Source organism: Commensalibacter sp. M0268 (assembly GCF_016101925.1).
Taxonomy (GTDB): domain Bacteria; phylum Pseudomonadota; class Alphaproteobacteria; order Acetobacterales; family Acetobacteraceae; genus Commensalibacter; species Commensalibacter melissae.
On record NZ_JACFPQ010000001.1, the window covers coordinates 115,343 to 173,013 of the forward strand.

A 57,671-nucleotide genomic window follows, 5' to 3' on the forward strand; every position below is an offset into this window, starting at 1 on the left:
AGGGAATTTCCGATAATGTTATTTTCCTTATAAAATTTTCTTTTAATTACATTTATAAAATTAGCAGCATCTATATTCATTTTTATTTTGTTTTTGATATATTTTTTGACGAATACAGGAGTTTTTCTTTTTAATTGTCTATAGATTATTTCAGATATACTTTTTGGATATAAATTTTTAATAAATATTAATTTTTTATTACATCCATTTTTGGCAACCTGATTGGTTAAATCTTTTAATATCTTGTTTTTTTCCCTGATTTTTTGGGTTTGATTTGCAATCTCCTTTTCAGAATATTGAAGTTTTCTGCCCAATAAATTTTGTTCAATTTTTGATTCCAGAAATAGAGATGACGTTGATGCTTCGTTTTTTTTATCCAGTGAGTTATACATCGACCAATATTGGTCAAAAAAAGCACATTTTTTTTGGAATCGTTGTGCCAGAACAGGAGAGTTACTGAGGTCAAAGAGATTTTTTAATGAAAAAGGAACCACTGTACCAGTGTAGAGAATGGTCAGTCCAGAATAATGATAAAAATCAAAATGGGGATATTGTGTCTGCCATGCTGTTATGATCGAGGAATTTTCCTTGGCAATTGAATGATCGCTAAAGATATTATCAATAACAATCGTGGTATTCTCAGGAAGTTTTTCATATAGCGAATTTATAATGGGTGCTTTTTTAAGGGATTGGTTCAGACTGTTGATGAAAATACAATCGTAATCGGACATATCAGGTTTGATGGGTAACAAGGTGTTCGGATATGAATAGAGGCTTTCTTTCTTTTGTTTTTCACTGAAACATTGACTGGATAGTTCAAAACTATCAATAATTTCGCATATATTCTTATGAATGATTCTTTCAATATCATTATCAAATATTGCAATTTTTTTTGGTTTCAGGTTTGCTATCAACCATACGAGAACAGAATAATGGTGATGAATTTCATTTTTTAGAAAGGGAATATGAAAAAACAGATTCTCATTATCGTTTTTTAAGAGATCTTTTAATGAACTCGTCTCTTTTTCTTGTAAAGGTTGATTTTTTATCATGATATATAAGCCTGGAATTGATTAACTATATGAATTATGTTATAATAATATTGTATATTTGAAGTATACAAAGTATGATTTTAAGGTCATAATCCTATCATAAAATTGAATAAACGATTTGTTTTTAAGTTTGATTTAACATTAGTGTTTTGTTACAACATACAATGTTGCAAGTAAAAAATAAATTTGACAATTTTTAAGTAATATTTTACTTTTTTAACAAAGTAGAATTAATTTTGATAAATTATAATAATTTGGATATTTTAGAGTAAAGTAGAGATGGCAATTATAACGGTTCCAGGTGGTTCAGATTCTTCTATAGCTGTGACTGTAGATGGTTCTCAGGCCTTAGCACTGGCTAATCAAATCAGAGATGATATTGTAAGTCATTATTATAAAACTGACAGAGATATTGATGTTACTAATTTTTATAACGGGGATGATATTTCTCCATTAGCATCACGATCAAATTTTTTATTTGACGGCGTTATCAGGAACGGAGGTGTTTATAACGTTAAGGATGGCGTTAATTTCATTACCGTTGGAACGCTAATCAAGGACGGACAGAAACTTGATGCCAATGATAAATTTGATGCAAATAACTTTAGATTCCTAAATGAACCCGTAACGGTAAATTCAGCAATGAGCGCCAATCAGTACGTTCGTGTATTGGCGGGGATTGATGGTCAAGTCACTTATAAGGCGGGCAAGGAAAGTGGGCAATTTGCTGGCGGATCCAAGGATCATCCAATCAATTTTATCGGTAACGATCAAGAGGGTGGTAGATGGCAAATAGCAACTGGTGACGGAGATGATACCATTGCCTCCGGTTCAGGAAATAATGTCATAAATGCGGGTGCCGGCAAGAATAAGATAACCTTGGGAACAGGTAATAACCAGGTTACTTCGGATGGACAGGATACAATCACCGCGCCTAATGGTGGTTTTAATTCTATTACCATTCGTGGCGGTCATTCATTGATCAATATTGGTGACAATAGTCTTATCAATGATGTAAGTAGCAATAACGTTATCACTGTTGGGGGTGGCAGTACTGTTATTGGTGGTAACGCGGGCAATGTTACATTCAATGCCGCTTCTAATGATGGTCATAATAACAATCATAACCGTAATGAATTTTTGGGTGGTCAAAATAACACGATTACAGCTTCTACGGATAATTTTGACGTAATTCATGGTGTTAACAATACATTCAATATCAATGGTAGTTTCAAGTTCTTCAATGGTACAGGCAATACGAATGTTACCCTAACTGGTGGGCAGAATATAACTACACAAACTCAAATATTTGGTGCGGATGGGTTAAACTTCCACTTGACAGCAAAAGATGTTAATGATCCAAATAATCCAGTTCTACTTGTTGCTGGTGGTGGTGGAAACCAGACATTGGATGGTTCGACGTCTTCTTCGAATCTCTTGATTTACTCTGATTCAACCAAGGGTGCTACAACGCAACTACTTGGTGTTGGTGGTGCTGGTAATGATACTCTGGTTGGTGGTGTTGGCTCAAATACATTGACCGGTGGTGAAGGTAACAACTTGTTTATCTTTACTAAAGATACAGATCAGGGTGGTAAGACATTAATTACCGACTTCTCCAAATCCAAAAATAATATGGTTGAATTCCTCAACTACGGATTTAATAGAAGTGATGTTGATCGTATTCTTCAGAATGCACATCAGGATGATAAAGGAAATGCTGTTCTTGATCTTGGTAACCATCAATTGATTCTGCAAGGTGTTTCAGTTAAGGATCTTAAAGGAACACAGTTTACTTATATCAATGATCCAGTAAAAAAATAAAAGACTAGATCTATATTTGGTCTTTTCGAAAAGCTTGCTATTTTATAAATAGTAAGCTTTTCTGTTATTATGATCATTATTTTCACTAGCCAGTTGTAATTTATGTATAAAAAAGAAAATGATATTGAATATCTAAAGGCTGAAATTAAAAAAAAAAACCGGCTTATTGATGAATATCATTTAACCTTCAGAATATTGAATTTACAAATTGCTCAATTACAGCATTATAAAAATCGTATTTCAAATTTACATGCTCGTATAGAATATTATAGGAAAGTCATAGATCGGCTGGAAAATATTATTCCTGTAAAAAAGTTTATAAAGATCGTCTATTTTGGAATAGATCGTTGTGTAAATATACTTGAAAAAATTTTTAAAAAAATTAATTGTAGACAATTTATAATAAATGAAAAAAATAATTTTATTATTCATTACAAATTTTTTGAAAACCAACAGTTTAATCAATCACATCTAATTTTAATTGTTGCGGAAGTTACGTTACCACAATGCTATAAATATCGCGTACAGCAAAAAAAAGAATATTTTGAAAAACTGGGATGGCAATGCAGAATTGTTGACTGGAGAAATCAAAGCGAGGTTTTGTCAGTCTTACAAATTTGTAAAGAAGTGATTTTTTACAGGGTTCCTGCTTTTCAAAATGTTTTGGATCAGATTTCTGAGGCTAAACGATTGGGTTTAAAAATCTGGTGGGAAGTTGATGATTTAATATTTGATAAAAAATTATATTTACAATGCGGGTTTATGAAGTATTTACCCAAAGAGGAGTTGGATTTATTACTTTTTGGATCAGGATTATTCCGTAAAGCGTTATTGGCTTGTGATCATGCAATTGCCTCTACATCCTCTTTGGCACAAAATATACGACAGGTTGGAGTTCATGAAGTTAAGGTTATAGAAAATGCCCTGGATCAAAATACTTTACGAATTGCTTCAGACCTTTATCCACGTAAATTGGAAATAGATGGTGATCTTAAGAAAAAAGATGAAATAATTATTCTTTATGGATCCGGGACTAAAACTCATAATGCTGATTTTCTGATTGCGGCCGATGGAATTATTTCGGCACTTATTCATGAAAAAAAATTAAGATTGTGGATAATAGGGGAACTTGAATTACCAAATCAATTTGAGGATTTCAAAAACCAGATCTGTTATTTTTCTTTTCGGTCCTATGATCAATACATGAAATTATTGGCACATGCTGATATAGCCATAGCACCGTTGGAAGATATTGCCTTTAATGATGCTAAAAGCAATATTAAATTTTTAGAGGCATCCATTTTAGGTATTGTCTCTGTTTGTTCTCCCCGAAAGAATTTCAAAGAAATAATTCGGGATGGTGAAAATGGCTTTATTGCTAATTCGACATCTGAATGGAAGGAAAAAATATGTTTACTGGCTGGGAACTCCCAGTTACGTCAACGTTTAGGACGACAGGCTTATTATGATGTCTTAAAGGATTATTCTCCCGATACAATTTTAAAAAAACAGGTTGAACCTATTTTTGGAATACCGAATAAACAAGTCAGGGATAAATTAAAGATTTTGGTGGTTAATCTTTATTATGCACCATATTCTTACGGTGGTGCCACCATGGTTGCAGAGGAAATGTCCCGTCGGATACAAAAAAAAGAGAATACTGAAATAGCAATTTTTACCTCCCGACCTTTTTCACAACATAAAGGATTAAGGCGTTATTGTGATAATGGATCCTTGGTCTATTCAGTAGAGATTTCACCGCAATCATATCCATCTGAAGAATTCAATAATACAGAAATTGTGGATCCATTTGAAATGGTTTTACAGGCTGTTCAACCAGATATTGTACATTTTCATGCAATTCAAAATCTTGGACTGCATTTGATTGCTTCATGTCAACTGAAAGATATTCCTTATATTATTACTCTTCATGACACGTGGTGGCTTTGTGACCGTACATTTATGGTTAAAAATAATCATAAATATTGTTTTCAGGAAAAAATAGACCTGAATATTTGTCAGGCATGTGAACCCCAGGTTTTCTATTTAAGAGAACGAATGAAAATGATGAAAAAATCACTTGAAGGAGCCTCGTTGTTATTAAGTCCAAGTGAAACACATCGTCAGCTTTATATAGTGAATGATGTTGATGCCGATAAAATTATAGTAAATCGTAACGGAGTTTCCCGTCCAAGAAAATTGCGTAAAAAGCGTATGGCGGGTTCTGTCTTGAGGTTTGGTTTCGTTGCCGGAAATGAGATAATAAAAGGCTATAATCTCATTTTTGACGTATTTACATCATTAAAACATGAAAACTGGAAATTGACGATTGTAGATAGCAAAAACAATCTTGGATATTCATCATTTGATATAGATTCCTGGAAGGGGCAGGATAAGGTTATCATTATTCCACCCTATGATGAAAATTCAAAAGATGATTTCTTTAATGAAATAGATATATTGCTTTTTCCTTCCCAATGGAAAGAAAGCTATGGGCTGACAGTCAGGGAAGCTTTGCTACGAGATGTTTGGGTTGTGTGTACCCATCCTGGTGGCCAGTCAGAGGATGTTATGGACGGTATAAATGGTACCTATATTTCATTATATGATGGTTCGGAAGAATTAAAAAAGGTTATTGAAGGATTTCTGGAACAACCATCCTTTTTGGATGCCTATCTTAATCCATATAAGGATCATATTATGACTTATGAACAACAGGCTGATGAATTATTTGAAATCTATAACAGTGTTAAAGTGGCGGAGAACAAGAAACACCCTGTTTTATGAAATATGTCCAAGCAAGTTTTGTATCATAAGTTATGGCAAGATATTTCAGCCGTTTCCACCATACGGTATGGGGGATCATCGGTCGGTTAGTATGGTTGTTTAAATAGGTGTCAATATAGTTTAATTTGAAAAATTGATTGTTTTTCAGAAGTGTACGGTAATAGTTTAGCCAGAAAATTCCAAAGTGATTATCACGGATGAGTTCTTTTTTAATAAAAGGGACGTTATCAGAATGCAGGATAGTATACCAATCCAGGTGCATGGGATTGACGTTTTTTTTATTTCTAAAAAGTCTTGTTTTTGTTGGTGACCAAGCTGCCTTGCATTTAATTTCCGGAATTGATTGCAGAATGCGTCCCAGCTTTAATTCAGCTTGCTGGATAATGGCCTGTCTGTCCATTTGTTTGAATGGTTGCATAAACAAGTCTTGAATTGCTGGATTAAAAAATGTGGTATGGTTAAAACACAGAAACCATGATTGGAAATGCCAGTTCATTTCAAAACTATCAACCATCCCCCATATATCCAAGTTTTTGGTAAACATTTTTTTAAAAACAGGCTGCAGGGGATATATGGGGCCAAAAATGCTGTCATTAGTTAGTAGGATATAATCAGCATGATCGGTAACTTTTTTTATTATTAAATCTTGCCATGCTCCAAAATCCAGTCCCTGATTAGGACGAGAATGGGGTGTTATTGAATGTTTTTGGCAAAAATCGTGTATATCCTCTGAAATTTTTTCTTTCCCGGAAAGGGCTAAATGTGTTTTCCATCCGCATAAGTAGAGTTGTCTTAAAAAATGTTTTGTGTCGGGAAGAAGTTCATCCGTTGAATTATAAGAGGCAAAAAGACATATTCTGTTTGACATATTTAGTGATGATATTTGACTTATAGTGAAAATTTATCGTTAGAATTCATAAATTTAAAATATTTATTATTAAATTCTAAATATAAAATGTGAAAAAAACAAGAATTAATATTAAACTAGCTGTAAATAAAATACATTGATTTAAAATTAAAATACATATCAAGTATTTTATATTGAAAAATAATATTTATTTATTGTTAAATGTAATAAAAAAATAAATAAATTATGGGAAAACATGAAAGAAATATGTAATAAAGATATTTTATTATCAAAAATATTTAAATTATTATGTTTTTCTTTAATTGTTATTGTTATACAATTAGAAAATAATAATTTAATTGTTCATGCTCAAAATTCACAAACAGATTCTTTGGAAAAAAATCGAAAATATGATGATGAGTTAACGGATTGGCACATGATTCCGGCTGGTAGTAGTGGTGGATGGAGAACAGCTGTCAGTCGTGCAGAAAGTAACCGTATTGATATCCAAAGAATGCAGAAAGAGAGAACAAATCCCTATTTGCCCCAACCGGAACATTTGCTTGGAAATTGGTGGGGATTGCATTCATGGTTGTATAACCGGGGCATTAATATCAATTTTGACAACCAAAATGAATTTGCAGGAAATATTTCAGGATATCATCAAAAGAAATCAACCAATACAGGTGCAGTGGATGCAAATATAGATATTGATTGGGAAGTATTGATTGGGGATAACTGGATCACGAATGGTCTGGTTGGACATATGACAGTTATTGGTCGTTATGGAAGCAATCTGAGTGCAGGGCTTGGGGAAAATATAACACAGGTGCAGGAATTATATGGTGCTGGTGGGAATGTTGTTGCAAAACTAGTAAATCTGTATCTGGATAAACATCTTTTGGAAGATCGCATGATCATGTCCTTTGGAAGGATGGATGTCGGGGCAAGCTTTGCAACCAGCCCCATTCAGTGTTATTTCATGAATAATGGAATTTGCGGTAATCCAAAACCCTTAAGTGGACAGGCGGCAGGTTTTTCAGCATGGCCGGATTCAGAATGGGGAATTAATATTCTGTTTCAGGCCACTCCTCAATATTTTATACGTGTAGGTATGTATCAGGTAAGTCGGGCGGCTTATAGCAATAGGGCCGGCCATCGGGCAGGCTGGGCCGCTGTGGTTAGAACAGGTGAAGATGCCGGTGGGGAATTTCCTATAGAAATGATCTATCAACCAAAATGGGGAAAGCATGAATTAACGGGACATTATAAAATTGGATTTGCCTATGATACGTCACCTTATCCTGTTTGGGGCCGTTCCATTTACGGGGGGCATATCACTTCGGCTAATGGAATAGAACAGAAATGGAAACGGGGACGGGATGAGGAATGGGTTTTACTGGATCAGATGATTCAGCGAAATGGACCGGGTGATTTGGACGGGTTGATAGGATATCTTGGTTTTGTTCACAGTAATCCAAAAACATTTCAAAGACAAAATCAATTTCTGGCGGCCATTATCAATACCGGATTTTGGAAATCACGGCCTATGGATGGAATAGGTGTTCTATTTGTTCATCAAATTATGAGTCGGGAAGCACGCAAGGCACAACGATATAACATAATGTCAGGTTTTCCCATCGGGGATATTGTTTCAGGAGCATCTGGAATACAATCAGCAGAAACAACGGTAGAGCTTACTTATTTAATTCATATTTATGATGGAGTTATGTTTCAACCTGATTTTCAATACGAGATTCATCCAAATGCACAAAAAAATATTCCTAATGCAGCCTTTCTCGGATTCAAAAGTCGTGTAGACTTTTAAATATCTTTCAGTAATTTACATTAGATAGATGATAAAAAAACAGGATATGGTTATCCATATCCTGTTTTTTTAAGTTATGAATTTATTAATTACATTGCTGATTTAAAGATTGCCGCAACTTCTTCAGCATTTCCCTGACGGGGATTGGTCAGGGCGCAAGCATCCTTAAGCGCATTGGCAGTCAAGGTGGGAATATCTTTTTCCTGAACCTTGAGTTCTGTCAGATTGGCAGGAATGTTAATATCTTTTGAGAGGCTGCGAATAGCCGCGATACAGGCTTTGGCGCCTTCCTCATCATTCATGCTACTAACATCAATATTCATTGCCTTTGCAATATCTTTTAAACGAGCGGCACATTTGGGGAGGTTGTATTCCTGAACGTGAGGCAACAGTACTGCATTACAAACCCCATGTGGCAAACCATAAAAACCACCAAGCTGATGTGCCATTGCGTGGACATATCCCAAGGATGCGTTATTGAATGCCATTCCTGCGAGCAGTTCTGCATAGGCCATATTCTCACGAGCTTGCATGTCCTGGCCATTTTTAACTGCATTGCGCAGATTTTCTTCGATTAGGGTTACGGCCTTCAAGGCACACGCATCTGTGATGGGTGTGGCGGCAGTGGAAACATAGGCTTCAACTGCATGAGTCAGAGCATCCATACCTGTCGCAGCAGTCAGTCCGGGAGGCATACCCGCCATTAAAGCGGGATCATTGACAGACAAAATAGGTGTTACATGAGGTGTAATGATAGCCATTTTAACATGGCGTGTTTCATCCGTGATAATGCAAAAACGGGTTATTTCACTGGCTGTTCCAGCCGTTGTGTTGATTGCGATTAATGGAAGTTGAGGTTTGTTGGATTTGTCAATTCCCTCATAATTTTTGATTTCACCACCATTGGTGGCAAGCAGGGCAATCCCTTTGGCACAATCATGCGGAGAACCACCCCCAAGGGAAATAACGAAATCACAATTATTTTCTTTGAGTATTTTTAATCCGTCATTAACATTTGTTACGGTAGGATTGGGATGGGTGCCATCAAAAACATTTGTTTTAATTCCTTGCTGATCAAGCATATCAGCAATTTTTTTGACTACTCCGTTTTTGCTTAGAAATGAATCTGTAACGATAAGGCCATGCTTGAGACCATGTCCCTGAATGTGGGAAATAGCGTCTTGTAAGGCGTTTTTACCAATAATATTTACAGGTGGAAGAAAGAATGTAGTACTCATAATATTGTATATCCTTTATCACCATTATAGTTTCTTAGAGATATATAAGAGTAATTTAATAAAATTAAAGTCTTTACTCTAAGTAAATAAGGGGAAGAGTCGCGCTCTTTTTATTAAGTATGTTTGTAAATTTTACAAAATTATAATCCCCCGATTATGGGTTTTAATCAAGGGATTACTTTAAAAAACCAAATATTAATTTCTATATTTGAAAAATCGGATGATTACTTTGTCATTTTAGACCCGTTGCTACTTTTTGTTCCAGTTCCGGGTCAATTTTCTGGAAGTGTTCCAACACGCGTTTTTGAATATCCTTTCGAACCATTTGCAGGGATTCAACAAAATTATTGATCAACAGACTCTTTTGTTCTGGTTTCATCAAATGAAACAAGGCCCTTGGATAACTGTAATAGTCCTGGTCAACGCGGTTGTCGTATCTTCCCCCTTCACCGGATGTATAATCCGGGAAATAGTTTTCAGGAGTGTTCGTTTGTTTTGGTGCATCTGGATCGCTGTTTGGCTCATAGTTTGTCATTCCGCCTCCATTATCATCAAAACGCATATATCCATCTCTTTGGTAATTGTTTACAGGGCTTTTTGCGGCATTGATGGGCAGCAGCTGATGATTTGTTCCAACCCGGTACCGTGCGGCATCAGCATAGGCAAATATACGTCCTTGCAACATTTTGTCCGGGGAAACGCCTATGCCGGGAACAACGTTGCCAGGGGAAAAGGCCGCCTGTTCTACCTCGGCAAAATAATTTCCTGGATTACGATCCAATTCAAAATATCCAACTTCATGCAATGGGAATTCTTTTTGTGACCAAACTTTGGTAACATCGAAAGGATTATCCCTGTGATTCTTTGCCTGTTCAATCGACATAACCTGTATATAGGCTTTCCATCTTGGGAAATGGCCCTCCTTGATTGCATTGAATAAATCCTCGGTAAGGTAATCCGGATTGGAACCGGCTAATTCTCCAGCTTTTTTAGGATCAAGATTTTTAACACCCTGTTCTGTTCTGAAATGCCATTTTACCCAAGTGCGGACATTATCCTTATTGATTAGACTGAAAGTGTGGCTTCCATAACCATGCATGCATCGATAGCTGGCGGGAATACCCCGGTCAGAGAAAAGGATCATGACCTGATGCAGGGCCTCGGGAGATAAAGACCAAAAGTCCCATTGAAAATTGGGATCTTTTAGATTGGATTGAGGATCCCTTTTCTGGGTACGGATGAAATCGGGGAATTTCAGGGGGTCACGAATAAAAAACACGGGAGTGTTGTTTCCGACAAGATCCCAGTTTCCATCTTCAGTGTAGAATTTCAAGGCAAAACCGCGTGGATCCCTTACCGTATCGGCTGATCCCCTTTCGCCTGCAACTTGTGAGAAGCGTGCAAACATCGGGGTTTCTTTACCTATTTCGCTAAATATTTTGGCACAGCTATATCTGGTTATATCTTGGGTAACTACAAATTTTCCGTGAGCGGCCGCCCCTTTGGCATGAACACGTCGTTCGGGTATAACTTCACGGTTAAAATGAGCAAGTTTCTCAACCAGATGGAAATCATCCAATAGAATTGGACCACGAGGTCCAGAGGTTCTGGAATTCTGGTTATCGGGAACAGGAATACCTTCAGCTGTAGTAAAAACATTTTTACTCATTTGTAGCTCCTTATTTTATTTTTGTTTCATAAGCCAATTGTTATTTTCTTGACCCAATAATTGTATCATACAATCAATAATTCAAAAGTAACTATTTGAGTTTTAAATATATTATTGGATTATTACTTGCCTGTTTTATGTTTTTATTAAGGATAATTAATAATTATTTATTTATTTGTTAATATTTTATATTGATATTGGCAAATAACGTAATCTTCTGTAAAAGGTTGGTAAGATCAGTATGTTTTGTAATTATTGTTTCGGTTATCTATATGAAGATATATTATATTGTTAGCAGTTTTGATGGGGGTGGGGCTGAATTCGTAATTCCTGATCTGATAAATTTATTCAAGAAACTGGGGCATTCCGTTGAATTGTTCGGCTGTATACCGAGAAATATGGAAACTGTTGATTTATTTAAAAAAAGTAATATTTCTTACCGTTTATTATCAGGAAATAATGAAAATAGATATAAATCCACTTTTCATTTCAACCAAATTGTAAAACGTTCCCCTCCCGATGTTATATGGACGTCATTGACACGTGCGACGGTGGACGGCCAATTGGTGGGGTTATGGAACCGGATTCCGGTTGTTAGTTGGAAACATAGTGCAAACAGCTATTCTTTGAGATTAATCAAAACAATTCTGATGCAGCGATTAAGTCGGCTTTGGATTGCTGACTCAACAGGAGTTGCCAATTTTTTGAAATCGAAAATGAAAGTTCCTGAAAATCGTATAAAAATCTGGTCTTTATTTAAAATTCCCCACAATCTACCTATAGGTTCAGTATGGAATGGCAAAGGGGTATTTCATATTGGTTCAGTTGGGCGTTTACATACCGTAAAAAATTTTCCCTTAATGATCAGGGCTATGGCTTACATTAACCATCATTATCCCGAGGTTGGAAAACGGATAAAATTATCCATTGCTGGATCGGGAAAGGAGGAACGGCATTTGAAAAACCTTATTCATTTATTAAAAGTGGATAATGTCGAATTGATCGGTTTTTCAGATGATGTCATGAATTTTTTATCAAAACTTCATTTATATTTGCAAACTTCTGTTTATGAAGGCTTATGTATTGCCGTTCATGAAGCTTTGGCAGTCGGTATTCCGGTTATTTCAACAAATGTTGGGGAGATGCGGAGTGCTTTCAGGAATAATCCAATTGGAACATTAATTGATAAAAATTCTCCAGAACTTTTAGCTAAACAAATTCTGGAATATTATCATAATCCAAGCAAAACACAGTATTATGCTGCTAATGCACGTCAATATATGCAACAGCATTACAGTGAGGAAAGTTTTGAAGCTTCCGGCAGGTTTATTTTAAATCATATTGAAGAGAATATTTTACCAAGATATTTGAAATAAATCTTGTTTGATTATTATGTTTTTTCAGATCCAATCAATTCATTCCATTCTTGTTCATCGAGACATTGCAAACCAAGTTCTTTTGCTTTTCGTGCTTTACTGCCACCATCTGTGCCCTCGATCACGAAATCGGTTTTTTGTGAAACGGAACTTGTTACTTTTGCCCCAAGCCGTTCAGCAATATTTTTAGCTTCGGAACGTGTCATGGAAGATAGGGTTCCTGTAAAAACAATTGTTTTACCGACAAGTTTTCCTGTTTGCTGATACTGCACATCCTGAATGGTCAGTTCCTTTTCAAGATCCTGCAGGGTTGTCAAATTATGCGTTTCGGTAAAGAACGCAACAATTTCATCTGCGATTGCAGGACCAATTCCCTCAATGGAACCCAATACCAATCTTTCTTCAGAGCCAGTTTGCCGGGCGGCCAGCATTTGTTCTTTCCAGTTGGTATATGATGTATAGTATCTGGCCAGAATTTTGGCTGTTGTAAGCCCTATCCTTCGAATTCCAAGGGAATAAATAAAATGGTCCAGTGAAATCCTTCTATGCTGGTCAATGGCGGTTAAAAGGTTTTTTAAAGAAAGCTCTCCCCAGCCTTCAAGTTTTAGTATAGTTTGTTGATGTTGATATAAACGAAAGATGTCTGCAGGTTGTTCGATTAAATCCATACGGAAAAAATCGAGAACGGTTTTTTCCCCCATACCTTCGATATTGAAAGCATCCTTAGAGCAAAAATGAATTAATCGTTCCTCAATCTGGGCTTTGCAGGACAATCCACCTGTGCAACGACTTACAGCTTCGTTTTTTGGTTTTTCAGCAATAGCTCCACAAACAGGGCAATGTGTGGGGAATATAAAAGGCGCTGCACGATTTTGAGAATTGCAGGATACATCAACTCGCAAAATTTGGGGAATTACATCACCGGCACGTTGTATAATGACCTGGTCATGTTCCCTGATATCCTTACGGATTATTTCATCTTCATTATGAAGCGTGGCTCTTGTTACGATAACGCCACCAACATTTACGGGTTCAAGGAGGGCCACAGGCGTTAAAGCGCCCGTACGTCCAACCTGAATCTCGATTTTTTTTATGCGGGTTGTTGCCTGTTCCGCCGGGAATTTCCATGCAGTTGCCCAGCGTGGGGATCGTCCGATAAATCCCAATCGGTTTTGTAAGGTGACAGAATTGATTTTATAAACCACTCCATCAATATCGTAGGGCAATCCGGAACGCTGATGGATAATGGACTGTTGAAATTCTTCCGCTTCCCAGGCATTTTTAACAACCTTGAATAAGGGATTAACGGTGAAGCCCCATTGCTGTAAGCGTTCTAAAAAATGTTCATGTGTGTCCGCGATTGATTTATCTGAATAACCCTGTGCATACACAAATAGGGAAAGGGGTCTTGAGCGTGTAATTTCAGGGTCAAGTTGTCTGAGAGAGCCGGCTGCGGCATTCCTTGGATTGGCAAAAAGACGTTTGTTATTTTTTTCTTGTTCTTCATTTAAATTGAAAAAATCTTGCTTGGAGATATAAACCTCTCCCCGAATTTCAATTGTGTCTGGATAATTTTCTGTAAGTGTCAAGGGTAGGTTCCGCAATGTTTTGACATTTTCGGTAACATCCTCTCCCGTCGTTCCATCACCACGTGTGCTGGCTTGGATTAGTTTGCCATGTTTATAGGTAAGGTTAATGGATAATCCATCAATTTTTGGTTCTGCAACAAAATGAAGATTATCAAGTTCCTCGGGTTTGAGATCAAGATAACGCTGGATTCGTTTTATGAAATCTTCAAATTCTCTAATATCAAATACATTATCAAGGGAAAGCATGGGTATTAGATGTTTACATTTCTGTAATCCTCCCGTCGGTTTGATTCCAACCTTTTGGCTAATACTGTCTTTTTGTCTGAATTGTGGGAAAAGGAGTTCGATCTTGTTATATCTTTGGCGCAATTTATCGTAGGTCGCATCTTCCACCAAAGGTTCGTTTTGATTGTAATATGCGTGATCCAATGATTTTAATAAATTGGAAAGTTGTGACAGTTCTTTTTGAGCCTGTTCGGAAGATAGTTCAGATATGGAAATCTGGTGAAAATCAGTTTTAAATTTTTGCATAATTTTGAGTACTTAATTTTTTATTATTATTTATTTAGTAAGCTATCTGCGGCGGAACGGGCAGCGTCAGTAATCTGGTTTCCAGCAAGCATACGGGCGATTTCCTCTTTACGCTCGTTTGAATTCAGGCATTTTGTTGTGGTATAGGTTACGCCATTTTTAATTAATTTGCTAATTTGAAATTGTGTATCTCCACTGGCAGCAACCTGAGGGCTGTGTGTGACTGCAAATACCTGCATAGTTTGAGCGACATGATGTAATTTTTCACCGATTGCCGAAGCGGTCGCCCCGCCAACACCGGAATCAATTTCATCAAAAATCAGCGCTGATAAGGTAGACTTTTGGCTTAAAACAACTTTTAAAGCCAATAAAAGTCTGGAAAGTTCCCCGCCGGAAGCGGCCTTGTTCAAAGGGGCAGGAGGGACACCGGGATTGGCTGCAATCAAAAACTCGATTTGTTCCTTACCGTTTTGATTCCATGCGTCTCTGTTAAGTGGCTTCAAAGATACGAGGAATTTTGCGCGTTCCAGTTTTAAGGGTTTTAATTCGGCAGTAACAGCTTGTTCCAACTTTTTGGCAATTTTCTGTCTATGTTGTGATAGTGCTTCGGCGGCTTCCTCAAATTTTTGGCGGTGTTGATTAACTTCTATTTCGAGGGTCTTGATTTGTGTTGTTCCAATATCTAGTTGATTGAGTTTTATTTCAAATTCTTGAAGCAGATGGGACAATTCATCAATAGTCACGCCGTATTTTCGGCTTGCGCCGCGTAGGGAGAATAATCGTTCCTCTATTTCATCAATTTGTTGAGGATCAATTTCAATCGTGTTTACAAGCTGTGAAAGTGTTGTTTCCGCTTCCGCTAAAGATTCTTCTGCTTGAGTGATCGCTTCCAATGCTGCTTGAATGGATTTATTAGATTCGGAAAATGAAGTGTTTTCAGAATTGGATAAGAGACGTTGAAGAGTTTTGCTTGCATTTAGCAAGACTTGGGAAGGCTGGTTATTTTTACGGTCCTGGGGAGCAAGCTGATTAAGAGCAGAAATCAGTAATTCCAGATGTCTTTCATTTTGTTGTAATGATCGTCTTTTATGAACAAGCTCTTGTTCCTCTTCAGCTTGTGGAGAAAGATTTTTTAATTCCTCAACTGATTCTCGTAACCATTTTTCTTCATGTAATGTTTCTTCAAGATTTTTTTTAAGAGCGGCAAGTTTTGCTGTTGTTTCAGTCCATTGATAATAGGTTTTGCGAGTTTCATTCAATAAGTTTAGTGGAGTGCCAAAATTATCGAGAAGAGAAAGATGATTTCGCATATCCATTAGACCAATTTGCGAGTGCTGTCCCTGTATCTCGATAAGTAGTTGACCAATTTTTTGTAAAAAATTAAGACTGATAAGCTGATCATTAACATAGGCGCGTGAACGTCCATCCTGTGAAATAATACGACGAATGACCAATGGCTGATCGGTTATTTCCGGAATTTCATAACCTTGTAATTGTAATTGCTGATAGACAGGATGCGTTTTCTCGATTTCAAAACAAGCTGTGACCGAAGCCTGATTTGATCCAGTCCTGATCAAGGAAGAGCTTGCTCTTTCACCTAATGTTAAGGCAAGGCTATCTAGTAAAATAGATTTGCCTGCCCCTGTTTCTCCAGTAAAAACCGTAAGTCCCTGATCGAAGGTTAAATCCAGCTTTTCAATTAAAACAACATTACGTATAGAGAGTTGTATTAACATTGGGGCTTCAGTATATAAAACAGGGATGTTTTATTAAAAAATAGAAGTGAGCGAATACCACATTCGTTTGAAGAATCCTGGTTTTTTACTGGTTGGTTTGGCTGTTTGTTCTGAAACAAGGTGATATTTTCTTAAATCATTATATGTATAGCGATACCAGTGACTGTTGGGATAGTTATATCCCAATACAGACGCTGTCTTACGGGCTTGATCTGTAAGTCCCAATTTTAAGGAGACTTCAACGAGACGATGTAATGCTTCTGCTACATGGTTGGTCGTTTGATAGTCTAAAATAACCCGTTGATAACGGGTAACAGCGGCCTCATAGTTTTTTTGCTGTTCATAAAAGCGTCCGATGAGCATTTCTTTACCGGCGAGATGGTCACGGCATAAGTCAATCTTGAGCTGTGCATCACGGGCATAGGAGGTTCCGGGAAAACGGCTTACTACATCATTCAAGGCACTAAGCGCTTCCATTGTGCCTTGCTGATCTCTTGTGACATCTGAAATGCGTTCGTAATAACATAAGGCGCGAAGATAAAAGGCATAGGGTGCATCTGGGCTATTTGGATGAAGCTGTAAATAGGTTTCCAATTGTTTTACCGCTTCCGGATACTTATTTTGCAGATAATAAGCATATCCTTCCATTAGTTGGGCATTAGGGGTATAGCCTGAATAAGGGAAATTCTCCTGTAATAACTCGAATTGTTTAGTGGCTAATTTGTATTTCCTAATCTTGATGCCATCTATACCGTTGTTGTACAGTTGTTCAGGAGTATTTTCCTGATATGTTGCTGCTGAATTATCATTCAACTTTTTTTGATCTTTATGACCGCCACCACATGCAACGAGACTCGTCGCAAGTAATAATGGGAAAAAATGTCGTATTGGATAAAAATAACGTTTTTGATTCACTGTATCCACAGTTTTAACGACTTTCTATTCTATAAAATGGCACAAAATAAAAATAATGTTTCTTTTATAACATGGAAGAAAGAAAGAGGAAGATTTTAATTTAGTAAAATTAAATTTTGTTTTGCAGGTGAGGTTTTTATGTTTCTTGTCTGAGAGGATATCTGTCTAGAGAAATGACCTGGGAATCATGGTAAACCCTGCCTGATAATTGATGGGAAAATTGAAAGCGCCATGCATCTGTTTGTTTCATCAAAGCGTGAAGTAACATATTGTTTAGCTTATGTCCTGATTTATATCCAATAAATTTTCCATACAGTCGGTAGCCTGCCAAAGATAAATCGCCTATGGCATCAAGCATTTTATGTTTGACAAATTCATTTGGACAGTATAATCCTTCCGGATTTAGAATTTTTCCGTCATCAACAACAATGGCATTTTGTAGGCTACCCCCTTTTGCCAAACCCATTTTATGAAGTGTATCTATTTCTTTTTTAAAGGTGAATGTTCTACAGAAGGCTATTTCTCTTTGAAAATTCTGGGGGGTTAGATCCATGTCAAAGGTTTGTTTTCCAATCAGAGAATTTGGAAAATCAATCGTTAATGACAATGATAGTTGATTTTCGGATGATGGATGAAATTCAGCAAAAGCGTCGTTATACTCTACCCGAACAGGTTTCATAATTTGTATGGCGGGTTTGTCTGCATAAAGAGATTGTCGGCCAGCCTTATGTAGAAGCGTGGTGAATTTGGCGGCAGATCCATCCAAAACGGGCATTTCAGGCCCATTGCATTCGATAAAAAGATTGTTAATTTGATAGCCTGCCAGCGCAGACATAATATGTTCGACCGTTCCTATTCTGATATTTGGGTTATTCGGAGAAGCAATAACCGTGCTAAGACTTGTATCAATAACATTATTATAATGGGCTGGAATTGGTGTGTCATCAAGATCTGTTCTAAAAAATACAATTCCTGTTCCTACTGGGGCTGGAATCAATTTTACATGAACCAACTTGCCTGTGTGCAATCCCATTCCTGAGAAATTAACAGGAGAGGCAAGGGTATATTGCGAGAATAAGTTTATATTATTTGTAAATTTGGAAGATAGCAATGAATTATATGCGATGTTTACCTTTTTTGAAGTGGGTAGAACCTGCGGATAATTCATAGTTTTCTCCTCTAAATAATTACCAAGATTTAATAACTCACATGAATTTCATTATAATTTTTAGTAAGGGAATACTAGTCAAAGATTATTGCATAGTGTTACGCATTTGATATTTTATTAGAGGCTTCAAAACTTTTGAAGCCTCTAATAAATAATATTATCTTGATTTTCTACGAAGAAAAGCCGGTATATCCAAGCTTGCTTCTTCAGCTGAAAATTGACTTTTCTGGTCATTTTTGTTGGAATTCTCACTATTGGAGACAGAGGGTTCATTCTTTTTTTGATGATAGGAAGGTGAACCATTATTGCTTCTTCCTCGTAAGGCACCGGTAACAATACCAAAAAGACTGCGTGAGGGAGCAGTGTTAGTTTCGGGTTCCTGATGACGTGAATCTGAAAATAAACCTGAACGTGGTGATGTTTTTGACACACGTTCTGGGACAGAATCAGGGGAGGGAGGGGTTGGATCATCAGAAAAATTTGTTTGATTCTTTTCTTTCGATTGATCAAATGATGCTTTGGCCTCAGATGATACATTTAAAGAAGATTCATCCGATTTTTTTTCTGTATCAAACTGTGTCTGATTATTTTCAGAAGGTGTATCTGTTTGTGCGTTATCTGAATCTTTTGATTGTGCGGTATCGTTTGAAGATATCTGCTGCTCTTGTTGTACAGTTTGAGATTGCTTTTCATATTGCACCGGGCTGTCTATGCCGGTTGCTACCACTGATACACGAATTTTTCCTGTCAGGTTCTCATCAATGGCGGACCCAAAAATAATATTGGCATCTTCGGCAACTTCTTCACGAATACGGTTGGCTGCCTGATCGACTTCAAACAGAGTCAGATCATCACCGCCCGTAATGTTAATCAACAATCCTTTTGCCCCAGCCATAGACGTATCTTCAAGCAATGGATTGGAAATGGCTTCCTCTGCTGCACGGATAGCCCGATTTTCACCTTCCACCTCTCCTGTTCCCATCATAGCCTTACCCATTTCAGCCATGACTGTTCTGATATCGGCAAAATCAAGATTGACAAGTCCAGGCGACATCATAAGATCTGTCACCCCTTTAACCCCCATATACAACACTTCATCCGCCATTTTGAAAGCATCTTTCCATGTTGTATTTTCAGTTGCTGTACGGAAGAGGTTTTGGTTTGGGATTACGATCAGCGTATCAACAAATTGTTGAAGTTCGGCAATGCCAGCTTCCGCCAATCGAGCCCTGCGAATTCCTTCAAAGGTAAAGGGTTTAGTGACAACTCCGACGGTCAGAATTCCACGTTCACGTGCCATTCTTGCAATGACTGGTGCGGCACCGGTTCCTGTTCCACCACCCATCCCAGCAGTGATAAAAACCATGTGAATATTGTCAAGATGCCGGGCTATTTCATCAGCGGCTTCCTCTGCAGCTGCGCGACCAATATCCGGTTTTGCACCAGCTCCCAGCCCTTGGGTTAGATGGGGACCTAATTGAATACGATTATCAGCATGACTGTTCATCAATTGTTGCGCATCGGTATTGGCAACAACAAATTCTACGCCTTTCAAATGCAATAAAATCATGTTATCCACAGCGTTGGTTCCCCCTCCACCAACACCAATAACAGTAATACGAGGGGTGAAATCTTCATAAGCGGGCTGTGGAATCGTTAAATTGAGTGTCATGAATGTCCTCGAACCGATATTTCGTAAACTATGTGTAAGGTTACAATGGAAAGTTACTATTATACAAAGAAAATATTTATATGTGTATCCTTATAAACTCAATTATTTTTTTAAGGAAACCATTGTTTTTTTTATTCGAGAAATCGAGATCCGCAAGGGTTCTTCCCTCGCCAGCCGCCCAGCAGAGTAAACCGGCAGCAGTAGAAAAGGCAGCCGAGGTTGTACTATCATTGGGTAATCCTATAATATTGTTGGGTTTTCCCAAGCGGATTTGACGGTTCAGGATACGGGCTGCTAAGGGACCGAGTCCTTCAAGTAATGAACCTCCTCCCGTTAATACAACCCTGCCATTTGCTGCTTTGCCAATATTTGAATTATCCAGGCGGTCTCGAATCAATTCAAGTGTTTCTTCTATCCGTGGCCTGATAATAGAAATAACTCTTGATAGCGGAACTTTTGTCATGATTTCGTAATCATCGTCACCGATCATTTGAATGGGCAATTGCTGATATTCGTCGTTATAGGAATATTCAGCACTGCCATATTTAGTTTTAAGCCATTCTGCTGTATCAATTGAGGTTGAAAGAATACCTGCTATATCCCTGGTAATATGGGATCCACCAATCGGAATTTGTGAAGTGTAGAGAAGTTGATTGTCGCCGAAAATGCCAATAGAGGTTGTTCCGCCACCCATGTCCACAATAGTGGCGCCTAAATCCCTTTCGTCTGGTGCCATTACTGCCAGTCCAGCAGCTAGAGGGGTGGATATGATGCTTTCAATTTCCAATTCAGAACGCATTAAGACGGTTGCCAGATTTTTAAGGGATGTGGCGGAAGTGCTGATGATATGTAATGTTGTACTCAGTATTTCACATTGATGTCCTCTGGGATCTTCAACCCCAGCGGTCTCATCAACATTAAAACTTAGAGGCAAGGCATGAATAATTTCACGACCTTCAACTTGGGCTCTCAAAATTCCTTCGTTAACCAGTCGGTATATGTCATGATTGTTGATTTCTCTTCCGCCAATTGGCCATTCGATATTGTAAAGCTGGCTGTCAGGTTTACCGCCAGAAAGATTTACATAAATTTTGTTTAACCGACGCTCGGCTGCCTCTTCTGCCTGTCCAACGGCTGAACGGATTGCACGTTCAGCACTTTTAAGATTAATGATACCACCTTGTTTTACGCCATGAGAGCGTCTCCATCCATATCCAAGAATTTTAAGTTTTCCGTTGGATTTACCCTGTCCAATTAGACAGGTGATTTTTGTACTGCCAATATCCAATACACCGAAAACACCGGGTAAAAATTGTTTTTGCTCGGGTAAGTCATCAGGGGGAAATATATTACTTTTTACTAATTGCCTGGATCGGGCAATAGCGATGGTCTGCTTTGCATGATTGGGGGAATTTCCTTGACTTGTTTTATAATTCAGTTGTTTCATGCACTTAACCATTTCCTCAAGAATTACATTATACCAGAAAAGATTTGATCAAGGTGTTTTTTCGTCATTGTCATTAGAGGGTTCCGGATTATCATTTTCAGGATTGGATGGTGTCGGTTCTTTATCTTTTAGTATGATTAAGCGGTCGGGAAGACGCAAATCAATATGTTTCAGGGGACGATCCAGTAACTGGAACTGTTTTTCATATTGAACTAGTCGTTGAATGGCAGCAATTTCCTGATTTTCGGGAAGTAAAATGATTGTACCATTCTTCAAATTTAGGTTCCAGCGTCTATTCCCGATTCTTACGGCTGCCACCATACGATTTTTGATATCTGGATAAACGGATAAAATGTCGATCAAATCGGAAGCTGTTGTATTTGCACCAATACCGACAACCAAGGGAAGTTTTAAAAAAGCCTGTCCATCTTTTCCATTCATTCCCTGATCGTTGACAATGTTTCCTTTTTTATCAATAAGTTTGAATTTTCCTTGGTTTTGCCAAACGGCAAAGGGACTGCGTTCAATAATGTGGACAATTAAAGTATCCGGTAATTGACGTTTGATAACGGCATAATTGACAAAAGTTAGGCCATTTAGGCGTTTTTGCGCATCTTTGATGGAAAAATTAAGGATCGGATCACCAATGTTGATACCAAGGGCCTGTTTTATTTCATATTCAGTGGTCAGTTTACAGCCATCAATAATGATATGAGCCAGTTTCATCGGAACAAGTTTGGCTGTTTTTGTTCTGAAAAGTGAAAATTCCTGTTCCGATGCGAACTTATAAATGGCCCATCCACCCCCGATAAAAAGCCCAAGGATGATAAGAAGAAAGAAAAAGGGACGAAGCATTCGCTTCAAACGGCGATAGGCTATTTTTTGTTTTGAGGGACGATCATCCTGATGATTCGGTCGCCTTTTTAAGTACGACATTTTGCTTTTTCCACAAGATGTGAACATAGTTCGGGATAGGTTATCCCACAAAAGGCGGCTTGTTCTGGCAGCAGAGAAGTTTTGGTCATGCCGGGTTGTGTATTTACTTCCAGAATATACAAATCACCAGGTTGGTCTCGTGTTTCATTGTGATTATCGTACCGAAAATCAGTGCGGGAAACAGAATCACATCCTAGAATTTTATGAGCTTTTTGCGCATAGTCTAACGCTGTCTGAAAAGCTTGCGGATGTATAACCGCGGGAACAGTATGGGTTGATTGTCCAGCTTGATATTTTGCGTTATAATCGTAAAAAATATGTGTTCCAGATGATATATCGGTTACGGTAAGGGCTTTGTCATCAAGCACGCAGACTGTTAGTTCTTTTCCTGGAATAAATTGTTCAATCAGCGCCTCTTGACCAAAGTTCCATTCCTTTACGATTTTTTCACGTTGTTTCTGTCGGATACTGGCATCGTTTGATTGGATGATATGAACACCTACAGATGATCCTTCTTGAATGGGTTTTACCACATATGGAACAGGTAAGGGATCCCCTGAATCCAATAGCGTGATAGGAACAGATTTACCTTTAGCCACCGGAAGACCGGCTTCATGAAGTAAAATACGGGTAATCTTTTTATTCATCGCGATTGCTGAGGAACATATATTTCCATGGGTGTAGGGTATATTCAACCATTCCAAAACACCCTGAATGGCTCCATCTTCGCCAAAGTTTCCATGCAGAGCATTAAAAACAACATCGGGACGGTTTTTGGTCAGTGAATTGACAATTTCATTTAAATTATCGTTGGCGATTAAATCCGTTACTTCATAGCCTGCCGTATTCAATGCCTCGATTATATTCTTACCACTGGCCAGACTGACTTCTCGTTCAGATGATAATCCTCCCCGCAGAACGGTTACTCGTTTAGCTGACATACTTATTTTCCCTTTGAGCATAAGGTATTCCGATACGTTTTATTTCCCATTCAAGTTCAATACCAAAATCGTTGAAAACCCGTTTTCTTAATTCCTCGCCTAAATTTTCAAGATCGCCAGCTGTCGCTTCCCCTGTATTGATTAAGAAATTACAATGTTTTTCACTGACTTTTGCCCCTCCCATGATAAGCCCTCTGCCTTTAACCATATCGATAAGTTCCCAGGCCTTGTAAGAGGAAATATTCGGTGAGGGGTTGCGAAAAGTGGAACCACCTGTTCTTGAATGAATTGGCTGTGAATTTTCGCGTTGAGCTTTTATTTCGTCCATTGTTTTGTGTATGGTATCTTTGTTGCCGGGTTTACCCCGCAATCTTACACGAGTGACAATACCATCGGGTGGTAAAACAGAATGACGATAGCTTAATTTTAGGTCAGATGAGGAAAGACGGAATAAATCTCCGTTTCGAGTAAGTATTTCTGCCCAGTCCATAATTGTTGCAATATCGGAACCATGGGCTCCTGCATTCATTTTGACTGCCCCTCCAATACTACCGGGAATACCACTCAAGAATTCCATACCTGTTAAACCAAGCTGGGCGGCATATTCCGCGATTGTCATATCCAAACAAGCTGCACCTGCAACAAGTCCTTCACGGTCGGGAATAATTTCATGAAATCCCTTGCGCAATTGAAAACTTATTCCTTGAAGCCCACCGTCACGAATAAGAAGATTAGAGGTGGCTCCTATGGTAAAATAAGGCCACTCCAAGGGCATTGTTTTAAGAATATAGGCAAGATCTTCCGTGTCTGCGGGGTTGATAAGGATTTCGGCATTACCTCCTACACGAAACCAGCTTCTGTTTTTCAACGGGGCATTGTAGGTTATGCGCCCCCTCAGTTCGGGTAATAAATCGGAAATTGCTTCTTTGGTGAAAAGCCCCGTAGACATTAATTTTATCCTTTATTTCATTTTTTTTGTAAGGCTTTTAATTGTTCGGGCAAAGCATGGGCCCAATTTGTAATGGAACCTGCTCCCAAACAGATAACGAAATCTCCAGGTTCGGCAATGGCATTAATCATTTCTGCCAATTGATCGTGTTGGGGCAATGCAACGACAGATTGATGTCCATGCGCTCGCAACCCTTCAACAAGCGCTTCTTTATTGATACCTGGAATAGGAATTTCTCCTGCTGGATAGACATCAGCAACAATGACAGTGCTGGCATCATTCATGCAGGAGCAGAATTCGGCAAATAAATTCTGTAATCTTGAATAACGGTGTGGTTGAATGACTGCAATGACATTATGAGTGGTTGCCTGTCTGGCAGCTTTCAAAACCGCTGCAATTTCGACGGGATGATGTCCGTAATCGTCAATAATGGTAATTTTGTTGACTTCCCCGACACGAGTGAAACGACGTTGCACTCCCTTGAAACCGGCAAAGGCAGAACGAATGTTGTCTTCACTGATATCCATTTCCAAGGCTACGGCAATAGCGGCAAGGGCATTTTGTACATTATGCTGCCCGAGCATTGGAATACGGAACGGACCAAGATGTCGATTGATCTGTTTTTGCCGATCTGTAAAAACAACGTTAAATGTTGTTCCTAACTTATCCATAATAACCTTTTCCGCCCGCACATCAGCTTGTGGGGAAAAACCATAAGTAATGAGACGACGGTCTGAAAGTCGGGGTAACATTTTTTGGACGCTGGGATGATCAATACATAAGACAGCAAAACCGTAAAAGGGGATATGGGAAACAAATTGCTGATAGGCATCTTCCATGGCCTCGACTGTTCCCCAATGATCCATATGTTCTGGATCCATGTTGGTAACAACTGCTATAACAACGGGGAGGCGAAGAAAGGAGCCATCACTTTCATCTGCCTCAACAACCATCCAGTCTCCAGATCCCATTCTTGTATTGGTACCGTATGCTTCAATTATTCCGCCATTGATAACTGTTGGATCAAGTTTGGCATATTCGAGCAATGTTGCGATAAGGCTTGTAGTTGTTGTTTTTCCATGAGTTCCGCCCACAGCAATTGACCAGCGTAACCGCATAAGTTCCGCAAGCATTTCCGCTCTTTGTACAACAGGTATAAAATGAGCTCTGGCTTCTATAACCTCTGGATTATCTTTATTAATGGCAGAAGAGACAACGACAACTTGAGCTTTTCCAAGGTTTTCCGCCCTATGACCAATTTTGATCGGAATGCTTAATTTACGCAGTCTTTCCACATTAGCGTTTTCCGCAATATCAGAACCCTGAATATGATAGCCTAGATAATGTAGAGTTTCAGCAATACCGGACATGCCAATACCACCAATACCGACAAAATGAATGATACCAATTGAAAGAGGAAGGGATCTCATGAAAATGCTCTTGTTAAATGAAGTTAGGATGATAGATTTGCAACAGATCGCTCTATTAAATTAGCCAGATTTTTTGCCGCATTGGGATAGGCAGTTTTATGGGATAAGGCAGCTTTTTGCAATTTTTCTGGATGGCTGAACAAATCATTAATTAATTGCGTTAGGTTTGCAACAGTAAAATCAGGTTGATTGATCAACCATGCCGCTCCTTCTTTCTCAAGAATTTGGGCATTATAATACTGTTCCTTGTTGGCGGCATGGGGATAGGGAACTAAAATAGCCGGACGGTTAGTCAGGGCAAGTTCTGCCGTGGATGATCCTCCTGATCGGCCAATTACTAGGTGGGCTTTTTGTAAAAGATCTCCAATGTTCGTTAAAAAAGGTGATAGTTCTGCTTTTATTTCGTTTTTCTGATAATATCGGGTTATTGTTTCAATATCTTCTTGACGCACCTGTTGCGTGATGCGCAGTTTTTTACGTAAGGATAGAGAGAGATTTCCCAAAGCGTAAGGAACAATTTCACCAAAAATTCTTGCTCCTAAAGATCCTCCCCAGATTAATAGATGAATTGTTTCTTTAGGAGGTTCATAAACGGATGGATAAAGGGAGGTGATATCAGGTCGCACGGGAAGACCGGTCACTATTATTTTATCAGAATTGGACAACCCTTTCGTGATAGGAAAAGATGTCGCTATTTTGGTGGCGAAAGGTGCAAGAAAGGCATTGGCCTTGCCAATAATTGCGTTACCTTCATGAAGAATGATGATGGGTCTATTTTTTTTGGATAATAATCGTGTTGCAAAAAGAGGCGGAATGGAAGGATATCCACCAAACCCGACAATTGCAGAAACGTGATTCTGAACCAGGATCTTTCTTGCCTCGATAATCCCCTTCATCAAGGAAAAGGTATTAACTATTTTTTTCATTATTGTTTTTTTGTTGATGCCAGCACTATCAATAACGAATTGACGAATGTCATGCCATGAAGCCAATTCTCGATCTTCAATCCTTTTATCCGTCATAAAAAACACAGGATAATCTCGTCTGGTGAGCTGTAGGGCAAGGGATTTGGCTGGGAAGAAATGACCACCTGTTCCCCCTGCGGCAATGGCTATAGCAGGTTTGTTCATTGAACTAAATTTCTCTTACTGAATGGCTGGAAACCATTTTTTGAAAATTTGGGGGCCTCTATCCTGTGTCTTGTCAAAGCAAGCACCATACCAATGGCCAATGCAACAGACATGGCGGATGAACCACCGTATGAGATGAAAGGTAAGGTCATGCCTTTTGTTGGAATAAGGTGAAGGGTAGAGGCCATGTTGATAAAAGCTTGTAATCCAAAACCGGTAATGATGCCTGTTGTTGCCAAAATGATGAAAGGATTGTCTTCCTTGATCATTTTTAACAAAGAACGTACAACAATGAAACAGAATATTAAAATAATAATCATGCAAACAATCATTCCGTATTCTTCACCCGCAACAGCAAACACAAAATCAGCATGTGCATCGGGCAAGAGATCTTTCACGCGTCCTTCACCCGGTCCACGTCCCATCATTCCACCATTTCCAAACGCACGCAGAGCGGTGTCAATCTGATAATGATCACCAACATTGGGATGAAGAAAGCGTTCAACACGAGAACGTACATGTGGAAAAACGGTATAGGCACCGATAAAAGCGGCAATCATGGCCCCAAAAGCAGAAAATACCCAAAACAGGTTGAGACCATTTACGAAAAGCTGGGTTAGCAAAACAGCGGTAATTACGACAAGCATGCCGATATCGGGTTGAGATTTTAAAAGGAAAAGGATAACACCATAAAAAATAAAAGTTATGAGAAGATTAGGAATATAAAATCGTTTGTTCCATCGAGTTAAAAACCAAGCCGTTAAAACCGCAAAGCAGGGTTTTAAAAATTCAGAAGGCTGGACAGACATCATTGGTAAGGCAATCCATCTACGGGCCCCCTTGATTTCCATACCATGAACAAGGGTATAGGCGGTTGCCACTATGGCAATAAAACTTCCAATAATTCCAAGTCTTTTTATCCCCTCCACAGACAGCATTGAGGTAACCATGATAATCAGGGCTGCAATACTCAGGAACATGATTTGTTTAAAGATAAACATGTCTCGTGATGCTCCAATTCTCTGTGCAACGGCAGGGCTGGCGGCCAGCATTAAAATATAGCCAAACCCGATCAACAAACCGACACTTCCCAACATCCAATGATCGATATTTCGCCACCATCGTGCCAGTAATGAATTATCGAGACGGGAAACATTGGACATGATAAATTTCCTAATCGTTCAGGTTTTGACGGAATGATGTTTCTAGTTGCTTGACAAGTTGAATAAACACATTCCCTCTTTCCTCAAAGCTATCAAACTGGTCAAAGCTGGCACAGGCAGGAGAGAGCATTACAGTATGAATATGATGTTGTTTGGCAAATGCAAAAGCGAGAGGGACTGCTTGATCAAGTGTGTGAACAATCTGGTAATGGACGTGATATCTATCCAGGGTTTTGGCTAGCAGTGGTGCATCTTTACCAATCAATAAAGCGAATTTTATTTTAGAAAAATAGGGTGCAAGATCGTCTATTCCTTTAGCCTTGGCCAATCCACCAGCAATCCATACGATTTTATTATAGCAGGTAAGTGCCTTCGAGGTCGCATCTGCATTGGTGGCTTTACTATCATTGATAAAAGTCACTGAATCAATGGTTGCGACAGGTCGCTGTCGATGGGCAAGTCCATTAAAAGAATTAAGACTTTCCGCTATCTGTTGCCGTGCAACGCCCAAAGCGAGGGCCATTGCCGTAGCAGCCGCAGCATTCTGTGCATTGTGTTGCCCAGGAAGAAGACTTGCTTGATTTAAATCAGCAATAATGCCTTTCTTGTCTTGCAGAAGATGCTGATCAACCCAAAAATCGGCATTGATATCTTTTTTCCCAGATATTTTTTTAACCGGAATATCATTTTGGACAAGTCGTTTCGCAATAGATTTACAGTAATCATCCTCTATTCCAATAATTGCCATATCCTGTTGATTTTGATGATCAAAAATATGATATTTGGCTTGAACGTATCCTTTCATGTCTCCATGTCGTTCAATATGATCTGGCGTAATATTTAACAAGCATGCGATATCTGCTTTGAAACTGGATAAGCGCTCAAGCATATAGGAGGACATTTCAAGAATGTAAACACCATCGTCCTCCAAATATGGAAGGGATAGGGATGCCGGTCCCAGATTACCTCCTGCTACAGATGGTATTTTAGCTTCTGTTAGAATATGGTTTAGTAAAACTGTGGTCGTTGATTTACCATTTGTGCCAGTTATAGCCACGAAACGTGCTCGGGACCCTGATTTTTTGATAGCTTGATATAAAATCTCTGCATCTGAAAGAATTGGAATTGCATTCATCCGGGCAAGTTCTGCAACAGGGTGGGGTTTTGGTAAAAAATGCGGAATACCAGGAGATAAAATTAAGGCATTGAAATTTTCCAGGTTTTTAAAAGGTGCAAGATGGGGCTTTAACTTTTCAGGGATTTGCTGACGAGCTTTGGGTTGATCATCCCAGACCTGTATTGTTGCTCCCATTTGCAAGAGACGTTGGGAAGCGGCAATGCCATTTTTACCTAACCCTAAAATGGCGTAATGATTATTTTTGAATAAATCTTTTGGGAAATCCATTTTAACGCAGTTTCAATGTTGCTAAACCAATAATGCCTAAAATAATGGAAATAATCCAGAAACGAATAACAATTTTTGATTCGGCCCATCCTTTTTTTTCAAAATGGTGATGTAAAGGTGCCATGAGAAAGATTCTTGTTTTAGTTTTTTTATACCATGCGACTTGAATAATGACGGATAGCGTTTCAATTACAAATAAACCGCCGACGATACACAAGACCAGCTCATGTTTTACGGCAACGGCAACAGATCCAATGGCGCCACCCAATGAAAGAGAGCCTGTATCCCCCATAAATACAGAAGCCGGAGGGGCGTTAAACCATAAAAATCCTAGTCCTGCCCCTATGACAGCAGCACAGAATATGGCCAACTCCCCAGTTTTAGGAATAAAATGCAATTGTAGATAATCGGCAAAAACACTATTTCCGACAATATAGGCAATCAGCGCAAAAACAAAAAAGGAGATAACAACTGGAACAATGGCAAGCCCGTCAAGTCCATCCGTGAAATTAACCGCATTACCAAAACCACTTATGACAATCATCCCAAAAAGAGGGAAAAAATAGCCTAATGGAATAAGGACATTTTTAAGAAAAGGAAGTGCTAGATCATTGGCCATTCCTGAAGGGGTCAGTTGTTGTAAAAAATAAGTTGCAACCAGTGAGATTAAAAATTCCCCGCCCAAACGTGTGCTTTTACTTAATCCATCACTGTTATGTTTTGCCAGTTTTTTATAATCATCAAAAAAACCTATCAGGCCAAATCCAAAGGTGACAAATAGTACGATCCAGATAAATCCGTTGGTCAGGTCAGCCCATAAAAGCGTTGAAATTAATAAAGTGGATAAAATTAAAATTCCTCCCATAGTAGGAGTTCCTGCTTTTTCTTTCAAATGCCGTTCCGGGCCAAGGGCACGAATGGGCTGACCTTCACGCTGAATCTGGTGAAGTTTGGCTATTATATAGGGACCCAACCAAATGCTAAGGAAAAAAGCCGTGAAACAGGCGGCAACAGCACGAAATGTTATATAACGAAAAAGATTAAGTAAAAAGGCATAGGCCAGCCCATGATGCATAATCAGATCATATAGCATTAATTTTTCCTTTGATTCATTTTTTGAGTTAACGCCCTAACAATTTTTTCCATATGCATTCCATGACTTCCTTTCACCAGAACAGTGTCTCGATCTTGCAATTGCTGATGAATGAAAGGGATTAACTGTTCTGCATTTTTACACCATTTCCCTTGTATAGGTCGGGGAAGTTGATCAAATACAATTTTCATTGAGGAGCCGCAAGTAAAAACAAGATCAGAATTCTGTATAATACTGGGAATCAAGGAGAGATGCTCCTTTTCGCTATATTCATCCAGTTCGAATATATCCCCTAAAACTGCGATACGTCGTTTGGGACTCAATAATGTCAGGGTTTTTAATGCGGCCTGAATTGAAAGGGTTGATGCATTATAGCTTTCATCTAGAAGAATTCCTGTTTTATCTATCAAAGGTAAGATTTCTCCTCGTCCTGACCCAGCTGTAAATTGATGCAGGGCGGTAATTGCCTGTTGCAAATCGAGTTTCAAGGAGAATATTGCACCGAGTACAAGGGAGGCATCATGAATGAGATGTTGCCCGGGAGACGCAAGAGAGACGGAAAAGATTTCATTAACTGTTTTAAATTTGAAGATTGAATAATCTGCACCAAGATTTATGGACTGGATTTGAAAATCAGCCTTTTCTGATAAACCTGTTCTGTAAAAATGAACATGATATTGCATTGCTCGTTTTTCAAATAAAGTGAAATCATAAACTGTTTCAGGCAGAATAAGGATGCCGTTTTTTGACAGAGCGGTGATAATCTGGCTTTTTTCCTCGGCAATTGCATCCAGGGTTTTCATCAATCCAAGATGGGAGGATGATACCGTAGTAATAATTGCTATGTCAGGTTTAACCATGGCAGCCAGGGGGGCTATTTCGCCACTGTGGTTCATGCCAATTTCACTGATACAATAGTCGACATCAGAGGGAAGCCTTGCCAAAGTGAGGGGAACGCCCAGATGGTTGTTATATGAACCTTCGGCAGCATGAATTTTTCCAAAAGGCTGCAAAGCGTTTTTAAGCATTTCCTTTGTTGTGGTTTTACCGACACTTCCAGTGATCGCTATGGCTTTTCCATGAAAACGCTTTCTGGCATAAATCCCCATTTTTGTAAGGGCATGTAACGTATCCGAGACAATTAAAAAGGGTAATTGACTGTTAAATTGGGAAGGAATATGCGTGACAATGACACAAGATGCTCCATTGGCAAGAGCCTGTTGAATATAGTCATGACCATCGCTATTTTCACCTTTAATGGCAATAAAAATATCCCCGGGTCGCAAGGTTCTGGTATCAATGGAGACACCCGTTCCATGTATGGCCTGATGAATGGATAAGGTACCTCCAGTGGCCTGGATAAGATCAGTTTCGTTCCAAAGGAATGTCATAAATATCTCATATATTTCTGTACTATTTTTACATCATCAAAAGGATGGATAGTATTCCCGATAATCTGGCCTTGTTCATGCCCTTTACCAGCAATAACTAAAATATCGCCAGGTTGAAGTTTTTTAACTGTTTGTGCAATGGCCTCTTCTCTGCCAGCGATTTCAACGGCCCGTGGAAAACCTTTTTTAATTTCATTACGGATCAGTGCGGGATTTTCATGCCGGGGATTATCATCCGTAATAATGACATGGTCTGCATATTTTCCCGCCTCAAGAGCCATCAGAGGGCGTTTGCCTTTGTCACGGTTCCCACCTGCCCCAAATATAATATATAACTCATGATGAACATGTGGACGCAAAGATTGTAAAAGATGGGTCAATGCATCAGGTGTATGGGCATAGTCAACATAAACAGTTGCCCCATTTGGTAAGACGGCAGCCTGTTCCATGCGTCCTTTCACGCCTTTTAGTTTGGGAAGTAGAGGAACAAGGGATTCAAGATGTTCAGAATCTTTTGCGATAAGTGCCATAGAAAGTAGAATATTATCTATCTGGTAACGGCCAAGTAAAGAAAGGGTTGTTGTAACACGGTTTCCTGAAGCTGTTTTATAGGTTATTTCCTGACCATGGGGTAAGGGTTTAACATGATTTAGACGCAAAAAATTTCCTTTGATGCCAACCAGTCTCAATTGTTGTTTTCTTTTTTTTATTATATTTAATAATGTTTCAAGAACGGATGCATTCATATCACTGTTCAATGCGGCAATGGCATTTGATGGTAATATATCTGTAAATAATCTTTGTTTTGCCTGAAAATATGCTTCAAAACTGTGATGGTAATCCAGATGATCCCGGGTTAGATTTGTAAAAGCTGCCGCTTCTAATTCAATATTGTCAAGCCGGTATTGAGCCAATCCATGTGAAGATGCTTCAATGGCAACATGTGTTACATGTTTTTTGGCAAGATTTTGCATAATTTCATGTAAAATAATAGTGTCAGGTGTGGTTAATACCGGTCCTGTATAATGATAGCCAGCATTATTGAGAACGCCCAAAGTGCCAATTGAAGCGGATTTCAGATTTTCCAGCTCCCATAACTGTCTGGCAAAATCGACGGTGCTTGTTTTACCATTTGTACCTGTAACCGCTATTTTATGATGGGGTAACTTCGGATAAAATAAGGAAGTTATTTTTGCTATCACTTGACGGGGATTATCACAGTAAATGGGAACGCACTGGCTCGGCAAATCCATGTTTGACCCATTGGTCAAGAGAATCGTATTGGCTCCATTTTCAATGGCCTGTTGAATGAATGCTTGTCCATCAAGCTGATTTCCAGGCAAAGCGGCAAAAAGAAAATCTTTTTGCACTTTCCGGCTGTCCAGTGCAATTCCCCTTATTTCATGATTGGGGAAATAATCGGGAATATTGATATAGTATCGTAATGTATCAAGTGAAATCATGGTAAAATGAAACTGATTATTCTGAAGGGGAAGAAGATGATATATTTTTGTGTCTAGATTTTGTTTTTAATGCGGATTTTGTTTGTCGATTAAGGCGAGGATCGCCCGGATCATTTCCTGGACCGAGAGCTTTTACTCCTTTAGGAACTGCAGGACGTAGAGGAATGGATAACTCATTATCTATCCTTCCGGCGTTCTTTATATCTGGAAATAATCCAAGCATGGGTCCAATACGTGCAATGATTTTGGATACAGTTGGTGCCGCATTCCATCCGGCTGTTGTCCAGCCATGGGTAAATTTGGTTGGCTTTGGACTATCCAGCATGACATAGACAGCATATCGGGGATTGTTCATTGGAAAAACAGCAGTGAAGGCTGATACATTGACATGTTTTAAATAACCCCCACCTTTTCCCACTTTTTCACTGGTACCAGTTTTCCCTCCTACAAAATAACCTGGAACCTCTGCGTTTTTGCCCGTTCCCTGTGTAACATCTAAACGAAGTATTTTCCTTAGAATAAGGGAATTTTTATCGGAAATAACTTTTTCTCCATCAGGTATGTCAGTTCTAGATGAGGTTGGATCAATAATTACCGGAGGCATTGTCTCATCCTGTCTTGATAATAGAGTGGGCCTGATCAGGTAACCGTCATTCACTGTTGCCGCGGTTCCTCGAACAATGGCTAAAGGGGATTGTGCGATACCGTGACCAAAGGCGACAGTCATGATGGTGGATATTCCCCAATTTCTGGCAGAAGGCACCAAAGGACGACCTGCTTCGGGTAGTTCAATTGGAACGCGTGCTAAAAAACCCATTCTTTGTAACCAGGCACGCTGTTTTTCTCCCCCAACATCAAGGGCGATGTGTGCAGATGCAGGGTTTGAGGAATAGGCCAATACTTCAGGTAGGGAAAGATAGGGAGCAAAATGATCTGTTTTCAAGTCGTGAATGGTAAAGCGACCCACCCTGACTGGTGCTGTTGCAAAACGGTCCCAAATATGTATCCCGCCAACCTCCAAAGCCATAGCTGCGTTTTGAAGCTTAAAGGTTGATCCAGGTTCGTACATCCCGTTTGTGGCGCGATTGAATCTTTGATTTGGGGGGGCTTTATTGAAAAAATTTGCATCATAATCGGGTAAACTCACCATTGCCAGAATTTCCCCGGTATGAACATCCATGATAATACCGCATGCAGCTTCTGCCTGAAAAGTTTGCATCGCTGCCTCCACTTCTTCCTGTACCGCGGTTTGAACATGAGTATCAATGGATAATTTTAAAGAGGAATGATCATTCATCAAGCGCTGGTCAAGATACTTTTCAATACCTGCAATACCGTGATCGTCAATATCCACGCTGCCGAGAATATGGGCTGCCAATCGTCCTAGTGGATAATGTCTGCGTTCGCCACTTTCAAAATAAATTCCTGGAATGCCAAGGTTATTGATATCAATCTCCTGTTTTGGAGAGATATCGCGAGCTATATAAACAAACTGTTTTTTAGACGAGAGTCTTTGAGTGGTTTTTTCAATATTTAGATTGGGAAGAATGGATTTCAGTTTTTGAGCAACATCGTCAGGGTCAATAATTTCGACAGGATTTGCATATAACTGTGCCACGGGGAGAGAAATGGCCAAAATCTGTCCATTTCTGTCAATAATAGAGGCTCTGTGGATTTGAGGTAACGAAAAATCTCCAGCAATGGTTCCTTTTGGATCGCTAATTGGAATTGGGGGAACCTGGGGAGCGATTTGCTGTTTTTGAGGGGGCAAAGGTGCTATGATGGTTGCAAAAATTAATTTTAGCATAACCGCGCCATAAATGACGCAGAAGCCGCATGCTGTGATAAATAAGCGAAGTCTGGTTTTATCTATTTGATAGGTATTAATTTTTTTTTTTTGATTTTTTTTTCTTTTTTCAAAAGATTGTCTATAAGGTTGACCCTTTTGTGAACCTTTTCCATAATTTATCATTTATTTTAACTTTATAGAATTCATTGAGAAAAAGGAACAGGTGCGGGTAGGGAATCATCAGCGTCGTCCCCAAAGGCTGATTCAGAATGATAATGCTGTTTTTGTTTGCTGTTTTGGGCGATTTTTACCGGCGCCGCATGTTTTGGTTTTGCATTGGTCGATACGACGGTGTGTATTTCCTTTTTACCAATGGTGTCATTGTTATTCTTTTCTTTTACAATTGACATCGGCTCGGAACTGTCAGCAATTGAAAATGCAGGTCGAACTGCAGGTTTATGGGCGGATTTTTTGATTAAGGCTGTTGTTTTGATATTTTTTTTATCAATTCGTGGGATATCAGGGAAATCATTTGTTGCTAGATTTTCGTCATCATCCCTAACATTTTGAACAGGTTTGCTTCTGATAGGAGATTTTTTAATGTTTTTGTTTGAAATATCATCAGAGGAATCAATTGTATTATTCGTTTTTTTAGCAGTGTAGATTTCGGGTTTTCTGGAAGGGGAATTGAAGGATGAAGATTGGTTTTCTTCATCCGAAGTGCTCGGTTTTGTTGGGGAGTCATGATGTTGTCTGGTCGTATTACTTGAAACAATAGCAGGTTCGGGCTTGTCATCAGGGTTGTTCAAGGTTTGTCCATGATTATTAGCGACCGCAAGGAGCAGCTGTTTGCGTGTTTTATCCTCGATCTGTTCCTTTTGAATGGGAGGAAGCACATTGAGCAAGGATGACATTTGTACAAATTGAGTGGGAGCCAAAGGGTGCAATTTTGGCAGAAAGTTGTTGGCCAGAGTTTTTAAACGGTCAGGCTGATTAAGTAAAGTCCATTCTGTCCGTAACATTGCCGTCCGGGCTTTTAGCCGTTCCGTATCATGCACAATCTTGGCGATTTGATGATCCAGTACGGTGGTTTTATGTTTTTGAGTGTACAGGATCATTCCAGATAGGCCGGCAAGTACTGAGCAAAATAACGTTAATGGACGGATTATCATCAGGATATACTCCTTGTTTTCTGCCCTGCAAGACGTTTAATGGCTCGTAATTTCGCACTTCGTGAACGGGGATTTAAAAGGGCTTCATATTTTGAAGGACGAAGAGGCTTATGGGTTAGGGCTTCAAACTTAATCAGTTCGGATTTTTGATGTAGGGATTGAGGATGATGTCTTGAAGGACTTGCAATATTGCCAGTTGCCTGATTCATGATTTCTTTGACAATACGGTCTTCCAGGGAATGAAATGAGACAACAATCAGTTTTCCATCTGGTTTAAGAAGGGAAAGTGCACTTGTTAAGACTTGCCTGATTTGTGTCAATTCATCATTGACGGCAATTCTTAGCGCCTGAAAAGATCGAGTTGCGGGATTAATCTCATTTTTTTTGGACGGAACAATCCTTTTAATCAGGTTTGCCAGTTGTTGTGTTGTTTCAAAAGGTTTTTCAAGTCTATCCTGAATGATGGCTCGAGCGATACGACGTGAGAAACGTTCCTCACCATAATACCATAGAATATCTGCCAATTCGGTTTCGGACAACTGGTTAACGAGATCAGCCGCAGTTTTTCCAGATTTACTCATTCTCATATCCAGCGGTCCATCAAACCGGAATGAAAAACCTCTTTCTGCCTCGTCCAACTGAAAAGAGGAAACTCCCAGATCAAGAACAATACCATCCAGAGATTGGATGTTATTTTCATGAGCAAGCGTTTCAAGTTGAGCAAAATCCCCCTGTAAAAGACGAAGCGTGGGATAGTCGTCAACAATTTTTTGTCCTCGCCTGATGGCATCGGGATCACGATCAATTCCCCATACATTGCAATTGGCTGCGGAAAGAATGGCCTTGCTGTACCCACCTCCACCAAAGGTTGCGTCAATATAAACCGCTTCGGATTTTGGTTGTAAAAGGTCAATTACTTCGTTAAGCATGACGGGGAAATGACCATTGATATCAATTGCTGAATAATTGTCGGCCATGATTATTGGTCCGCTTGCTCAGTTTTAGCCTTGGCGGCGTGTGGCAGAATGACCATTTTTGTTCGTTTAAGCACGGATTCATAATGTTTTTGTGCGGCTACAGGTTCCCAAATTTGGAAAATTGTCCCAAGTCCCATAAAAGTGACCTTATTGGTCAGGTTGGCATGTTGTTTTAGAATGTCAGGAAGGATAATCCTTCCCTCACGATCAACTTCAATAGGCCAGGCCTGGGCGTAAATAAGGGTTGCGAGGTCATTATGTTCTGTTGAAAGAATGTTGACATCATCCAATACGGCGGTCAGTTTGTTGAAAATGGCAAATGGCCATCCTTCGATACAGGGTAAAGTATGAGAGGGGCGAAGAATAAAGGAAAGTTCTTCCTTGGTGGTTTTTTCTTTGCGTAAATTTAAGCGGAAATTTGCTGGAATAGATACTCTTCCTTTGGCATCCAGTCGATTTTGATGTGATCCAAGGAACAAATTCATTACAGGCTATCCCAGATTTAATTTGAATTGATATTGATCTTTGCTTTTATTTTACATTATAGCCTTTGGGATATCATGGGTAAATATGGGAGGTCAAATAATTACGCTGGAAATCACTTTTATTTCATAAAATTTCATGAAATCATGATTGAGATGTATATGAATTATCGTTAAAATGCCGTAAAAATTATAGTTTTGCATCTTGATGGAAATTTATGGATAAAATTAAAATCAGATAGCGTGTAAGCCGGGTTCTGTTTTTATGAAACATAAATGATGATCATTCATCTTGAATACGATTCGCACCGTATTTCATGCAACCAACCCAGGTAACAGGGCGGAAAAACCCTGATTTAACTGTAAATCTGTTACCTCTATTAGGTTTTGCTCCCGGTGGGGTTTACCATGCCATTCCTGTTGCCAGTCATGCGGTGTGCTTTTACCACGCCTTTTCACCCTTACTTGCATTTATAAATAAATTGGCAAGCGGTTTGTTTTCTGCGGCACTTTCCCTAAGGTCACCCTCGCCAGTCGTTAACTGGCACCGTTTTTCCGTGGAGCCCGGACTTTCCTCTATTTACGATGCAGATCATGTAAATAGCGATCATCTGGCTATCTGATGGTGTTAAGATGTCGCTATTTCGTGCAAAAAGCAAGATGATTTTATAAAATATCCAACAGGTGAATGATTTTAAAGCTGCATTATGGATGTGAAACTAAAATTTTCCCCTTCTGGGTTTTCACCAATACGAAGAATTCCGGGTTTTAAAATTTTATAGGGGGGAACGGGAAGGTTATAAGGTGCTGGAACATTGTTATATACTCTTCCCGCCAAATCAAATTTAGATCCATGACACGCACAATTGTAATATCCGCCAAGTGAATTTCCCAAATTAAGGCTTGGAATACATCCGAGATGCGTGCATACACCAATCAAAACCGCAATTTCTGGCTGAATTGATCGGTGCCAGTTTCTCGTATAGGGAGGTTGTTGCAACTCTTTACTGCTTGGATCACGTAAACGGATCAAAAGTTCTTTGTCTTGTAAAAGTGCAAGTGTTTTGGCTGGACGATGAAGAATAAATACAGCATGTCCCTGCCACATAACGGTAATTTGCTGACCCTCTTTAAGCGAGGAGATATCAACATCCGTGTAATTATGAGTGATGGTGGTATTTTGAGTGTTTAAACTGTTTATAAAAGGCCATGTGCAAACCACACCTCCTACCGTTACTGAACTTGCGGTAAGCAGGGTTAGGAAACTACGACGTGGTACAGTAGGGGGAGAGGAAGATTGATTCATTATGAAAGTTGATATAATGATTATTTAATGAAGCGGGTAAAAATGATTGGGTGTATTTTTATCAATTTGTATACTACCATTTTGCCTATTAACACGAAAGGTAAAAATTGTCGGGAAATTCTTTTTTGTATTCAGACATTCCTGATTGTGTTTTTCATGAATTTCAATATTTAAAATTGTTGATCCATCATCATTGTTGATCACGGGAATTAAGCATCTAAGAGGGATTTCTGTTAGATTTTTATCTGTGATGGTCTGTTTTAGATATTTTATTACAGATTGATTATTAGACCAGTCGATTTTCTGTCTTACAAACTGATCGGTCAATTGATCCAACCAACCCATTTCTTGGCAAAAAATAATACCGCCAGATAAGAGTAGCGCAACAATCACGCGTTGTATTATTCTTTTCTTTAAAGAGTTTCTTGATGGAGAAAATGCAGGTCTATCGGATTTTGTCATCAGTTTTTCAGATTGATCAAATAATGGGATTATATAATTAAGTTAAAAAATGAAACTGGATAATCAATATTGAGACTTTATTTAATTCAAAATGAAGTCGTTGCAAAGATCATTAAAATAGAATGGAAAAGATAAAAACAAAAACCATGAATTCATTCTATAAATAATTTTTAGGTAGTTATTAATAAGTAAAAATTCATTAACATCTATCCATCTTATGGATTAAGTTTTTTATCTTTAAATGCAGTTTTTTAATCACCATGACTTAAATTGATAAAATCATGGTGATCAACAATCACTATTCTGTCATATTTTCGTGCCAAACATGATTTGCCCGATCTAATAGGTCAAGAGCTTCTTGTGGTCCCCAGCTACCAGCCTTATAATATGTTAATGGGGTTAGATTTTTTGCCCAACCATCAAGAATGGGTTCTATCCAGCGCCATGAAGCTTCGACTTCATCACGACGGATGAAAAGAATGGGATCCCCTTTGACGACATCCATCAAAAGCCCTTCATAGGAATCGGGGTAGCGGATATGAAAGGCTGTAGGAAATTCGATATTGATTGAGGTGCTGCGTAAATTCGTATAGGTTTTTTGTGGATCCTTGATTTGCAGGGATAATGAAACACCCTCGTCTGGTTGAATACGAATCACAAGGCGGTTCGCTTTTGGTGGCGTGGCAAAAAGATTCCAGGCGGAGGGTTTGAACTGAATAATGATTTCACTGACCTTTTTTGCAAGCCTCTTTCCTGTTCTCAGGTAAAATGGTACACCTCCCCAACGGGCGGTATTGATTTCGGCTTTTAAAGTAATGAAAGTTTCTGTATTGCTTTGATCCTTACCAAGATCCTCAAGATATCCGGGTATTTTTTCATTTTTGTAAATGCATGATGTATATTGGCCGCGAACGGTATTATCCTTGATATCCTGTTCCGTCATGGGTTTTAAAGAACGAAGGACTTTTAACTTTTCATTTCTCAGGTCATCGGCATTTAATGAAATGGGAGGATCCATGGCCACCATACATAAAACCTGTAAAAGATGGTTCTGAACCATATCCCTTAATGCGCCAGCTCCATCATAATATCCACCCCGTTTACCTACCCCTACGGTTTCAGCAGCGGTGATCTGGACGTAGTCAATGGCATCCGAATTCCAAAGCCGTTCAAAAACTGGATTGGCGAAACGAAGGGCAATAACATTCTGAACAGTTTCCTTGCCAAGATAATGATCAATACGGTAGATATTATTTTCAGGGAAATGCTTGCCAACACGCTGGTTGATCTCTTCGGCAGTTTTTAACGAGGTTCCAATGGGTTTTTCAAGGATTATACGGGTTGTCGGAGTGATCAGTTTTTTCAATGCAAGATTGTCACAAATATCACCATACAATCTTGGTGCAGTCGCGAAATAAAAAATGCGAATATCATTAGCCTTGTTATGTTCGAATTTCGCTTGCAGTTCTGGCCAGTTGCTATCAGCTTCTGCACCATTTAAGCTGACGTAGGAAATAAGATTTAAAAAATTTCTAATATTTTCTGGATCTTGATAGGATTCTTGAACAAATTCAACCAATCCGTCATGAATGCGTTTTTTAAAATCATCGTCTGTCAAAGGTGATCTTGCTGTACCGATAATACGAGTTTGGGGTGGAATTTGTTTGTCCAGATAACGATAATACAATGCGGGTAATAATTTCCTTGCAGTTAGGTCGCCTGTTGCCCCAAAAATGATAATATCAAAAGGCGCATAGGCTTGTGTCTGTTCCATAAATTTGGTCTCTCTATATTCTATAAAGTTTAATTTTTGAATATTATTTTGAATCGTATATATTTTATGAATCTACTCTGTAATATTTTTTTGATAGTAACATGCTTTTCAAAACAGGAAAAAATATTCTTTAAATTTTCAAAGGATTAAAATTTTCATATTCTGAGGCTATTGGCGATTGACCTGGCATGCAGGGTTACGTAATGAATAGAAACAGCTTTAAATATATTTTAAAAAAATCAAAATAGGAAAAGTGGATGAATGAATTTGATAATAAACCCGAAGTCGGAGGGATCGCCGTTGATCGTCTTCGGACAATTGTTGAACGTATCGAGCGTTTGGAAGAGGAGCGAAAAGGGTTGGCAAATGATATCAAAGATATTTATGCTGAGGCAAAATCGGCGGGATTTGATGTCCCCGTAATCAGAAGGATAATTCGGGCACGTAAACAGGAGCCTGCTGAAGTGGAAGAACAGGAAACCCTTTTTGATATTTATCGTCGTGCATTGGGTATGTAGTAGAATATAGATTTAATAAAATTGTTGAATATATAATCAAATTATTGAAATAATATCATGAATTTAACTTTTCCAGAGTGGATCCCTTCTTGGGCGCAGTTTGTTATCCTAATATTGACTGTTACTTTTGGAATTTGTTTTTTGTTTATGCCTTTTGCTGTTTTTGGGCTAAAAGGACGTTTAAATTATTTAAGTCAACAAATGGAGGATATTCAGGCCCAATTACGTATCTTGTTAAAGCGCACGGCTGATTTGCGGCCTCGTTCGGAAACTAAAATACAAGTGGTTGCCAATCATCGAGATGATACAGAAAAAGCAGGTAAAATAGAAAATTCAGAAAAAAAATTGTATGAGCCTGAAAATTATGTTTATCCCTTACCTGCCTTGAAAAAGCGTTTTGCAGCTTCTGATATTTCAAATCAGAATTCATGTGATGTATCGCGGTCATCCCTGAATAAATCCGGTGAGAATATTGGTAAGGTAGAGGTTAAGAAACCGGAAAATAACTTTGATAAGCAGGCTCAGAAAATTTATGTAGAAAATGGGGAGGGGGGATTATATGACCCTCCCTCTTCTCATGATGAAAAAAAGGAGATTATTAATTTAAAAAAACGTAAAGAACCTATTTTACGCTGGCCGCCGCTGTAAGTGGGGGAATAATCACCATATCATCATGATGGATAACCTCATTGGGGCCGTCCCAGCCCAGTTGGGAATTAATTTTATCAGTTTGAAGACCTATAATTTGAGTTATTTCTGAAGAATCATAAGCAGAAATACCATTTCCGACAATTTTTCCATTCTTGTTGGCAATTTTAATGATATCTCCCCGTTGGAAATGGCCTTCAACTTTGATAATACCGGCAGGCAATAAAGATTTTCCGTTTTTCAATGCTTTTTCCGCACCATTATCAATAAAAATAGTGCCTTTGGTCGAGATGCTTCCAGCAATCCAGCGTTTACGGGCAGGATAAGGTTTGCGATTGGGAAGAAACCATGAACATCTTGCTCCTTCTTGAAGAGCCTTGAGAGGATGAAGCAGTTTTCCATAAGCGATTGCCATGGCACATCCTGCAGTTGTGGCTATTTTTGCAGCTGCCAGTTTTGTTGCCATGCCACCTGATGAATATCCAGTTGGCGCCTTGCCTCCCATGGCGTAAATTTGTGGAGTAAGTTCAGGAATTGAGGCAAGATGCTTGGCTGATGGATTGGTTTTGGGATCTGCGGTATATAACCCGTCAATATCCGAGAAAAGGATAAGCCGGTCAGCTTTGACCATTTCTGCAACTCTTGCTGCCAACCGGTCATTATCTCCAAAACGAATTTCGGAAGTGGCAACGGTATCATTTTCGTTAATGATGGGAATGCAGTTTAATTTCAAAAGTGTTTCAATGGCTGAACGGGCATTGCTATATTGTAACCGCGTTTCCGTATCATCCAGAGTCAATAAAATTTGTGCAGTTGTGATTTTATGGGCAGCGAAAGCCTCATGCCAGGTCTGAGCCAGTTTGATTTGACCTATTGCGGCGGCAGCCTGTTTTTCATCGAGGCGAAGCTTATATCGATTTAATTTTAACTTGTAACGTGCCAAAGCGATCGCACCTGAAGATACAATTAAAATCTGGCAATTTTGCTGACGTAAATGGATTATATCTTCTATCAGGCTTTCTAGCCATGATTGACGAACGCAAGCATTTTTTCCGTCAATTAATAAGGCGCTGCCAATTTTTATAACAATTCTGCGGGCTTGGTTAAGATGTAGATTTTTCATTATATAGGACTGAAATGTTTTGATTTTAAAATTATATCCTGTTTATATTTTGTTATGTAGTTCTGTAAATAAAATAAAATTTCTTTCACCCCATTATGGGTAGCCCCTGAAAGAAGGAAAACCTTATGTCCACTTGCTTGTTCCAGCTCTTTTTGTTTTTGCAGAATTTCTTCAGGGGTAAGCAGATCAGTTTTATTAAGTCCAATCACTTCCCGTTTATTGGCAAGTTCCGTTTGATAGGATTCCAATTCATTGCGAATAATTTTCCAGTTGTTGACAACATCATCAGCTGTTGCATCGATAAGGTGCAATAGCATACTGCATCGTTCAACATGCCCTAGGAAACGATCACCTAATCCATTGCCTTCATGGGCTCCCTCAATGAGACCCGGTATATCTGTTAGGACAAATTCCTCAGTTGGTGACAATCTTACCATTCCCAGTTGTGGATGCAGGGTTGTAAACGGATAATCGGCAATTTTTGGCCGGGCAGCAGATGCAACAGAAAGAAAGGTTGATTTTCCTGCGTTGGGTAAGCCGACTAATCCTACATCGGCAATAAGCTTTAATCGCAACCAGACCCAACGTTCTTCTCCAGGCCAACCTTTATCAGCATGACGGGGTGCCCGGTTTGTGCTGGATTTGAAACGTGTATTGCCAAATCCTCCATCTCCTCCCCGACAAAGAACTATCTTTTTCCCTTTTTTATTTAGGTCTGCAAGCAAGGTTTCCTTATCTTCGGCAAATATTTGTGTGCCTATGGGAACTTTAATACAGATATTTTCTGCATTTGCACCAGTTTTATTGGCACCGGATCCATTTTGACCCTTTTTGGCACGGAAATGTTGGGTATAGCGAAAATCAATCAAAGTATTTAAATTGTCAACTGCCTCAAAAATGATATCGCCACCACGTCCGCCATCGCCTCCGTCCGGACCACCAAATTCAATATATTTCTCTCTTCTAAAGGCGACCGCACCATCGCCTCCATTTCCTGATTTAACATAGATCTTAGCTTGATCCAGAAATTTCATGTTTTAAAACCTTTAAAATAAAAGGGCCGATTCTTATTGAATCGACCCTTCGTATAATAGTCAATACTTAAAATTGTTTAAGTATATTTTGATCTATTCTGCAGCGTTGCTGATTGCATCCACAGAAACATGTACGTTACCTTTTGAACGGCTTTCAAATCGTACATTTCCATCAATAAGGGCAAAAATGGTATGATCACGACCTAAACCGACATTTTGACCTGGTTTGATTTTTGTACCGCGTTGTCTAACGATAATGTTTCCAGCAACAACATGCTGTCCACCAAATTTCTTAACGCCAAGACGACGTCCAATGGTATCGCGTCCGTTTCTGGATGAACCTCCGGCTTTTTTATGGGCCATTTTTTTCTCCTATTCTAAAAATATCAATATGGTCTGTTTAGGCTAGAACTAAACAGCGTTGATTTCAGTGATTCGTAAAACTGTTACAGGTTGACGGTGTCCGTTTTTACGACGGCTGTTTTGACGGCGACGTTTTTTGAAAATAATGACTTTTTTAAGACGATCTTGCGCAACAACTGTTGCCTTAACGCTGGCACCTTCAACAACAGGTGTTCCGATTGTGCAGTTTCCTTCATTACCGACACTTAAAACTTCGGTGAATGTGACTGTATTACCTGCCTCGGTATCCAGTTTTTCAACTTTTAGAACCATATTAGGTGTAACGCGATATTGTTTTCCACCTGTGCGGATGATTGCGAACATAATAAACCCTTTAATTTTTCAAACTCTTGTTAGAAAACCTAACTTAGTTTCTTTTTATCAATATCCCACAAAACAGGAATATATTTATTGTGAAGTCTTGTTTATATTGATTTTTAAAGTAAAAAGTCAATAAGCTATTTAAATAAATACAAATTGTTTAATAAATTTCTTTTCATAATTTCGTTAAGTTTGAATATTTTGTCTGGTTTTCTTTGAAGGAATAGATTATATATTCGTTGGTTTTATAAAAAATCATGGTTGTTTCTGTTTGTGGAGAGATGCCAGAGCGGTCGAATGGGGCGGTCTCGAAAACCGTTGTGCAATTCTGTTGTACCGTGGGTTCGAATCCCACTTTCTCCGCCATGTTTGAATAAATAAATGAATATCAAAAATGATATTTTCCTGTTATCGTGGTTAAATATTTATAATTCGTAATATTATAGATTTTATTATTATGGTTGAACTCCATTATTGATCCCTATATAGGGACCAGTAGAATTGTGAGGTGTATTATTTTTACAATTTGTTGTGCATAACAATATTGTTATCAAAGATAAAATTAAAATTCTTTTAATTCCGAAGTTACTCATTGTTTTTGCAAATAGTGTTATTCAATATATTGTACAGCAATATCATAATTATTGATCATAAGTAAGTTACTATTAACATTTGTGCATATTTTATTAATTATCTTCTTTAATTTTCAAAAAATAATGCTAAGTATTATTCGATATTAAATTATTTTAACATGAAGTATTTGATATACTTTATTTATTTTAGAATTTAAAAAATTATTGGTGAATAAAATGGAATTAGAAGACAAGAAAATATCATTATTACAATTGACATCCAAGATTGTGTCATCACACATATCCAATAATTCAGTGGAGGCCGAACAATTGCCTGAACTTATTCGTCAGGTATATCAAACGCTTTCCTCAATAGAAAAAAATGGTCATGAGGCAGAAAAATTACAGCCTGTTGTTCCTGTAAAACGGTCTGTATTTCCGGATTACATCATTTGTCTCGAAGATGGTAAAAAATTGAAAATGTTGAAACGGCATATTCAGAGTGCCTATGGTTTAACCCCTGAACAATACCGTGAACGTTGGAATTTGCCTCCTGATTATCCAATGGTTGCCCCCAACTATGCTGAACGTCGTTCCAGTCTGGCTCGAGAAATCGGTCTTGGTCGTAAAAATACCATCAGTGATATTCGCAGTGTAAGGAGAGGGAGAAGAGAGGCCTCTTAAGACAAAATAGAACCCTATTTAAGTGATTTTTATATAATGTTTTGACTGTTTGCTTCGTGATCGTTATAAATTTTAGATTGATAGATTTGATGCTTTTATTAAAAAGTGGAGAATGAATTTACGTGGATAGTGATTTATTAATGGAACGGCAAAAGATGAAACGCAAATTGGTTTTATGGCGTTTATTTGCTGTTTGTCTGTTTGTTTTATCGATAATGGCAGGTTCTGCCAAATTAATAACGAAGAGGCTTGGTAATCATGACGCGCATTTGGTGAAATTGAAAATTGAGGGTGTTATTGGAAATGATGTTTCCAAACAGGTAACCCTGATCAATACTGCTTTAAAGGATAAATCTGTCAAGGGAATGATCCTTTATGTAAACAGTCCTGGTGGGGCGGTTACCGGCGGGGAACAGTTACATGATGCGCTGCTAAAATTCTCAAAAACCAAACCTGTTGTTGTTTCAATGGGAGGTGTGGCAGCTTCAGCAGGCTATATGATTTCAGTACCTGCAAAACGTATTTTTGCATTTAATTCTACTTTAACCGGATCAATTGGCGTCATTATGGAATCTCCTGATTTTTCTGGGCTGTTAGAGAAGGTCGGTATTTCATTTGATCAGCTTGTTTCAGGTCCTTTAAAGGGGCAGCCGTCAATGGTCAAGCCCTTGTCTCCAGCCGGTCAAAAAATGCTGCAGGGATTGATTGGCAATTTTTATGATCAGTTTACGAATATGGTTGCTGAAGGGCGACATATGGATATCGCCCGTGTCAAGGAATTGGGGGATGGACGACCTTATAGTGGTCAGCAAGCCGTTAGACTGGGACTGGTCGATCAGATCGGTAATGAAGAGGATGCGAAACAATGGATGATCAAAACATATCATCTTCCAACAGACATTGAAGTTGTTACATTAAAAAAAGATAAAAGTGATGACTGGTTTGGGCTTGGCAGCAAATCAATCATGAATTTTTCGTTAAAAACAATTGCCAATCAAATTTTTTATAAGAAAAATGAAAATTTTGGTGGTATTTTAGCGATTTGGCACCCATAAAAGAATCATTATAAGCTATAATAACATTTGAGTGAGTTAATGACTAAATCTGAATTAATATTAGAAATTGCATCCGAACATCCTAATTTAATGTTGAAATATATTGAGGAAATTGTTTCGACAGTTTTTGATGAAATAGAGACAACGCTGGCGAGGGGTAATCGGGTTGAGCTTCGTGGTTTTGGTGCCTTTTTTGTAAAAAATCGTAAAGCCCGTACGGGAAGAAATCCTCGGACAGGGGAAACTGTAACTGTGGAGGAAAAATATGTTCCCTTTTTTAAAACGGGGAAGGAATTAAGGGAAAGGATAAATCAGCAATAATTTTTAAAACATTATAAAGGGAAACAGCAATGCAGGATACATCCATAATGAAAATTGTTCCTGTTATTTTGTCAGGTGGCACGGGTAGTCGGTTATGGCCCCTGTCTCGTGCCAGTTTCCCTAAACAGTTATGGCCCCTTATTACTGAAAAATCCATGTTTCAAGACACGGTTTTACGCGGTAAAGGGGATATTTTTTTAGAGCCAATCGTTATTTGCAATCAGGATCATCGTTTCTTGATTGCAGAGCAATTGAGAGAAATTGGCGTTGAAAATGCCCGTATTGTTTTGGAACCAGTTGGACGAAATTCAGCACCAGCCATAGCAACTGCAAGTTTGTTGGCGAATGAACTGGATGCTCAGACAATTTTATGGGTAATGGCGGCAGACGCATATATTCAAGATGTTCCAAAATTGGTAAAATTGGTAGAAGAGGCAGTCATTTTTGCACAAAACGGGAAAATTGTAACTTTCGGCATTCAACCTACACATTTAGAAACAGGATATGGATATATTGAGAAAGGTTCAGTTATTGATAAGATCAAGAATATTTATGCCGTAAAGGCTTTTACTGAAAAACCTGATATTCGACAGGCTCAGCTAATGGTTGAGTCGGGAGGATATTTATGGAATTCGGGCATGTTCATGTTTTCTGCACAAACGATGTTGCAGGAAATGAAACATTATACCCCAACATTACTATCCTTGGTTAAAAAGGCTGTTGACAATAGACAGTCAGATTTATATTTCGAGCGTATATTATATGATGATTTCATAAAGGTCCCTGATCTTTCAATTGATTATGCCATTGCCGAAAAAACAAAAGCCATGGTCGTAGTATCTGCCGATCTTGTCTGGTCAGACATCGGAAGCTGGAATGGATTATGGAATGTAAGCCAGAAGGATCGGTCAGGGAATGTGGTTATAGGAAATGTATTCTTAGAAAACACGCATAATAGCTATATTCGTTCTGAAGAAATGGTGGCGGCTGTTAATGATATAGATAATGTTGTTGTGATTGTGACAAAAGATGCCGTTTTGGTTTCTGATCGAAACAAATCGCAAAATGTTAAGAAAATTGTTCAAAAATTGAATGCTGTAAAACAACAGGAGGCTGTTCGGCATAACCAATGTTATCGACCCTGGGGGCATTATGAAACGTTGGCACATGGAGAACGGTTTCTTGTCAAACAGCTTATTGTAAAAACTGGAGCGCAGCTTTCTCTGCAAAAACATCATCATCGTTCAGAACATTGGGTTATTGTTTCCGGTATTGCTGAGGTAACCCGTGGAGATGAAGTTATATTTCTGCATGAAAACGAAAGTGTTTACATTCCTCTGGGAATGGTGCACCGATTGAAAAATGCGGGTGACATACCTCTAATTGTCATTGAAGTACAATCTGGTTCTTATCTTGATGAAAGTGATATTGTAAGACTGGATGATCAGTATCATCGTATTGTATGAATACACTACGACTATTCAGAAAATCCAGATATTTGAACCCTATTTTTCGATATTCATCCTTCCGAGGCGGAAAGGAAACGTTCAGCTTCAAGTGCAGCCATGCATCCTGAACCCGCTGCGGTGATCGCTTGACGGTAGATTTTGTCTTGAACATCTCCAGCGGCAAATATGCCAGGAACAGATGTTTTTGTCGTTCCCGGTGTTGTTTGTATATAGCCCTCCTCATCAAGATCAATTTGATTTTTGAAAAGTTCTGTATTTGGTGTGTGACCGATTGCTATAAAAACACCATCAACAGGTAATTGGCTTATTTCTTTTGTAAGTGTATTTTTTAATTTAAGTCCTGTAACAGAAGGAGGATTACTTTCCGCCAAAATATCCTCTACAACGCTATTCCAGATAATCGTAACTTTTGGATTTTTCATGAGGCGTGTTTGTTGGATTTTTTCCGCCCGTAAACTGTTGCGACGATGAATGAGGAAAACATGAGCTGCATGATGGGTTAAATAAAGTGCTTCTTCAACAGCGGTATTTCCTCCACCTATTACCGCAACTTGTTTACCACGATAAAAAAATCCATCACAGGTTGCACAGGCGGAAACACCAAATCCTTGCAGTTTTTCTTCAGCCTCAAGACCTAGCCAACGGGCTTGGGCACCTGTAGCAATGATGACGGTTTTTGCTTTGTAGGTATTTCCCATATCTGTTTGCAATATGAAATAATTATTTTCTTTTTGTTTCTGTTGAAGGGAGCACCTTGTTACGCTGTCATTGATAATCTTGGCGCCAACATTTATGGCTTGTTGAGCCATCTGTTCCATCAACCAGGGGCCTTGTATGGGATCAGCAAAACCAGGGAAATTCTCGATTTCATTGGTAATGGTCAACTGACCACCGGGCTGTAATCCAGTTAGGAGAGTTGGACTTAGATTTGCTCTGGCTCCATAGATTGCCGCTGTGTATCCTGCCGGGCCTGCCCCGATAATTAATAAATCCGTAAGAAATGTCTCACCCATATTATTCGTCCTATTATTACAAAGATTTTTTATATATAAGTCATCTATAGTATAATAAGAAACTATTGTTTAAAGAATAAATTGTTAAATTATACAAAGTGAAAGTTTTGGTAGGATAATCGATTTATGAATCAGGCAGCGGATCTTGATAAAATTGACTGGCTCATTTTAGATGAGCTTCAAAAAGATGGGCGAATAACAAATATTGAATTGGCACAAAGAGTTGGCATTTCTGCTCCTCCTTGTTTAAGGCGGGTAAGACGTCTGGAAACGATGGGGGTTATTCAAAGTTATCATGCGGATATCGATATGAAATCTGTAGGATGGTGCCTATCAGTATTTGTGCTGGTTGGTCTTGATAGCCAGAAAGAGGCCATATTAAAAGAATTTGAAAAGGAAATGGCGGATATTCCCGAGGTAAGGGAATGTCATATGGTGCGTGGTGGCGTTGATTTCTTAATTCGTTTTATTGCGCGAAATACCGAAGATGAAAATAGAATAACGCATGAATTGATAACGCATCCTCACATTGCCAGGGTTCAGACATTACAAGTTATTCGTACCAGCTTTAATCGACATGGCGTTCCATTGGAATACGATCATCCAGATATATCTAAATAAATACTGGATGATCAAATGTAAACTTTTATTGAAAAATGAAATATTTATCCGCTTCAGAAAAAGCGATAGGCGCGGAAGTTAGTATTATTGTTCCGTGTTATAATGAAAAAAATAATGTCCTTCCTCTTTTTAGAGCTTTAGAAACGGCTTTGGTAGGGTGGCGATGGGAGGCTATTTATGTCGATGATAATTCTCCGGATGGTACAATTGAAGAGATTAGAAAACTTGCCAGACAAGATATAAGGGCACGTGGAATACTTAGAGTTAACAAAAGAGGCTTGTCGTCTGCAGTGATTGATGGTGTCTTATCCTCTTCTGCTGATTATATAGCGGTAATTGATGGAGATATGCAGCATGATGAGACACGATTGCCAGATATGCTTGAGGCTGTAATTCATAGAAATTTTGATTTTGCAGTTGGCAGCCGTCATGTATCGGGTGGTAGTAATCAGGGATTGGCAAATTACTGGAGGAGATTTTTATCGGATCGTGGCATTGCATTATCACAAAAAATTTTACCTGTTCCATTAAAGGATCCAATGAGCGGTTTTTTTGTATTGAAAAGAAAGCTGTTTTTAAATCTTATGCCGACATTAACAGGAACCGGTTTTAAAATATTACTTGATTTGATATTATCCTGTCCTTCTACAATACGTGTTATCGAAATTCCCTTTCAGTTTCGAAAACGTTTTTCAGGACACAGTAAACTTGGTTTAAAAATAATGATGCAATTTATTGTAATGCTGCTTCAAAAAAAATTAAAAAGATATCCTAGATAATTCAAATTTAATGATGACAATCTGATAAATCCATTTTGCTGCTTTGAGGAATTTATCAAAAAAACTGACGAAAATTAAAATATTTATATACTGGGCCATCCAATCATTCTTGATAACGAATTATAATTTAAAATATGTAAAACAGATGATTTCATGAATTTTGGTTATTGATATGTGTTCTGTAAAAGCTGATTTTGAATGGGTAAAAAAGTTAACGGTAAAACCTTGTTTATTATGGTTTTGGTTTGGTTTATCTATCGTGACACTCATTCGTTTATGGGTTGCTGCCGCCAGCCCGCTTTCGCCAGATGAGGCATATTATTGGTTATGGTCAAATCATTTAGATTACAGTTTTTATGATCATCCACCAATGGTGGCGTTGTGGATAAAATTGGGATGCTGGATTGGTAATAAAACCGCTCTGGGTGTCCGTTTTCTTGCCCCTTTTGCCGGTTTGATAGGAAGTGTTTTTATATATTTTAGTGTTATGGATTTTTGTCATACCAGTCATGATAAAGAAAAAAATGCGATTACTGCGGTTGTGATATTAAATACAACCCTCGCTATTAGCGTCGGTAGTGTAACAATAACCCCCGATACTCCATTACTTTTTTTTATTTGTGTTTTTATATGGGGATGTGGACGTTTAATTGCCACTCAAAAATTGGGATGGTGGCTGGTTATTGGTATAGCTGCAGGATGCGCATTGCTCAGCAAGTATACTGCGTTGTTAATGATTGCGGGATTAGGAGTTTGGTGCATTCTGACAGTTTTGGGTCGATCTTCTTTAAAATCCTGGAAATTATGGGGAGGGCTGTTTTTAACGATACTTATTTTCCTACCCGTGATTATTTGGAATTCAAGACATCAATGGATCAGTTTTTTAAAACAGGGTGGAAGAACAGCGGATTGGCATCCCAGTCGTGCGGTTCAGTTTTTGTCTGAATTAATGATCGGCCAGATCGGATTGGCCACTCCCATCCTTTTTGTTTGTTTTTGTTGGGCCATGATTAAACTGACAAAAATTGTTTGGGAGAGTAAAGCGGAGAATGATTTTTTATTGTGGTTATGGGTTATTATTCCAGTTTGTGTATTTGTTCAGCATGCCTTTGGGGATCGTGTACAGGCCAACTGGATGGGAATATTATATCCAGTCCTGTCTGTCATAACGGCAATTTATTTTCATCGTTTTATCACGTCAGCCTGTATCCTCGGGAATATAATGGTTGGTTTGATTTACATTCAATCGGTTTTTGCATATTTTCCAATTCCGGCAAAATATGATCTCATGTTAAAACGATTGGGCGGGTGGGCTGAATTAGCTAAACTGGTTTCATGTCAAATTCCTGATTCAGTTCCAATCATTGTCGATGAATATGGCATAGCTGCAGAATTGGCATTTTATGAGGTGCATCATCCAATTGTTCTGGTTGATAGACGCTGGAAATATTTTGCTTTAGCTGATTACCATGGGAAAAATGGCTATTTAATTCGTACACAGCGTCGCAAAGATATGCCACCTTCTGTTTATTTTTTAAATTCAGAAAAACAGGGGATTGTCGTAAGAAAAATCAAACAGAGAATTGCGGAAACCTATAATATCTATAAAGTAGAGTTAAATTATTCAAATGCTAACCAGCATGAAATCGTTTATCTGCCCTAATGAAAATTTCAATTAGGAAGCGAGTTCTATCAATTCATCTGATAAAGGATTGGAAACGGTTTCTTCCACTTTTTTAATTAAATTCTTTATCCTGAATGGTTTTTCAATACGTGGAAATGGTAAATCATTAATACGCTGGTTGATTTGAAAATTTCCACTCATCAAAAGTACCCTGCATTTTTTTTGCAACATTTTAAGAATCAGCGGATATGGATCTCCGTCAGGTAAATAAACATCGACAATCATGAGGGTAAATGAAGTTTCTTTGATTAGTTCAGCAGCTTCAGCAAGAGAATGTGCCAGTTGAATTGTTGGAATTCGATTGGCAAAGCTTAACTTAATAAGATCGCATATCTCAGGCTGATCTTCTATAATAAGAAGAGACGTATTAGAAAGCATTTAGAAATCTATCAAAAAAATTACTTTTTTATCTTTATACCAAAAAAAAACGTATAAATAAAGTATAATTTAATATGTATAAAGGAATAGTTAAATAATATTAATAAAGCTCGTTTTAACTTTTTAATCAGGTTTTCAATCTAGGTATGAAATTGACCTCTAATTTAAGTGGCGCACCCGACAGGAATCGAACCCATAACCCCCAGATTCGTAGTCTGGTGCTCTATCCAGTTGAGCTACGGGTGCGTCTTGCCCTAGGCTTTTAACCGATCTTTTTCCCCTCTGCAAGTGTTTTTTTAACTTTTTGTGATTTTAATGCGCAATAGCGTTTGATAATCCGTAATGATGTGGACGATAAAAGGTAATTGTCGCCCGGCAGTCAGGAGTTCCATAGGTTCCAATTATATTTTTATTCTTGGCTTTCCCTTCAAAAATGAGATCGTAGGGTTTATGATCCATATCCGTACGGTGGAGAACAGCGACAAGATGCCTTGGATGTTCCTTTTTGTGATAGATACCTGTCAAGACCAATGCCCCATTATCAGGTGAAAACAATATTTTCTTTTTATCGATTCTCAGGGCGGCCATACGATCATGTGGGCAAATTCCCTGTTGTGTTTCCATTTTGCCTAACCATATTCCTGTGGGGTGGTCTTCGGCTAAATGACTGCAGGCAGCAGTCAACACTAATATAAAAATAGGGATAATCCGTATTTTGCGATGGACTAATTTCAGGCGATACTTGTTCACGGAATGCTCCAGAGCGAAAAAATATGAAAAGGAATTTATTTCTATATAAAGAAGAAAAAGTTTTTTTTCAGATAAATTGTTTAATTTACATTTTTTTTATCTATTTGTGATATGAAAACGTATTTTACTGAAAGAGGAAGTGATTGATAAAAATGACCCAGGTAAGCGAATTGGAACAATCTTTACATCAAGAAAAGATTCTTATTCTTGATTTTGGCAGTCAGGTAACCCAGTTGATTGCACGCAGAATAAGAGAAAGTGGCGTTTATTGCGAAATATGGCCTTATACGAGTGATGATGAAAAGATTCGTTCATTTGCACCAAAAGGGATTATTTTATCTGGCGGTCCTTCCAGTGTCACTCAAATGGATGCCCCAAGGATTCCGAATGAAGTTTTTACATTAAAGGTTCCCGTATTGGGAATTTGTTATGGTGAACAGGCAATGTGTCATCAATTGGGTGGACAGGTGGAATCCGGTGACCACCGTGAATTTGGCCGTGCGTATGTTGAAATTCTTGAGGATAGTGCCTTATGTCAGGGTGTATGGTCACAAGGGAACCGTGAACAAGTATGGATGAGTCATGGTGATCGAGTTACAAAAATCCCCCCCGGATTCAAGGTGGTAGGGGTTAGTGAGGGTGCACCCTATGCCATGATTGCTGATGAGGATCGTCACTATTATGGTGTTCAGTTTCATCCTGAAGTTGTTCATACACCTCACGGTGCCGCATTATTAAAGAATTTCACGCATAATATTGCCGGGTGTCAGGGTAATTGGACCATGGCCGGTTTTCGTAATTTGGAAATTGAACGTATTCGTCAAAAGGTTGGTGACAAAAAAGTCATCTGCGGTTTATCAGGTGGGGTTGATTCCGCAGTGGCAGCTGTATTGATTCATGAAGCTATTGGAGATCAGCTAACCTGTATTTTTGTTGATCACGGCATGCTGCGTCAAAATGAAGCGGATGAGGTTGTTAAAACATTCAAAGAGAAATTTAATATTCATTTGATTGCTAAAGACGCGTCTGACTTGTTTCTGAAAGAATTGGCTGGAGTAACCGATCCAGAGGTTAAACGTAAAACCATTGGCCGTTTGTTTATCGAGGTATTTGAACAGGAGGCGCAAAAACTGGGTGGGGCTGATTTTCTGGCTCAGGGTACCCTTTATCCGGATGTTATTGAAAGCGTCAGTGTCACGGGAAAATCAGCAACTATTAAGTCTCATCATAATGTGGGTGGATTGCCTGAACGGATGAATATGAAGCTTGTCGAACCTTTACGTGAACTTTTCAAGGATGAAGTCAGGGATTTGGGTCGGGAATTGGGTATTCCAGAAAATATTGTTGGTCGTCATCCCTTCCCAGGACCAGGCCTTGCCATACGAATTTTAGGGGACATTACGCGTGAACGGCTTGATTTGTTGCGTCGTGTTGATGCCGTGTATTTGGATGAAATTCGCAAGGCTGGGTTATATGACAAAATTTGGCAAGCGTTTGCTGTTTTGTTGCCTATTCGTACGGTTGGCGTTATGGGGGATGGCCGAACATATGATCAGGCTTGTGCATTGCGGGCTGTTACAAGTGTGGATGGCATGACTGCTGATGTTTATTCTTTTGATATGGAATTCCTTACCAGAGTGGCGGGGCGGATTGTTAATGAAGTCAAAGGCATTAATCGTGTAACTTATGATATTACATCAAAACCACCCGGAACCATTGAATGGGAATAAGATTGCAAGATAATCAATATCTTGAGAAAGTGTCACCCCAATTATTTCATAGGTTTGATTGGGGTGCTATCTATTGTTTAGGTTACGCATTGACAAGTTACAGACTTGTTTTTTTATATAAGGAATTTATGACAATATAATTGTATAGTCATTCTATTTTTTAAACCGGATAAATATACAGAGGTTTCTGGCTAATATATTTAAAAAAATTTAAAATTAAATATATTGTTAAATCAATAAAGTCTGACCTATACTATCTTGTTATCATTTCTGATCTTTTTCGATTGTAAAATTAAAGTTTTTGTTTTTATCAAAATCTTGCATGTCAAGCCTAATGTTATGTTGATTTTATATCATCATATAGGTATGTATGTTTTTTTAATATACTATATATAGAAATTTATCATTACATTTAAAATTTTATAATGGTATAGTAAGGATGTAAAATCCTTAAAGGTTTGTTGTTTTGCGAGGATATGGTTGTGACCCCAGTTGATCTGCTTGAAAAAAAGCCTGTTGCCAATGCTGGAAAAGGTAAAACAGATAATGGTTCTCTTTTTACAGATGCCTTGGCAGGAAAAATACAGTTGTATGGGCGTTATCAGGTTAAATTAGATCATTCTCGTGATGCTTTATTGACAGATTTTGGTAAAGCGACGCTTGATGACCGTTATCTTATTGAGGGTGAAAGCTACCAAGAGCTGTTTGCAAGGGTGGCTTCCTATTACGGGGATGATGCGGAACATGCCCAGCGTTTATATGACTATATGTCTCAGCATTGGTTTATGCCGGCCACTCCAGTACTGTCAAATGGTGGGACGGCCAGAGGGTTGCCTATTTCCTGTTTTTTGAATGAAGCGGAAGACAGCTTGAAGGGAATTGTTGAACTGTGGAATGAAAATGTCTGGCTTGCCTCTCGTGGCGGGGGAATTGGATCCTATTGGGGAAATTTGCGTTCTATTGGTGAAAATGTTAGTCGGAATGGCAAAACTTCAGGTGTCATTCCATTCATAAGGGTGATGGACAG

At 38.6% G+C, this 57,671-nt stretch carries 49 protein-coding genes, 2 tRNA genes and 1 other RNA gene (2 of these 52 running past the window's edge); 16 read left to right on the forward strand and 36 right to left on the reverse strand.

The features are described 5' to 3' along the window. A protein-coding gene (locus tag H3R28_RS00530; RefSeq protein ID WP_198209400.1) for a glycosyltransferase crosses the window boundary here: on the reverse strand, window positions 1-1,052 show its beginning. It extends 2,038 nt beyond the left edge of the window; only the first 1,052 of its 3,090 coding nucleotides appear in the window; its start codon is at window positions 1,050-1,052; its stop codon lies off the left edge, out of view. Between the two features lie 279 nt (window positions 1,053-1,331). On the opposite strand from H3R28_RS00530, the gene H3R28_RS00535 reads away from it, so the two are divergent. Together H3R28_RS00535 and H3R28_RS00540 are read left to right on the forward strand one after the other, a co-directional pair. Continuing rightward, on the forward strand, window positions 1,332-2,876 hold the full coding sequence (locus H3R28_RS00535) for a hypothetical protein (RefSeq protein ID WP_198209398.1): 1,545 nt from the start codon (window positions 1,332-1,334) through the stop codon (window positions 2,874-2,876). Window positions 2,877-2,978: 102 nt separating this feature from the next. Continuing rightward, a complete protein-coding gene (locus H3R28_RS00540; protein ID WP_198209396.1) occupies window positions 2,979-5,663 on the forward strand; it encodes a glycosyltransferase in 2,685 nt (894 codons plus the stop codon). Here H3R28_RS00540 and H3R28_RS00545 read toward each other — a convergent pair. Next, a complete protein-coding gene (locus H3R28_RS00545; RefSeq protein ID WP_198196000.1) occupies window positions 5,626-6,531 on the reverse strand; it encodes a rhamnan synthesis F family protein in 906 nt (301 codons plus the stop codon). The two genes, H3R28_RS00540 and H3R28_RS00545, sit on opposite strands and share 38 nt — an antisense overlap. Window positions 6,532-6,901: 370 nt before the next feature. On the opposite strand from H3R28_RS00545, the gene H3R28_RS00550 reads away from it, so the two are divergent. Then, on the forward strand, window positions 6,902-8,338 hold the full coding sequence (locus H3R28_RS00550; RefSeq protein ID WP_198197503.1) for a carbohydrate porin: 1,437 nt from the start codon (window positions 6,902-6,904) through the stop codon (window positions 8,336-8,338). Between the two features lie 89 nt (window positions 8,339-8,427). On the opposite strand, the gene yiaY is transcribed toward H3R28_RS00550, so the two are convergent. Both yiaY and H3R28_RS00560 read right to left on the reverse strand, forming a co-directional pair. After that, window positions 8,428-9,576 carry an L-threonine dehydrogenase gene (gene yiaY, locus H3R28_RS00555; protein WP_110438481.1) on the reverse strand — a complete coding sequence of 383 codons (1,149 nt, stop codon included), beginning with the start codon at window positions 9,574-9,576 and terminating at the stop codon, window positions 8,428-8,430. Window positions 9,577-9,808: 232 nt separating this feature from the next. Then, window positions 9,809-11,245, reverse strand: coding sequence for a catalase (locus H3R28_RS00560; RefSeq protein WP_198209394.1), 1,437 nt, complete (start codon window positions 11,243-11,245; stop codon window positions 9,809-9,811). Between the two features lie 272 nt (window positions 11,246-11,517). On the opposite strand from H3R28_RS00560, the gene H3R28_RS00565 reads away from it, so the two are divergent. Then, window positions 11,518-12,621: a glycosyltransferase gene (locus H3R28_RS00565; RefSeq protein WP_198209393.1), complete on the forward strand. Its 1,104-nt coding sequence runs from the start codon at window positions 11,518-11,520 to the stop codon at window positions 12,619-12,621. A 14-nt stretch (window positions 12,622-12,635) separates the two neighbouring features. On the opposite strand, the gene ligA is transcribed toward H3R28_RS00565, so the two are convergent. The 24 genes from ligA to zwf form a co-directional block, all read right to left on the reverse strand. Next, window positions 12,636-14,741 (reverse strand): NAD-dependent DNA ligase LigA, encoded by a 2,106-nt coding sequence (gene ligA, locus H3R28_RS00570; protein ID WP_198209391.1) that lies wholly within the window; start codon window positions 14,739-14,741, stop codon window positions 12,636-12,638. A 26-nt stretch (window positions 14,742-14,767) separates the two neighbouring features. Continuing rightward, entirely contained in the window at window positions 14,768-16,477 is a 1,710-nt protein-coding gene (gene recN / locus H3R28_RS00575) for a DNA repair protein RecN (protein ID WP_198209389.1), read from the reverse strand. 33 nt (window positions 16,478-16,510) lie between these two features. Next, on the reverse strand, window positions 16,511-17,401 hold the full coding sequence (locus H3R28_RS00580) for an outer membrane protein assembly factor BamD (RefSeq protein ID WP_110438476.1): 891 nt from the start codon (window positions 17,399-17,401) through the stop codon (window positions 16,511-16,513). A 127-nt stretch (window positions 17,402-17,528) separates the two neighbouring features. Next, window positions 17,529-18,560: a UDP-3-O-acyl-N-acetylglucosamine deacetylase gene (lpxC, locus tag H3R28_RS00585; protein WP_198209387.1), complete on the reverse strand. Its 1,032-nt coding sequence runs from the start codon at window positions 18,558-18,560 to the stop codon at window positions 17,529-17,531. Between the two features lie 157 nt (window positions 18,561-18,717). Continuing rightward, window positions 18,718-20,232 (reverse strand): cell division protein FtsZ, encoded by a 1,515-nt coding sequence (gene ftsZ, locus H3R28_RS00590; protein WP_198209385.1) that lies wholly within the window; start codon window positions 20,230-20,232, stop codon window positions 18,718-18,720. A 76-nt stretch (window positions 20,233-20,308) separates the two neighbouring features. Then, entirely contained in the window at window positions 20,309-21,679 is a 1,371-nt protein-coding gene (gene ftsA / locus H3R28_RS00595) for a cell division protein FtsA (RefSeq protein WP_232351186.1), read from the reverse strand. A gap of 48 nt (window positions 21,680-21,727) precedes the next feature. Then, window positions 21,728-22,615 carry a cell division protein FtsQ/DivIB gene (locus H3R28_RS00600; protein ID WP_198209381.1) on the reverse strand — a complete coding sequence of 296 codons (888 nt, stop codon included), beginning with the start codon at window positions 22,613-22,615 and terminating at the stop codon, window positions 21,728-21,730. Further along, window positions 22,603-23,556: a D-alanine--D-alanine ligase gene (locus tag H3R28_RS00605; protein ID WP_198209379.1), complete on the reverse strand. Its 954-nt coding sequence runs from the start codon at window positions 23,554-23,556 to the stop codon at window positions 22,603-22,605. Before H3R28_RS00605 ends, H3R28_RS00600 begins: the two co-directional genes overlap by 13 nt. After that, window positions 23,546-24,505 (reverse strand): UDP-N-acetylmuramate dehydrogenase, encoded by a 960-nt coding sequence (gene murB, locus H3R28_RS00610; RefSeq protein WP_198209377.1) that lies wholly within the window; start codon window positions 24,503-24,505, stop codon window positions 23,546-23,548. The genes H3R28_RS00605 and murB overlap by 11 nt, the downstream gene beginning before the upstream one ends. Window positions 24,506-24,522: 17 nt before the next feature. Next, window positions 24,523-25,935 (reverse strand): UDP-N-acetylmuramate--L-alanine ligase, encoded by a 1,413-nt coding sequence (murC, locus tag H3R28_RS00615; RefSeq protein ID WP_198209375.1) that lies wholly within the window; start codon window positions 25,933-25,935, stop codon window positions 24,523-24,525. A 23-nt stretch (window positions 25,936-25,958) separates the two neighbouring features. Continuing rightward, a complete protein-coding gene (murG, locus tag H3R28_RS00620) occupies window positions 25,959-27,065 on the reverse strand; it encodes an undecaprenyldiphospho-muramoylpentapeptide beta-N-acetylglucosaminyltransferase (RefSeq protein ID WP_198209373.1) in 1,107 nt (368 codons plus the stop codon). Continuing rightward, window positions 27,062-28,228 (reverse strand): FtsW/RodA/SpoVE family cell cycle protein, encoded by a 1,167-nt coding sequence (locus H3R28_RS00625; RefSeq protein ID WP_198209371.1) that lies wholly within the window; start codon window positions 28,226-28,228, stop codon window positions 27,062-27,064. The genes murG and H3R28_RS00625 overlap by 4 nt, the downstream gene beginning before the upstream one ends. Window positions 28,229-28,238: 10 nt before the next feature. Next, a complete protein-coding gene (murD, locus tag H3R28_RS00630; RefSeq protein WP_198209369.1) occupies window positions 28,239-29,633 on the reverse strand; it encodes a UDP-N-acetylmuramoyl-L-alanine--D-glutamate ligase in 1,395 nt (464 codons plus the stop codon). A gap of 1 nt (window position 29,634) precedes the next feature. Beyond that, the gene (gene mraY / locus H3R28_RS00635) at window positions 29,635-30,726 is read right to left on the reverse strand and encodes a phospho-N-acetylmuramoyl-pentapeptide-transferase (protein WP_198192601.1); all 1,092 of its coding nucleotides are present in this window, start codon (window positions 30,724-30,726) and stop codon (window positions 29,635-29,637) included. Continuing rightward, on the reverse strand, window positions 30,726-32,117 hold the full coding sequence (murF, locus tag H3R28_RS00640; RefSeq protein WP_198209367.1) for a UDP-N-acetylmuramoyl-tripeptide--D-alanyl-D-alanine ligase: 1,392 nt from the start codon (window positions 32,115-32,117) through the stop codon (window positions 30,726-30,728). The genes mraY and murF overlap by 1 nt, the downstream gene beginning before the upstream one ends. Continuing rightward, window positions 32,114-33,580, reverse strand: coding sequence for a UDP-N-acetylmuramoyl-L-alanyl-D-glutamate--2,6-diaminopimelate ligase (locus H3R28_RS00645; protein ID WP_198209365.1), 1,467 nt, complete (start codon window positions 33,578-33,580; stop codon window positions 32,114-32,116). Before H3R28_RS00645 ends, murF begins: the two co-directional genes overlap by 4 nt. Window positions 33,581-33,596: 16 nt before the next feature. Further along, window positions 33,597-35,552, reverse strand: coding sequence for a penicillin-binding protein 2 (locus H3R28_RS00650; RefSeq protein ID WP_198209363.1), 1,956 nt, complete (start codon window positions 35,550-35,552; stop codon window positions 33,597-33,599). Window positions 35,553-35,572: 20 nt separating this feature from the next. Then, window positions 35,573-36,541, reverse strand: coding sequence for a hypothetical protein (locus H3R28_RS00655; RefSeq protein ID WP_198209361.1), 969 nt, complete (start codon window positions 36,539-36,541; stop codon window positions 35,573-35,575). Further along, a complete protein-coding gene (gene rsmH, locus H3R28_RS00660; protein ID WP_198209359.1) occupies window positions 36,541-37,518 on the reverse strand; it encodes a 16S rRNA (cytosine(1402)-N(4))-methyltransferase RsmH in 978 nt (325 codons plus the stop codon). The genes H3R28_RS00655 and rsmH overlap by 1 nt, the downstream gene beginning before the upstream one ends. 2 nt (window positions 37,519-37,520) lie before the next feature. Beyond that, window positions 37,521-38,003, reverse strand: coding sequence for a division/cell wall cluster transcriptional repressor MraZ (gene mraZ, locus H3R28_RS00665; RefSeq protein ID WP_122123948.1), 483 nt, complete (start codon window positions 38,001-38,003; stop codon window positions 37,521-37,523). A gap of 227 nt (window positions 38,004-38,230) precedes the next feature. Continuing rightward, window positions 38,231-38,623, reverse strand: an RNA gene (rnpB, locus tag H3R28_RS00670) — RNase P RNA component class A. A 71-nt stretch (window positions 38,624-38,694) separates the two neighbouring features. Further along, the gene (petA, locus tag H3R28_RS00675) at window positions 38,695-39,306 is read right to left on the reverse strand and encodes a ubiquinol-cytochrome c reductase iron-sulfur subunit (RefSeq protein WP_110438458.1); all 612 of its coding nucleotides are present in this window, start codon (window positions 39,304-39,306) and stop codon (window positions 38,695-38,697) included. A 24-nt stretch (window positions 39,307-39,330) separates the two neighbouring features. After that, the gene (locus H3R28_RS00680) at window positions 39,331-39,768 is read right to left on the reverse strand and encodes a hypothetical protein (protein ID WP_198209357.1); all 438 of its coding nucleotides are present in this window, start codon (window positions 39,766-39,768) and stop codon (window positions 39,331-39,333) included. Window positions 39,769-40,066: 298 nt separating this feature from the next. Further along, entirely contained in the window at window positions 40,067-41,542 is a 1,476-nt protein-coding gene (gene zwf / locus H3R28_RS00685) for a glucose-6-phosphate dehydrogenase (protein WP_198209355.1), read from the reverse strand. A 257-nt stretch (window positions 41,543-41,799) separates the two neighbouring features. Between zwf and H3R28_RS00690 the strand changes: the two genes are divergently transcribed. Together H3R28_RS00690 and H3R28_RS00695 are read left to right on the forward strand one after the other, a co-directional pair. Beyond that, window positions 41,800-42,060 carry a DUF2312 domain-containing protein gene (locus H3R28_RS00690; protein ID WP_198209353.1) on the forward strand — a complete coding sequence of 87 codons (261 nt, stop codon included), beginning with the start codon at window positions 41,800-41,802 and terminating at the stop codon, window positions 42,058-42,060. A 57-nt stretch (window positions 42,061-42,117) separates the two neighbouring features. Further along, on the forward strand, window positions 42,118-42,708 hold the full coding sequence (locus H3R28_RS00695) for a hypothetical protein (RefSeq protein ID WP_155567215.1): 591 nt from the start codon (window positions 42,118-42,120) through the stop codon (window positions 42,706-42,708). On the opposite strand, the gene proB is transcribed toward H3R28_RS00695, so the two are convergent. The 4 genes from proB to rplU all read right to left on the reverse strand — a co-directional run bounded on the left by proB (window position 42,683) and on the right by rplU (window position 45,591). Continuing rightward, window positions 42,683-43,831, reverse strand: a complete 1,149-nt coding sequence (gene proB / locus H3R28_RS00700; RefSeq protein ID WP_122123944.1) for a glutamate 5-kinase — start codon at window positions 43,829-43,831, stop codon at window positions 42,683-42,685. The genes H3R28_RS00695 and proB overlap by 26 nt on opposite strands. Beyond that, a complete protein-coding gene (gene obgE / locus H3R28_RS00705; protein WP_155569533.1) occupies window positions 43,831-44,865 on the reverse strand; it encodes a GTPase ObgE in 1,035 nt (344 codons plus the stop codon). Before obgE ends, proB begins: the two co-directional genes overlap by 1 nt. 93 nt (window positions 44,866-44,958) lie before the next feature. Continuing rightward, window positions 44,959-45,228, reverse strand: coding sequence for a 50S ribosomal protein L27 (gene rpmA / locus H3R28_RS00710; protein ID WP_110438451.1), 270 nt, complete (start codon window positions 45,226-45,228; stop codon window positions 44,959-44,961). 48 nt (window positions 45,229-45,276) lie between these two features. Continuing rightward, a complete protein-coding gene (rplU, locus tag H3R28_RS00715) occupies window positions 45,277-45,591 on the reverse strand; it encodes a 50S ribosomal protein L21 (protein ID WP_198209351.1) in 315 nt (104 codons plus the stop codon). A gap of 272 nt (window positions 45,592-45,863) precedes the next feature. On the opposite strand from rplU, the gene H3R28_RS00720 reads away from it, so the two are divergent. From H3R28_RS00720 to H3R28_RS00740, 5 genes are all read left to right on the forward strand, one after another. Beyond that, window positions 45,864-45,954, forward strand: a tRNA-Ser gene (locus tag H3R28_RS00720). Window positions 45,955-46,397: 443 nt separating this feature from the next. Further along, window positions 46,398-46,844 (forward strand): MucR family transcriptional regulator, encoded by a 447-nt coding sequence (locus H3R28_RS00725; RefSeq protein WP_155565820.1) that lies wholly within the window; start codon window positions 46,398-46,400, stop codon window positions 46,842-46,844. A 122-nt stretch (window positions 46,845-46,966) separates the two neighbouring features. Beyond that, the gene (sppA, locus tag H3R28_RS00730; protein ID WP_370552809.1) at window positions 46,967-47,899 is read left to right on the forward strand and encodes a signal peptide peptidase SppA; all 933 of its coding nucleotides are present in this window, start codon (window positions 46,967-46,969) and stop codon (window positions 47,897-47,899) included. A 39-nt stretch (window positions 47,900-47,938) separates the two neighbouring features. Next, window positions 47,939-48,220 (forward strand): integration host factor subunit beta, encoded by a 282-nt coding sequence (locus H3R28_RS00735; RefSeq protein ID WP_198209349.1) that lies wholly within the window; start codon window positions 47,939-47,941, stop codon window positions 48,218-48,220. 29 nt (window positions 48,221-48,249) lie between these two features. Further along, window positions 48,250-49,686: a mannose-1-phosphate guanylyltransferase/mannose-6-phosphate isomerase gene (locus H3R28_RS00740; RefSeq protein WP_155572157.1), complete on the forward strand. Its 1,437-nt coding sequence runs from the start codon at window positions 48,250-48,252 to the stop codon at window positions 49,684-49,686. A 53-nt stretch (window positions 49,687-49,739) separates the two neighbouring features. On the opposite strand, the gene trxB is transcribed toward H3R28_RS00740, so the two are convergent. Then, window positions 49,740-50,702: a thioredoxin-disulfide reductase gene (gene trxB, locus H3R28_RS00745; RefSeq protein WP_198209347.1), complete on the reverse strand. Its 963-nt coding sequence runs from the start codon at window positions 50,700-50,702 to the stop codon at window positions 49,740-49,742. Between the two features lie 126 nt (window positions 50,703-50,828). Here trxB and H3R28_RS00750 point away from each other — a divergent pair, with 126 nt between their 5' ends. The 3 genes from H3R28_RS00750 to H3R28_RS00760 all read left to right on the forward strand — a co-directional run bounded on the left by H3R28_RS00750 (window position 50,829) and on the right by H3R28_RS00760 (window position 53,765). Continuing rightward, on the forward strand, window positions 50,829-51,323 hold the full coding sequence (locus tag H3R28_RS00750) for an Lrp/AsnC family transcriptional regulator (protein WP_198209345.1): 495 nt from the start codon (window positions 50,829-50,831) through the stop codon (window positions 51,321-51,323). Between the two features lie 35 nt (window positions 51,324-51,358). Further along, complete coding sequence (locus H3R28_RS00755; RefSeq protein ID WP_198209343.1) at window positions 51,359-52,102, forward strand: polyprenol monophosphomannose synthase; 744 nt, start codon at window positions 51,359-51,361, stop codon at window positions 52,100-52,102. Window positions 52,103-52,274: 172 nt separating this feature from the next. Then, window positions 52,275-53,765, forward strand: coding sequence for a glycosyltransferase family 39 protein (locus tag H3R28_RS00760; protein WP_198209342.1), 1,491 nt, complete (start codon window positions 52,275-52,277; stop codon window positions 53,763-53,765). Window positions 53,766-53,777: 12 nt separating this feature from the next. On the opposite strand, the gene H3R28_RS00765 is transcribed toward H3R28_RS00760, so the two are convergent. From H3R28_RS00765 to H3R28_RS00775, 3 genes are all read right to left on the reverse strand, one after another. Further along, window positions 53,778-54,164 carry a response regulator gene (locus H3R28_RS00765; protein ID WP_110438442.1) on the reverse strand — a complete coding sequence of 129 codons (387 nt, stop codon included), beginning with the start codon at window positions 54,162-54,164 and terminating at the stop codon, window positions 53,778-53,780. A 169-nt stretch (window positions 54,165-54,333) separates the two neighbouring features. Beyond that, a tRNA-Arg gene (locus tag H3R28_RS00770) sits at window positions 54,334-54,410 on the reverse strand. Between the two features lie 66 nt (window positions 54,411-54,476). After that, a complete protein-coding gene (locus tag H3R28_RS00775; protein WP_198209340.1) occupies window positions 54,477-54,914 on the reverse strand; it encodes a hypothetical protein in 438 nt (145 codons plus the stop codon). Window positions 54,915-55,066: 152 nt separating this feature from the next. On the opposite strand from H3R28_RS00775, the gene guaA reads away from it, so the two are divergent. Both guaA and H3R28_RS00785 read left to right on the forward strand, forming a co-directional pair. Then, window positions 55,067-56,644, forward strand: coding sequence for a glutamine-hydrolyzing GMP synthase (gene guaA, locus H3R28_RS00780; RefSeq protein WP_198209338.1), 1,578 nt, complete (start codon window positions 55,067-55,069; stop codon window positions 56,642-56,644). A gap of 476 nt (window positions 56,645-57,120) precedes the next feature. Then, a protein-coding gene (locus tag H3R28_RS00785) for a ribonucleoside-diphosphate reductase subunit alpha (protein ID WP_122123933.1) crosses the window boundary here: on the forward strand, window positions 57,121-57,671 show its 5' end (the start). 1,369 nt of this gene lie beyond the right edge of the window; 551 of the gene's 1,920 nt are visible here — the first part of the coding sequence; it begins with the start codon at window positions 57,121-57,123; its stop codon lies off the right edge, out of view.

What these genes read in the sequence shown, in the direction of transcription:
- H3R28_RS00535 (WP_198209398.1), top strand. Translation starts at nt 1,332, where the DNA reads ATGGCAATTATAACGGTTCCAGGTGGTTCAGATTCTTCTATAGCTGTG.
- H3R28_RS00540 (WP_198209396.1), top strand. Translation starts at nt 2,979, where the DNA reads ATGTATAAAAAAGAAAATGATATTGAATATCTAAAGGCTGAAATTAAA.
- H3R28_RS00545 (WP_198196000.1), bottom strand. Translation starts at nt 6,531, where the DNA reads ATGTCAAACAGAATATGTCTTTTTGCCTCTTATAATTCAACGGATGAA.
- yiaY (WP_110438481.1), bottom strand. Translation starts at nt 9,576, where the DNA reads ATGAGTACTACATTCTTTCTTCCACCTGTAAATATTATTGGTAAAAAC.
- H3R28_RS00560 (WP_198209394.1), bottom strand. Translation starts at nt 11,245, where the DNA reads ATGAGTAAAAATGTTTTTACTACAGCTGAAGGTATTCCTGTTCCCGAT.
- H3R28_RS00565 (WP_198209393.1), top strand. Translation starts at nt 11,518, where the DNA reads ATGAAGATATATTATATTGTTAGCAGTTTTGATGGGGGTGGGGCTGAA.
- ligA (WP_198209391.1), bottom strand. Translation starts at nt 14,741, where the DNA reads ATGCAAAAATTTAAAACTGATTTTCACCAGATTTCCATATCTGAACTA.
- recN (WP_198209389.1), bottom strand. Translation starts at nt 16,477, where the DNA reads ATGTTAATACAACTCTCTATACGTAATGTTGTTTTAATTGAAAAGCTG.
- lpxC (WP_198209387.1), bottom strand. Translation starts at nt 18,560, where the DNA reads ATGAATTATCCGCAGGTTCTACCCACTTCAAAAAAGGTAAACATCGCA.
- ftsZ (WP_198209385.1), bottom strand. Translation starts at nt 20,232, where the DNA reads ATGACACTCAATTTAACGATTCCACAGCCCGCTTATGAAGATTTCACC.
- ftsA (WP_232351186.1), bottom strand. Translation starts at nt 21,679, where the DNA reads ATGAAACAACTGAATTATAAAACAAGTCAAGGAAATTCCCCCAATCAT.
- H3R28_RS00600 (WP_198209381.1), bottom strand. Translation starts at nt 22,615, where the DNA reads ATGTCGTACTTAAAAAGGCGACCGAATCATCAGGATGATCGTCCCTCA.
- H3R28_RS00605 (WP_198209379.1), bottom strand. Translation starts at nt 23,556, where the DNA reads ATGTCAGCTAAACGAGTAACCGTTCTGCGGGGAGGATTATCATCTGAA.
- murB (WP_198209377.1), bottom strand. Translation starts at nt 24,505, where the DNA reads ATGTCTACGGGGCTTTTCACCAAAGAAGCAATTTCCGATTTATTACCC.
- murC (WP_198209375.1), bottom strand. Translation starts at nt 25,935, where the DNA reads ATGAGATCCCTTCCTCTTTCAATTGGTATCATTCATTTTGTCGGTATT.
- murG (WP_198209373.1), bottom strand. Translation starts at nt 27,065, where the DNA reads ATGAACAAACCTGCTATAGCCATTGCCGCAGGGGGAACAGGTGGTCAT.
- H3R28_RS00625 (WP_198209371.1), bottom strand. Translation starts at nt 28,228, where the DNA reads ATGTCCAATGTTTCCCGTCTCGATAATTCATTACTGGCACGATGGTGG.
- murD (WP_198209369.1), bottom strand. Translation starts at nt 29,633, where the DNA reads ATGGATTTCCCAAAAGATTTATTCAAAAATAATCATTACGCCATTTTA.
- mraY (WP_198192601.1), bottom strand. Translation starts at nt 30,726, where the DNA reads ATGCTATATGATCTGATTATGCATCATGGGCTGGCCTATGCCTTTTTA.
- murF (WP_198209367.1), bottom strand. Translation starts at nt 32,117, where the DNA reads ATGACATTCCTTTGGAACGAAACTGATCTTATCCAGGCCACTGGAGGT.
- H3R28_RS00645 (WP_198209365.1), bottom strand. Translation starts at nt 33,580, where the DNA reads ATGATTTCACTTGATACATTACGATACTATATCAATATTCCCGATTAT.
- H3R28_RS00650 (WP_198209363.1), bottom strand. Translation starts at nt 35,552, where the DNA reads ATGATAAATTATGGAAAAGGTTCACAAAAGGGTCAACCTTATAGACAA.
- H3R28_RS00655 (WP_198209361.1), bottom strand. Translation starts at nt 36,541, where the DNA reads ATGATAATCCGTCCATTAACGTTATTTTGCTCAGTACTTGCCGGCCTA.
- rsmH (WP_198209359.1), bottom strand. Translation starts at nt 37,518, where the DNA reads ATGGCCGACAATTATTCAGCAATTGATATCAATGGTCATTTCCCCGTC.
- mraZ (WP_122123948.1), bottom strand. Translation starts at nt 38,003, where the DNA reads ATGAATTTGTTCCTTGGATCACATCAAAATCGACTGGATGCCAAAGGA.
- petA (WP_110438458.1), bottom strand. Translation starts at nt 39,306, where the DNA reads ATGAATCAATCTTCCTCTCCCCCTACTGTACCACGTCGTAGTTTCCTA.
- H3R28_RS00680 (WP_198209357.1), bottom strand. Translation starts at nt 39,768, where the DNA reads ATGACAAAATCCGATAGACCTGCATTTTCTCCATCAAGAAACTCTTTA.
- zwf (WP_198209355.1), bottom strand. Translation starts at nt 41,542, where the DNA reads ATGGAACAGACACAAGCCTATGCGCCTTTTGATATTATCATTTTTGGG.
- H3R28_RS00690 (WP_198209353.1), top strand. Translation starts at nt 41,800, where the DNA reads ATGAATGAATTTGATAATAAACCCGAAGTCGGAGGGATCGCCGTTGAT.
- H3R28_RS00695 (WP_155567215.1), top strand. Translation starts at nt 42,118, where the DNA reads ATGAATTTAACTTTTCCAGAGTGGATCCCTTCTTGGGCGCAGTTTGTT.
- proB (WP_122123944.1), bottom strand. Translation starts at nt 43,831, where the DNA reads ATGAAAAATCTACATCTTAACCAAGCCCGCAGAATTGTTATAAAAATT.
- obgE (WP_155569533.1), bottom strand. Translation starts at nt 44,865, where the DNA reads ATGAAATTTCTGGATCAAGCTAAGATCTATGTTAAATCAGGAAATGGA.
- rpmA (WP_110438451.1), bottom strand. Translation starts at nt 45,228, where the DNA reads ATGGCCCATAAAAAAGCCGGAGGTTCATCCAGAAACGGACGCGATACC.
- rplU (WP_198209351.1), bottom strand. Translation starts at nt 45,591, where the DNA reads ATGTTCGCAATCATCCGCACAGGTGGAAAACAATATCGCGTTACACCT.
- H3R28_RS00725 (WP_155565820.1), top strand. Translation starts at nt 46,398, where the DNA reads ATGGAATTAGAAGACAAGAAAATATCATTATTACAATTGACATCCAAG.
- H3R28_RS00735 (WP_198209349.1), top strand. Translation starts at nt 47,939, where the DNA reads ATGACTAAATCTGAATTAATATTAGAAATTGCATCCGAACATCCTAAT.
- H3R28_RS00740 (WP_155572157.1), top strand. Translation starts at nt 48,250, where the DNA reads ATGCAGGATACATCCATAATGAAAATTGTTCCTGTTATTTTGTCAGGT.
- trxB (WP_198209347.1), bottom strand. Translation starts at nt 50,702, where the DNA reads ATGGGTGAGACATTTCTTACGGATTTATTAATTATCGGGGCAGGCCCG.
- H3R28_RS00750 (WP_198209345.1), top strand. Translation starts at nt 50,829, where the DNA reads ATGAATCAGGCAGCGGATCTTGATAAAATTGACTGGCTCATTTTAGAT.
- H3R28_RS00755 (WP_198209343.1), top strand. Translation starts at nt 51,359, where the DNA reads ATGAAATATTTATCCGCTTCAGAAAAAGCGATAGGCGCGGAAGTTAGT.
- H3R28_RS00760 (WP_198209342.1), top strand. Translation starts at nt 52,275, where the DNA reads ATGTGTTCTGTAAAAGCTGATTTTGAATGGGTAAAAAAGTTAACGGTA.
- H3R28_RS00765 (WP_110438442.1), bottom strand. Translation starts at nt 54,164, where the DNA reads ATGCTTTCTAATACGTCTCTTCTTATTATAGAAGATCAGCCTGAGATA.
- guaA (WP_198209338.1), top strand. Translation starts at nt 55,067, where the DNA reads ATGACCCAGGTAAGCGAATTGGAACAATCTTTACATCAAGAAAAGATT.